This is a genomic window from Citromicrobium sp. JLT1363, assembly GCF_000186705.1.
Classification (GTDB): domain Bacteria; phylum Pseudomonadota; class Alphaproteobacteria; order Sphingomonadales; family Sphingomonadaceae; genus Alteriqipengyuania.
Window position 1 is genome coordinate 332,810 of the sequence record NZ_AEUE01000002.1, and the last position, 57,671, is coordinate 390,480.

49 protein-coding genes (2 of these 49 running past the window's edge) are annotated in these 57,671 nt (G+C 64.1%); 17 read left to right on the plus strand and 32 right to left on the minus strand.

Going from position 1 to position 57,671, the window contains the following annotated elements; translation table 11 throughout:
• From ADAD_RS0104100 to ADAD_RS0104120, 6 genes are all read right to left on the minus strand, one after another.
• Positions 1-2,023 carry the 5' portion of an efflux RND transporter permease subunit gene (locus tag ADAD_RS0104100; RefSeq protein WP_010410018.1) on the minus strand. It extends 1,241 nt beyond the left edge of the window, so the window shows 2,023 of its 3,264 coding nt (coding positions 1-2,023); it begins with the start codon at positions 2,021-2,023; its stop codon lies off the left edge, out of view.
• 58 nt (positions 2,024-2,081) lie between these two features.
• Entirely contained in the window at positions 2,082-3,245 is a 1,164-nt protein-coding gene (locus tag ADAD_RS0104105) for an efflux RND transporter periplasmic adaptor subunit (protein WP_010410020.1), read from the minus strand.
• Positions 3,246-3,256: 11 nt separating this feature from the next.
• Positions 3,257-4,510 carry a TolC family protein gene (locus ADAD_RS0104110; RefSeq protein WP_033193149.1) on the minus strand — a complete coding sequence of 418 codons (1,254 nt, stop codon included), beginning with the start codon at positions 4,508-4,510 and terminating at the stop codon, positions 3,257-3,259.
• 65 nt (positions 4,511-4,575) lie between these two features.
• The gene (locus tag ADAD_RS15495; protein WP_050803687.1) at positions 4,576-4,914 is read right to left on the minus strand and encodes a hypothetical protein; all 339 of its coding nucleotides are present in this window, start codon (positions 4,912-4,914) and stop codon (positions 4,576-4,578) included.
• Positions 4,915-4,997: 83 nt separating this feature from the next.
• The gene (locus ADAD_RS16570) at positions 4,998-5,393 is read right to left on the minus strand and encodes a DUF3703 domain-containing protein (protein WP_010410025.1); all 396 of its coding nucleotides are present in this window, start codon (positions 5,391-5,393) and stop codon (positions 4,998-5,000) included.
• Complete coding sequence (locus tag ADAD_RS0104120) at positions 5,386-6,006, minus strand: cation transporter (protein WP_010410028.1); 621 nt, start codon at positions 6,004-6,006, stop codon at positions 5,386-5,388. The genes ADAD_RS16570 and ADAD_RS0104120 overlap by 8 nt, the downstream gene beginning before the upstream one ends.
• A gap of 67 nt (positions 6,007-6,073) precedes the next feature.
• Here ADAD_RS0104120 and ADAD_RS0104125 point away from each other — a divergent pair, with 67 nt between their 5' ends.
• The 5 genes from ADAD_RS0104125 (at position 6,074) to ADAD_RS0104145 (ending at position 15,869) form a co-directional block, all read left to right on the plus strand.
• Complete coding sequence (locus ADAD_RS0104125; protein ID WP_010410031.1) at positions 6,074-6,472, plus strand: MerR family transcriptional regulator; 399 nt, start codon at positions 6,074-6,076, stop codon at positions 6,470-6,472.
• Between the two features lie 324 nt (positions 6,473-6,796).
• Positions 6,797-10,030, plus strand: coding sequence for a helicase-related protein (locus ADAD_RS0104130; protein WP_029139898.1), 3,234 nt, complete (start codon positions 6,797-6,799; stop codon positions 10,028-10,030).
• Entirely contained in the window at positions 10,027-10,701 is a 675-nt protein-coding gene (locus ADAD_RS0104135; RefSeq protein ID WP_010410041.1) for a DUF4391 domain-containing protein, read from the plus strand. The genes ADAD_RS0104130 and ADAD_RS0104135 overlap by 4 nt, the downstream gene beginning before the upstream one ends.
• A 1-nt stretch (position 10,702) precedes the next feature.
• A complete protein-coding gene (locus ADAD_RS0104140; RefSeq protein WP_010410043.1) occupies positions 10,703-12,745 on the plus strand; it encodes a site-specific DNA-methyltransferase in 2,043 nt (680 codons plus the stop codon).
• A 4-nt stretch (positions 12,746-12,749) separates the two neighbouring features.
• Positions 12,750-15,869, plus strand: a complete 3,120-nt coding sequence (locus tag ADAD_RS0104145) for a restriction endonuclease (protein WP_010410045.1) — start codon at positions 12,750-12,752, stop codon at positions 15,867-15,869.
• Positions 15,870-16,609: 740 nt separating this feature from the next.
• Here the strand turns inward: ADAD_RS0104145 and ADAD_RS0104150 are convergent.
• The 7 genes from ADAD_RS0104150 to ADAD_RS0104180 all read right to left on the minus strand — a co-directional run bounded on the left by ADAD_RS0104150 (position 16,610) and on the right by ADAD_RS0104180 (position 30,481).
• Positions 16,610-19,360 (minus strand): M16 family metallopeptidase, encoded by a 2,751-nt coding sequence (locus ADAD_RS0104150; protein WP_010410047.1) that lies wholly within the window; start codon positions 19,358-19,360, stop codon positions 16,610-16,612.
• A gap of 76 nt (positions 19,361-19,436) precedes the next feature.
• Entirely contained in the window at positions 19,437-22,880 is a 3,444-nt protein-coding gene (locus ADAD_RS0104155; RefSeq protein WP_010410049.1) for a TonB-dependent receptor, read from the minus strand.
• Positions 22,881-22,972: 92 nt separating this feature from the next.
• Positions 22,973-23,950 (minus strand): FecR family protein, encoded by a 978-nt coding sequence (locus tag ADAD_RS0104160; protein ID WP_010410052.1) that lies wholly within the window; start codon positions 23,948-23,950, stop codon positions 22,973-22,975.
• Positions 23,947-24,423, minus strand: a complete 477-nt coding sequence (locus tag ADAD_RS0104165; RefSeq protein ID WP_010410054.1) for an RNA polymerase sigma factor — start codon at positions 24,421-24,423, stop codon at positions 23,947-23,949. The genes ADAD_RS0104160 and ADAD_RS0104165 overlap by 4 nt, the downstream gene beginning before the upstream one ends.
• A 182-nt stretch (positions 24,424-24,605) precedes the next feature.
• The gene (locus ADAD_RS15500; protein WP_010410056.1) at positions 24,606-26,057 is read right to left on the minus strand and encodes an efflux transporter outer membrane subunit; all 1,452 of its coding nucleotides are present in this window, start codon (positions 26,055-26,057) and stop codon (positions 24,606-24,608) included.
• Positions 26,054-29,302: an efflux RND transporter permease subunit gene (locus ADAD_RS0104175; RefSeq protein WP_010410058.1), complete on the minus strand. Its 3,249-nt coding sequence runs from the start codon at positions 29,300-29,302 to the stop codon at positions 26,054-26,056. The genes ADAD_RS15500 and ADAD_RS0104175 overlap by 4 nt, the downstream gene beginning before the upstream one ends.
• Positions 29,303-29,305: 3 nt before the next feature.
• Positions 29,306-30,481 carry an efflux RND transporter periplasmic adaptor subunit gene (locus ADAD_RS0104180; RefSeq protein WP_010410060.1) on the minus strand — a complete coding sequence of 392 codons (1,176 nt, stop codon included), beginning with the start codon at positions 30,479-30,481 and terminating at the stop codon, positions 29,306-29,308.
• Positions 30,482-30,577: 96 nt separating this feature from the next.
• Between ADAD_RS0104180 and ADAD_RS0104185 the strand changes: the two genes are divergently transcribed.
• Complete coding sequence (locus tag ADAD_RS0104185) at positions 30,578-31,258, plus strand: TetR/AcrR family transcriptional regulator (protein WP_010410062.1); 681 nt, start codon at positions 30,578-30,580, stop codon at positions 31,256-31,258.
• A gap of 66 nt (positions 31,259-31,324) precedes the next feature.
• Here the strand turns inward: ADAD_RS0104185 and ADAD_RS0104190 are convergent, their stop codons facing one another.
• Positions 31,325-31,993 carry an OmpW/AlkL family protein gene (locus ADAD_RS0104190; protein ID WP_010410065.1) on the minus strand — a complete coding sequence of 223 codons (669 nt, stop codon included), beginning with the start codon at positions 31,991-31,993 and terminating at the stop codon, positions 31,325-31,327.
• Between the two features lie 182 nt (positions 31,994-32,175).
• Between ADAD_RS0104190 and ADAD_RS0104195 the strand changes: the two genes are divergently transcribed.
• On the plus strand, positions 32,176-33,489 hold the full coding sequence (locus tag ADAD_RS0104195) for a radical SAM protein (RefSeq protein WP_010410067.1): 1,314 nt from the start codon (positions 32,176-32,178) through the stop codon (positions 33,487-33,489).
• 31 nt (positions 33,490-33,520) lie between these two features.
• On the opposite strand, the gene ADAD_RS0104200 is transcribed toward ADAD_RS0104195, so the two are convergent.
• The 11 genes from ADAD_RS0104200 to ADAD_RS0104250 all read right to left on the minus strand — a co-directional run bounded on the left by ADAD_RS0104200 (position 33,521) and on the right by ADAD_RS0104250 (position 42,605).
• Positions 33,521-33,784 (minus strand): hypothetical protein, encoded by a 264-nt coding sequence (locus ADAD_RS0104200; RefSeq protein ID WP_237700737.1) that lies wholly within the window; start codon positions 33,782-33,784, stop codon positions 33,521-33,523.
• Between the two features lie 12 nt (positions 33,785-33,796).
• Entirely contained in the window at positions 33,797-34,021 is a 225-nt protein-coding gene (locus ADAD_RS0104205; RefSeq protein ID WP_010410071.1) for a hypothetical protein, read from the minus strand.
• Entirely contained in the window at positions 34,011-34,172 is a 162-nt protein-coding gene (gene ccoS, locus ADAD_RS0104210; protein WP_010410073.1) for a cbb3-type cytochrome oxidase assembly protein CcoS, read from the minus strand. Before ccoS ends, ADAD_RS0104205 begins: the two co-directional genes overlap by 11 nt.
• Entirely contained in the window at positions 34,169-36,289 is a 2,121-nt protein-coding gene (locus ADAD_RS0104215; protein WP_010410075.1) for a heavy metal translocating P-type ATPase, read from the minus strand. Before ADAD_RS0104215 ends, ccoS begins: the two co-directional genes overlap by 4 nt.
• The gene (locus tag ADAD_RS0104220; RefSeq protein ID WP_010410077.1) at positions 36,286-36,732 is read right to left on the minus strand and encodes a FixH family protein; all 447 of its coding nucleotides are present in this window, start codon (positions 36,730-36,732) and stop codon (positions 36,286-36,288) included. The genes ADAD_RS0104215 and ADAD_RS0104220 overlap by 4 nt, the downstream gene beginning before the upstream one ends.
• Positions 36,732-38,318, minus strand: a complete 1,587-nt coding sequence (gene ccoG / locus ADAD_RS0104225) for a cytochrome c oxidase accessory protein CcoG (protein ID WP_010410081.1) — start codon at positions 38,316-38,318, stop codon at positions 36,732-36,734. Before ccoG ends, ADAD_RS0104220 begins: the two co-directional genes overlap by 1 nt.
• Complete coding sequence (gene ccoP, locus ADAD_RS0104230) at positions 38,305-39,216, minus strand: cytochrome-c oxidase, cbb3-type subunit III (protein ID WP_010410084.1); 912 nt, start codon at positions 39,214-39,216, stop codon at positions 38,305-38,307. The genes ccoG and ccoP overlap by 14 nt, the downstream gene beginning before the upstream one ends.
• Positions 39,206-39,370, minus strand: a complete 165-nt coding sequence (locus ADAD_RS0104235) for a CcoQ/FixQ family Cbb3-type cytochrome c oxidase assembly chaperone (protein ID WP_010410086.1) — start codon at positions 39,368-39,370, stop codon at positions 39,206-39,208. Before ADAD_RS0104235 ends, ccoP begins: the two co-directional genes overlap by 11 nt.
• On the minus strand, positions 39,367-40,113 hold the full coding sequence (ccoO, locus tag ADAD_RS0104240; protein WP_010410088.1) for a cytochrome-c oxidase, cbb3-type subunit II: 747 nt from the start codon (positions 40,111-40,113) through the stop codon (positions 39,367-39,369). The genes ADAD_RS0104235 and ccoO overlap by 4 nt, the downstream gene beginning before the upstream one ends.
• Positions 40,114-40,124: 11 nt before the next feature.
• Positions 40,125-41,825: a cytochrome-c oxidase, cbb3-type subunit I gene (gene ccoN / locus ADAD_RS0104245; protein ID WP_010410090.1), complete on the minus strand. Its 1,701-nt coding sequence runs from the start codon at positions 41,823-41,825 to the stop codon at positions 40,125-40,127.
• A 78-nt stretch (positions 41,826-41,903) separates the two neighbouring features.
• Positions 41,904-42,605 carry a Crp/Fnr family transcriptional regulator gene (locus ADAD_RS0104250; protein WP_010410093.1) on the minus strand — a complete coding sequence of 234 codons (702 nt, stop codon included), beginning with the start codon at positions 42,603-42,605 and terminating at the stop codon, positions 41,904-41,906.
• A gap of 171 nt (positions 42,606-42,776) precedes the next feature.
• On the opposite strand from ADAD_RS0104250, the gene ADAD_RS0104255 reads away from it, so the two are divergent.
• The 6 genes from ADAD_RS0104255 (at position 42,777) to ADAD_RS0104280 (ending at position 49,547) form a co-directional block, all read left to right on the plus strand.
• Positions 42,777-43,538 (plus strand): crotonase/enoyl-CoA hydratase family protein, encoded by a 762-nt coding sequence (locus tag ADAD_RS0104255; RefSeq protein WP_010410094.1) that lies wholly within the window; start codon positions 42,777-42,779, stop codon positions 43,536-43,538.
• Positions 43,538-44,686, plus strand: a complete 1,149-nt coding sequence (locus tag ADAD_RS0104260; RefSeq protein ID WP_010410096.1) for a CaiB/BaiF CoA transferase family protein — start codon at positions 43,538-43,540, stop codon at positions 44,684-44,686. Before ADAD_RS0104255 ends, ADAD_RS0104260 begins: the two co-directional genes overlap by 1 nt.
• 97 nt (positions 44,687-44,783) lie before the next feature.
• Complete coding sequence (locus tag ADAD_RS0104265; RefSeq protein ID WP_010410099.1) at positions 44,784-45,947, plus strand: acyl-CoA dehydrogenase family protein; 1,164 nt, start codon at positions 44,784-44,786, stop codon at positions 45,945-45,947.
• Positions 45,948-46,099: 152 nt separating this feature from the next.
• Positions 46,100-47,026, plus strand: a complete 927-nt coding sequence (locus ADAD_RS15505) for a ParA family protein (RefSeq protein ID WP_010410101.1) — start codon at positions 46,100-46,102, stop codon at positions 47,024-47,026.
• A 103-nt stretch (positions 47,027-47,129) separates the two neighbouring features.
• Positions 47,130-49,109, plus strand: coding sequence for an ATP-dependent zinc metalloprotease FtsH (gene ftsH, locus ADAD_RS0104275; RefSeq protein WP_010410103.1), 1,980 nt, complete (start codon positions 47,130-47,132; stop codon positions 49,107-49,109).
• Between the two features lie 159 nt (positions 49,110-49,268).
• On the plus strand, positions 49,269-49,547 hold the full coding sequence (locus ADAD_RS0104280; RefSeq protein WP_010410105.1) for a hypothetical protein: 279 nt from the start codon (positions 49,269-49,271) through the stop codon (positions 49,545-49,547).
• A 37-nt stretch (positions 49,548-49,584) separates the two neighbouring features.
• On the opposite strand, the gene ADAD_RS0104285 is transcribed toward ADAD_RS0104280, so the two are convergent.
• Both ADAD_RS0104285 and ADAD_RS0104290 read right to left on the minus strand, forming a co-directional pair.
• Positions 49,585-50,673, minus strand: coding sequence for a DUF3667 domain-containing protein (locus tag ADAD_RS0104285; RefSeq protein WP_010410107.1), 1,089 nt, complete (start codon positions 50,671-50,673; stop codon positions 49,585-49,587).
• Positions 50,674-50,744: 71 nt separating this feature from the next.
• Entirely contained in the window at positions 50,745-51,506 is a 762-nt protein-coding gene (locus tag ADAD_RS0104290) for a hypothetical protein (RefSeq protein ID WP_010410109.1), read from the minus strand.
• A 95-nt stretch (positions 51,507-51,601) separates the two neighbouring features.
• Between ADAD_RS0104290 and ADAD_RS0104295 the strand changes: the two genes are divergently transcribed.
• A complete protein-coding gene (locus tag ADAD_RS0104295; protein ID WP_010410111.1) occupies positions 51,602-51,829 on the plus strand; it encodes a DUF3072 domain-containing protein in 228 nt (75 codons plus the stop codon).
• Between the two features lie 13 nt (positions 51,830-51,842).
• Here the strand turns inward: ADAD_RS0104295 and ADAD_RS0104300 are convergent, their stop codons facing one another.
• The 3 genes from ADAD_RS0104300 to ADAD_RS0104310 all read right to left on the minus strand — a co-directional run bounded on the left by ADAD_RS0104300 (position 51,843) and on the right by ADAD_RS0104310 (position 54,727).
• Positions 51,843-52,574 carry a ParA family protein gene (locus ADAD_RS0104300; protein ID WP_010410113.1) on the minus strand — a complete coding sequence of 244 codons (732 nt, stop codon included), beginning with the start codon at positions 52,572-52,574 and terminating at the stop codon, positions 51,843-51,845.
• Positions 52,575-52,750: 176 nt separating this feature from the next.
• Complete coding sequence (rpoZ, locus tag ADAD_RS0104305) at positions 52,751-53,095, minus strand: DNA-directed RNA polymerase subunit omega (RefSeq protein WP_010410115.1); 345 nt, start codon at positions 53,093-53,095, stop codon at positions 52,751-52,753.
• Positions 53,096-53,194: 99 nt separating this feature from the next.
• Entirely contained in the window at positions 53,195-54,727 is a 1,533-nt protein-coding gene (locus ADAD_RS0104310) for a replicative DNA helicase (protein ID WP_010410117.1), read from the minus strand.
• 140 nt (positions 54,728-54,867) lie between these two features.
• Between ADAD_RS0104310 and ADAD_RS0104315 the strand changes: the two genes are divergently transcribed.
• Genes ADAD_RS0104315 through ADAD_RS0104325 form a run of 3 tightly spaced genes read left to right on the plus strand, consistent with a single transcriptional unit; the run spans position 54,868 to position 56,489 of the window.
• Positions 54,868-55,350 carry a UPF0262 family protein gene (locus tag ADAD_RS0104315; protein WP_010410120.1) on the plus strand — a complete coding sequence of 161 codons (483 nt, stop codon included), beginning with the start codon at positions 54,868-54,870 and terminating at the stop codon, positions 55,348-55,350.
• Between the two features lie 15 nt (positions 55,351-55,365).
• A complete protein-coding gene (locus ADAD_RS0104320; protein ID WP_010410122.1) occupies positions 55,366-56,067 on the plus strand; it encodes a glycoside hydrolase family 25 protein in 702 nt (233 codons plus the stop codon).
• Positions 56,046-56,489 carry a cytidine deaminase gene (locus ADAD_RS0104325; RefSeq protein WP_443100999.1) on the plus strand — a complete coding sequence of 148 codons (444 nt, stop codon included), beginning with the start codon at positions 56,046-56,048 and terminating at the stop codon, positions 56,487-56,489. Before ADAD_RS0104320 ends, ADAD_RS0104325 begins: the two co-directional genes overlap by 22 nt.
• A 36-nt stretch (positions 56,490-56,525) precedes the next feature.
• Here the strand turns inward: ADAD_RS0104325 and ADAD_RS0104330 are convergent, their stop codons facing one another.
• Entirely contained in the window at positions 56,526-57,662 is a 1,137-nt protein-coding gene (locus ADAD_RS0104330) for a M14 family metallopeptidase (RefSeq protein WP_010410127.1), read from the minus strand.
• Positions 57,659-57,671, minus strand: partial view of a DUF4136 domain-containing protein gene (locus ADAD_RS0104335; RefSeq protein ID WP_010410129.1) — the 3' end only. The gene runs 599 nt beyond the window's last position; the window shows 13 of its 612 coding nt (coding positions 600-612); the start codon falls outside the window, past its right edge; its stop codon occupies positions 57,659-57,661. The genes ADAD_RS0104330 and ADAD_RS0104335 overlap by 4 nt, the downstream gene beginning before the upstream one ends.

Consider the following 57,671-nt stretch of genomic DNA (forward strand, 5'->3'; position numbering starts at 1 on the left):
CCATCTCGGCGACGAGTTCGTCCTTCGACAGGTCGGGATCGGGCCACTCTTCGCGCGGCTTCAGGATGACGTAGGCATCGGACGCGTTCGGCGGCATCGGATCGCTCGCGACCTCGGCCGTGCCGGTGCGCGAGAAAACTAGTTCTACTTGTGGGAAAGCCTCGAGCTTGTCCTCCACCTGTCTCTGCATGGCGAGCGAGCGTTCGAGCGAGGTCGACGGTATCCGCAGCGACTGAACCGCGATGTCCCGCTCGTCGAGCTGCGGCGTGAACTCGCTGCCGAGAAAGGCAAACATCAAAGCTGCTACGGCAAACATCCCGGCACCCGCCCCGATCACCGGCCATGGGCGTGCGATGGCACGGCGCAGGGCCGGGCCATAGCGTTCCTTCGCGATCCGGACCGGCTTGACCTCCTTCTCGGTCAGCTTGCGATTGAGGAGCACCGCGATCATCGCCGGCACGAAGGTCAGCGACAGCACGAAGGCGGAGGCGAGCGCCAGCATGACCGTGATGGCCATGGGCGAGAACGTCTTGCCCTCGACACCAGTGAAGGTGAGAAGCGGCGCATAGACCAAGAGGATGATCGCCTGGCCGTAGACGGTCGGCCTGATCATCTCCTGTGCCGCCAGCCGCGTCTCGGTCAGCCGCTCGCCGAGGCTGAGCAGTCTGCCTTCGTGGTGCTGCCTCGCAGCGAGCCGCGCGACGCTGTTCTCGACGATGATGACTGCGCCATCGACGATTAGCCCGAAGTCCAGTGCCCCGAGGCTCATCAGATTGCCCGAGACTCCAAGCCTGTTCATTCCCACGGCGGCCATCAGCATGGATACCGGAATGACCAGGGCGGCGATGATCGCTGCCCGGATATTGCCGAGCATCAGGAACAGGACTGCGATAACCAGCAGCGCGCCCTCGACGAGGTTTTTCTCGACCGTCGCGATGGTCGCATCGACGAGCGACGAGCGGTTGTAGACGATCTCGGCGACCACTCCGGCAGGAAGCGAGGCGCGAACTTCTTCCAGTCGCTCGGCCGAGGCGGCAGCCACGGTGCGGCTGTTCTCGCCGCTGCGCATAAGGACCGTGCCCACGACCGCCTCCTCGCCATTGAGCGAGGCAGCACCGGTTCTGAGGTCGCCGCCGATGCGAACCGAGGCGACATCTCCGATCCGGATAGGAACGCCCTCGCGGGTCGCGACCACTGCCTGTTCGATGTCCTGTGTGCCCCCAAGCCGCGCATCGACGCGGACGAGCAGAGCCTCTCCTGCACGATCGACGAAGTTTGCGCCTTCGGCGAGGTTCGCCGCTTCCAGAGCATCGATCAGGGAGTCGAACGACAGACCGTAGCCGGTAAGACGGGCAGGATCGGGCTGGACGAGGAACTGCTTCTCGTAGCCACCGATCGAGTCCACGCCCGCCACCCCGTCGATGGAGCGCATGAGCGGAGCCACCACCCAGTCCTGCACCGTGCGAAGATAGGCTGCCTTGGCGACTTCGGTACCGAGGCGCTCGCCGCGTTCGGTGATGAAGCTCCCGTCCGCCTGCCAGCCGGTTCGACCACCCTTGGGCGCATCGCGACCTCCCGGATACTCGTATTCGATCGTATACATGAGCACTTCGCCCAGGCCGGTCGAGATCGGTCCCATGGTGGGCTCCGCTCCCTCCGGCAGCGACGCACCGATCGGGGCCAGCCGTTCGTTCACCTGCTGGCGCGCAAAGTAGATGTCGGTGCCTTCTTCGAAGATCGCGGTGACCTGGCTGAAGCCGTTACGCGAGATCGAGCGGGTCATCTCCAGCCCTTCGATCCCGGCAAGCCCGGTCTCGATGGGGAAGGTCACCTGCGTCTCCACCTGCGAGGGAGAGAGCGCAGACGCGCTGGTGTTGATCTGCACCTGCGTGTTGGTGATGTCCGGCACCGCATCGATGGGAAGGCGCAAAAGGTTCATGGCGCCGTAGATCGCTGCGAAGACGGTGAGGACGATGACCGCCCAGCGGAACCGCACGGCGATGTCGAGGATGGCCCCGATCAAACCGTGGCGATGGCTGTCCGAACCGGAGCGGCGTCCCACGTCGGGCGCGGGTCCTGTCTCAGTGACCATGTTCGGCGCCCTCCTTCCCGAGTTCGGCCTTGAGCAGGAAGGCATTGGCGACAGCGATCCGCCATCCCTCCTGAAGACCGGAAAGGATCGTCACTTGACCTGCGGATCTTGTTCCGAGCTCAACATCGCGAGCCTGGAAGCCGGTCTTCGTCCGGACGAAAACCACGTCGCGTCCTTCGACCACCTGGATAGCGTCTTCCGGCACTGCAATGCGGTCGCGGTCGATTTCGCCCGAAGGCCTGATCCGTGCCTGAAGGAAGGCACCCGGCTGAAGCCCCGGAACGCCACGTGATAACGACAGGACCGCAGTCGCACTGCGGCTTTCCGGATCGAGCGACGGCGTGACTGAACGCACCCGGGCTCCGATCTCGCGGCCATCGCCGACGACCACCACGGCCTCGTCACCAGGTTGGATGCGAGAGGCTTCGGCGGAAGGCAGCGCCACCTCGATCTGGAGCCCGTTGGGATCGACCACGCGATAGAGTTCCTCGCCGGCATTTACGAAGGCACCCAGCACTATCGGTGCCGCGGTGATCCTGCCAGCCAGGGGAGAGGGGACTGCCAGCGAACGCCCGTCGCCGCTGACCCCAGCTGCCGCTACCGCGGCCTGCGCCCGCTGCAATTCCGAGCGGGCTACGCTGAGATTGGCCTGCGCGCCTTCCAGATCCTGGCGGGCCGTGACATTCTCCTCGAACAAACGCCGTTCGCGTTCGTAGGCGGAGGACAGCTCGGTCACCCGGGCCCGTGCCGTGCTGAGTTGCGAGGCAAGCGCGGCGGCATCCGCGCTCTCGATGCGCGCTACGGTCTCGCCGCGTGCAACGTAGTCGCCCAGCGTCTTGCCCACCGAGCGGACGACACCCGAAGCGCGGGCGTCGATGCGGGCGGTGGAAGTGGGGTTCGCCGCGACAGTCGCCGGAAAGACAAGCTCGACAGCGGCTCCAGACCGGACGGAGGCCAGCTGTATCCCGGCCTCGCTAATCTGCTCTTCGCTAAGCGTGATCACCCCTTCAGGTGTCTCGGTCGCAGCTTCTTCCTGCGCATGGTCATCTTCACCTGCATGGTCGTCGACTTCGGAGGTTGGCCCGAATATCAGCGCCATAGCGCCGATTGCGATCACGATACCGACGAGGATCGCCAGCTTTCTGCGTGTCATTGATATATCCTTCACTGTGCGGCCAGCCCGATCAGTTCGGCTGCGGCCAGGCCCCTCTGCTCGCGGGCGGCGATGAGCGCCTCGCGGATCGTGTCGCGTGCCTCTGCGGCCGCGAGAACTTCGATCAGGGGAAAACGTCCGTTGCGATATCCAATGCGAACGAGGCGCAGTGCCTCCTCCGCCTGCGGGAGCGATGTCTGCGAAAGGGTCTCGACGCGCGCTTCGGCACCAAGATACCTGGCCCGGGCCGTGGCGACCGCCTGCTCGTAATCCGCGAGGGCCACGGCTTCGCGAGCGTTCGCTGCACGCAGCCGAGCTTCGGCAGCAGCGATGTTGCCCTGGTTCCGATCGCGAAAAGGAAGCGGGATCGAAACGCCAACGACGAACGCATTATCGCCGTTTTCTTCGAAGCGCCGCACGCCTGCGGAGACCGTGGGATCGGGAATACGCAGGCTCCGCTGCCGCTCGATCTCCGCCGCTGCAGCGGTGCTCTCGGCTCGCGCGACCCTATAGGTGAGGCTTTCCGCTGCTTGGGTCAAAAGGGAAGCGGGCGGAAGGATAACCGGAAATTGCGCCGAGACGAATGGCGCTTCCCTGCCGGCCCATAGAGCAGCGAGCGCAGTCCGAGCCGACAGGCTCTCCGCCTCCGCCTCAACCAGGCGCGCGCGCGCTTCGGCAAGGGCCGCATCCGCCCTCAGTGCGCGCAAAGGCGGCTCGCGGCCGACCTCCACAAGGACACCGGCAATTCTGGCAAGCTCTTCATTTCGCGCGACCACGTCCTGCGCGAGTTCGACCCGGGCGGCTGCGGCAGCAGCTGCGAAATATCGCTCGCGCACCAGCTGTCCCAGTTCGACCGTGGTAAGGTCGGCCCTGAGAGATGCCAGTTCGGCCTGGGACTCGGCCGCTCCGATCCGCGCAGATCGCTTGCCGCCGAGTTCGAGACGCTGGCCGACGGAGAGCGTATATTCGGTAGACTGGAGACCCGAGAATGCCCCGCTGCCAGCGACGTTCTCGACCTCGAAGGACACTTCGGGATTAGGCCGGAGACGGGCTTGATCGACAAGCGCGACCGCCGCGTCTGTTTCAGCGCGGGGCCCCACGAGGCGGGGGTTGGTGGTGGCGGTATCGGCCTCAGCGGCGACCCCGCTGAGTTCAAGGGCGTCGTCGAGCGTGACGACACGCGGGTCCTGCGCGGTGGCCGGTCCCGTGGACAGGGCGAGCATCAGCACCCAGACGGGGGCTGCTCGCCACGATATAGCGAACATGGATGGGTATTCCTCTGCTGACGTTCAGTTCGGCATCGGAAAACAGGTCCGACGCGCGGCGAACGTCAGCCGCGAGGAGGGGGCGGTGCCAGTTCGGTCAAATTGGACGCAAAAGAGGGCTGGTCGCCAGCGCGCAGGGCACCCATGACCGAGCCAAAGGCAAAGACGTCAGACGACCGCCCGACAGCCTGCGAAGCATGATGGCAATGGCCATGCGCACAGGCGCCGTGCTTCTCCGGGCCACGGTCATCATCACCGGGCTCGTCGTGCTGCTCGAGCTGAGATGCTACCGGAGGCTCTCCCGCGCATTCGGCCGCTTCCGCCACCGGAGCCCACAGCACACCGAATGCAGTGCACAGCGTGATCAGCTGAAGCAAGAGGGAGCGGGCGAAAAGCCGGGTCATCGCGTGTCCGGTAGCAGCGGAGGCTCGGCTGCGAAAGAACTATCTCGCCAGGTGGCATGTGATTTCATAACAATACTATTGATTTACGCATCGGTGTTCTTCGGCGTGAGATCATCACCACACGGCGATTGACCAAGCACACGCCTGATTTCCGGCTCTATTTCCATCCGGGCGAATGCGCTTACATTCGAACGACCACTGTTTCCGGTTGGAAGTCTTCCGGTGATGTTGCCGATGGGGGCAAGAGAAAGTCGGAATATCTGACCGTGAACTTCGCGCCAGTCACGCGTCCTCCACGCAACCTTCAGCATACGCAAATGCGAGGCGCAGTGCGGTCCCAAGCGATCTTGGGCAACCACGTGGGCCCGCTCGAGATGGAGCCACGCTTCCTCGAAATTCTGCTCGTCCGAAGCCTTCGCTGCGCGTCGGTATTCTTCTGCTAGGAATGCATCCCTGCTGGGGATAGCGCCGCTATCCATGACCCAGTTCCTGACGCGCCTGCCCGAACACCTTCATGCTGCCCCAGAGGGCTAGTGCGGCCATGATCGAGGCGACCAGCAGGTCGGGCCACGCTTGGCCCGTTCCGAATACCCCGAGGGCGGCGCCGAGAACCGCAATGTTTCCGATCGCATCGTTGCGCGAGCAGATCCATACCGACCGCATGTTCGCATCGCCATCTCGGAACCGAAAGAGCATGAGCGCGACGATCACGTTCGTCGCCAGAGCCAGCGTGCCGACCATTCCCATCGTTGCCGGCTCCGGATCGGCACCCGCCATCAATCCATAGATGGCATAGCCGAGCACCCAGATACCGAAGGCGAGCATGGTCGCTGCCTTTACCAAGGCAGCTCTGGCCCGCCATGCGAGCGCCATCCCGGCAACGCCAAGACTGATCGCGTAGTTCGCGGCATCGCCGAAGAAATCAAGCGCATCGGCCTGGAGCGAACGGGAATCAGCAGCGACACCGGCCACCATCTCCACCACGAACATGGCTGCATTAGCGATGAGTGCGATCCACAAAATACGGCGCCAGCGCGGATCGATATGCGCGGCGGTGTCAGGCTCCGGTGTCTGGCAGCAGGAGTTCGCCATGCCACTCTCCTTGCAACGTTCGAGTCGCAAGAACATATGCACCTTGTAGCAACTACAAGGTCAAGCGATGCGTATCGGAGAACTGGCGAAAGCCACCGGCACAAAGGCGGAGACGATCCGCTATTATGAACGCGAAGGCATATTGCCGACTGCGGATCGAACTGACAGCAATTACCGCGACTATTCGGACAATCACTTGGCAGCGCTTACATTCGTTCGCCGCGCGCGCCAGCTTGGCTTCAGCATGGCGCAGGTGCGCGAACTTCTCGCGCTCTCCAACCATGAGGACAACCCGTGTCAGGATATTGATCGACTGGTTCAGCTGCAGCTGACCGAGGTTGAGCGCAAGATCGCCGATCTAATGGCGCTACGAGACGAGCTGGGACAGATGTTACGGTCCTGCCAGGCGGATAAGATCGGTGAGTGCCAAATCATCGGCAGCCTAGGGCGCCAAAGCGTCATGTGAGACCTTGATGACCGTCTGCTTATGGGTGACGCAGAGAAGCAATGGAATGGCCGACATGAGGGCGCGAAGCTGACAAATTGCTCACCTTCGATCCTACGTTGCTCTAGAGCCACCGCATCACTTTTGTGGATCGTGGGGTGTCAATTGCGCTCTAATCTCAATCGGATGTGCGCTACCGGCTGAACCAGACTGTCAGTCAGTCGAAGTGAGCGCAGTCCACGCGGCCATCCATGCTCGTCCTTAATCGATGCCATTAGTTTGCTTTCCGATCACCAGCCTCGAATCATATTGCATCGGTGTGCATTCGACGCTCCAAAGGTCCGGATGGACATCCTGGACAATATAAGTGCGCTCTTCGGCGACGACTTGCAGATCGAGCTCGCCACAGCGCAATGGGTCAAAATTGCTGCTCCCTCATTTTCAATCCATGCTTTCGCCGCACTAGAAAAACAGCTTGGTGAGCTCGAAAGTTTCGAGTTCATTTTCACTGGGCCGTCATTCATGACTGATCACGAGGCTGGAAAGTATCACCATCGCGAATTCATCATTCCGCCCGTCATGAACCACCGCGACCTGGCGGGAACCCCGTTCGAGATCCGATTGCGCAATAAAATGACGACGCGGGCTTTGGCGCGGGATTGCGCTGATTGGATACGGAAGAAAGCCAAGTTCAAATCCAATCCAGGAAACCCAATTCCATCATTCCTTTGCATCGGCGGCAGCAGTCAGGCGTTGTATACCGGGCTTCATGGTTTCACGGCGGCAGACCTCGGATACCAGCCCGGCAACCTCACCATGATCAACAAGGTCACTGACGCCAGCGCGGTCACCCGGTACGACCAGCTTTTCGGTGAGTTATGGCAGGAGCCCAACCACTTGAAAGATGTAACCCAAGCGCTCTGCCGGCAGCTCGAGCAGGTCTACGCCGAGAATTCTCCCGCCCGCATTTATCACCTCATGTTGTCGATTATCTTTCGGACGTTTCTTGAGGACATCAACGAAGACCTTTTGCCGAACGATCGGACGGGGTTCCGTAGGACGAAAGTCTGGAACACACTCTACAAGTTCCAGCAGGATGCAGCGCTCGGCCTGATCAACAAGCTCGAGACCTTCAACGGGTGTATCCTGGCCGACAGTGTGGGTTTGGGCAAAACCTTCACCGCGCTTGCCGTGATCAAATACTACGAGTTGCGCAACAAGTCGGTCCTGGTCCTTTGTCCGAAGAAGCTCGCCGACAACTGGCATACCTACAACAAGAACCTGACGACCAACATTCTCTCCGAGGACCGGCTGAATTACGACGTGCTCGCTCACACCGATCTGTTACGAACCAGCGGGCATTCGATGGGAATGCCGCTCGATCAGGTGAACTGGGGAAATTACGACCTCATCGTCATCGACGAGTCCCACAATTTCCGGAACGACGATGCGACATTGGCGCAAGGTGAGGCGGAGACGCGGTACCGGGCATTGTTGAACAAGGTCATTCGAGCGGGCGTGCAGACGAAGGTGCTGATGCTGTCAGCCACGCCAGTGAACAACCGATTTGCTGACCTGAAAAATCAGCTTGCTCTCGCTTACGAAGGTGACAGCGAGGCTTTTGCCGACAAGCTCGGCACCAACCAGACGATCGATGAAATCTTTCGGAAAGCGCAGCGGACATTTAATGAATGGGAGGAGCTTTCGCTTGAGAAGCGAACGCCGCAAGCCATTCTGGATCGACTGGACTTCGCTTTCTTTGACCTGCTCGACAGGGTCACGATTGCGCGGTCGCGGCGGCATATCACGACCTATTACGATACCGAGGAAATCGGCGGCTTTCCCGAACGGCTCAAGCCGGCGTCGTTCCGGCCTGCGCTAACCGACAGGCCGGGAGTTCCGACCTTCAACGACATCTACGACGAGCTCACCAAGCTCAACCTCGCGGTTTATGCGCCGCTGACTTATGTGCAGCCGAGCCGGAGGGGCAAGTACTCACAATACGACACCACCACCGATACCAACGTCCTCAAGGGCACCGACCGCGAGAGCTCGATCAAGGCGCTGATGCGGGTCAATCTGCTCAAACGGCTGGAGAGCTCAGTTCAGGCTTTCCGCCTCACCCTGTCTCGCCTCTCCGCCACGCATCACGCGACATTGAAGGCCATCGCTCAGTTCGAGCGCGGGGGCGGCCCTGGCTTCGCCTATGAGATAGAGCATTCGGACGACGAAGACGACGTGCCAACCGAGCTCGAGCGCGGCCAGGTTCGCGTCGCACTCGAGGACATGGACCTTGTTTCCTACCGCCACGAACTTGAGGGCGATGTCGCGCTCATCGATGGACTACTAGCCGAGATGGAGCGGGTCGAGCCAGAGCATGACGAGAAACTGCAGCACCTGATCGACTTCATCAAGCGCAAGAACGAGGAACCGATCAACGAGGGCAATGGCAAGCTGCTGATCTTCACTGCCTTCGCTGACACCGCCGAATATCTCTACGACCAGATCGCTGGCCTGGTCGCTGAGAACGACGGTCGCCATTCGGCCATCGTCACCGGCTCGGGCGGACCGAAGACGACGCTGGGCCACGGTTTCGACTTCAACGCCATCCTCACCCTATTCTCCCCCGTCTCGAAGAAGAAGGCGCAGATCGAGCGGCTTAAAAAGGAAACCCGTGAAATCGACATCATGATCGCCACAGACTGCATTTCCGAGGGCCAGAACCTGCAGGACTGCGACATGGTGGTGAATTACGACATCCACTGGAACCCGGTCCGTATCATCCAGCGATTTGGCCGCGTGGATCGGATCGGCAGCAAGAATGCACGTATCCAGCTCGTCAGCTATTGGCCGGATATCGAGCTCGACGACTACATCAATCTCAAGGACCGGGTCGAAGGGCGCATGGTCATTGCCGACCTGACCGCGACGGGCGACGACAATCCACTTGCCGCGCGCGAGAACGATGTCGAATATCGCCGCGAACAACTTCGCCGAATGCAGGAGGAGGTCGTCGATCTCGAAGACCTGCGGCAGGGCGTCGGCATTACCGACCTTGGCCTCAACGATTTCCGCATGGATCTGGTCAGCTGGGTGCGCGAAAATGGCAGTCTCGACGATGCGCCGCTCGGCATGCACGCCCTCGTTCCGGCTGGTCCCAAGCTGCCCCCCGGCGTCATCTTCTGCCTGAGGAATCTCGATGCCGAGGCGGAGCTGAAACAGCACAACCGGCTCCACCCCTTTTACCTCGTCTATGTGAATGAGAACGGCAAGGCCGTCGTACGGCACACCGATCCCAAGCACGCGCTCGACATGCTCCGTGCCGCGGCGCGCAACCGGACCGAGCCCGATCCCGCGCTCTACGAGCCCTTCAATCGGGAGACCGAGGATGGGCGGCGGATGGAGAAATATTCCGACCTGCTTTCGGACGCGATCCGTTCGATGATCGAGGAGAAACAGGGACGCGACATCGACAGCCTGTTCGCCAGCGGGCCGACCACGGCGTTGATCGGCGAAGTCGCCGGGATCGATGACTTCGAGCTGGTCGCTTTCCTTGTGGTGCGCGAAACCACTGCATGAGCACGCTTTTCGCCTGGCCTGCTGCGGCAAAGGTGGAGAGCCGCATTCCGCGTGACCGGCTGTTCCGGCAGGCGGGTGGGGGCAAGGCGATCCGCGCGCTCTATGACGCGCAGGTCGAACGGATCGACTGGGCGTTCAAACTGTTCGAGCGTAGCGTAAACCTGCCGCCAGGGGGCGGTGTCGACGAGATCGAGGTGTTTCGCCTTACGCTGCGCAGCGACCGGATCGATGACCGCGTTCTCGCTCATATCGACAAGGCCATTCCGCATCCGATCCTGTTCGAGCTGGTTCGTTATGCGCCCGACGAAGACGAGCTGATGCTCGCCGCCGCATATAAGCGGCGCAGCGAGGGGGACAAGGCGCAGGCGGTCACCCTGGAGCATTGGCATGGAGCTTGGGTCGCCAACACACAGGCCCGCGCACCATTGCCGCAGGCGGCGAGCCTGGAGGGGCTCTATGCAGGGCTGCTTCGCTCCCTCTGGCCGCATGGCCCCCTCGAGGCCGAGAGCCTGCGCGCGCAGGCGCAACGCTTGAGCCGGATCGCCGCACAGGGCAAAGCTGTCGAGCGGCTGCAATTGAAGTTGCGCCGCGAGGGGGACTTTGCCCGCAAAACCGAGATCAATCGTGAATTGCGCGCGGCCCAGACTGCGCTGAGAGAACTGACCGAATAGTATGACCATCGAGAAACTGGACGCCTCCAGCCCCGACCTTACCCAGCAGAATATCGAGCGCCTGCTCGATCTGTTTCCTGAGTGCCGGACAGAAGGGCCGCGGGAAGATGCGCCCATGGTCGACTTCGACCTGCTGCGGCAGGCGCTTTCCGATCATCTCGTTGAAGGTCCGGCAGAGCGGTATCGGCTCGACTGGCCGGGCAAGCGGCAGGCGCTTCTTACAGCAAACACGCCGATAGACAAAACGCTGCGCCCGATGCGCGAGGAGAGCGTGGACTTCGACACCACGCGCAATCTGTTTATCGAAGGCGACAACCTCGACGCGCTGAAGCTGTTGCAGGAGACCTATCTCGGCAAGGTCAAGATGATCTACATTGACCCGCCATACAACACGGGCAACGACTTCGTTTATCACGATAATTTTGTTCAGTCACAAACAAACTATGACATAGAGAGCGGACAAGCCGATGACCAAAAGGGGCGCTTGGTCGCGAACCCAGAAACTAACGGCCGATTTCACTCGAATTGGCTAAATATGATCTATCCAAGGCTTAAGCTCGCCAAAAATATGCTCGGCGATGATGGAATCATATTCATCTCGATTGGTGATGATGAAGTTTTCAATCTTCAAGAAGTTTGTGATGAAATTTTTGGTATCGATAATTTCTTAGGAAACGCTTGCCGCATTTCGAAGAAGGCTAATAACCAAGGGGATTATTGGTCACCAAATTTCGATTATGTTTTGACATACGCCAAATCTAAAGAACACTGCCCGGTCTTTTTTGGCGGAGTGAATTACAAGGCGTATAAGGAGGTAGACGCGGAGGGGCCTCGAGCGGGGGAAAAATACCAGCTCGTTCGGCTTTACATGACAAGCCTCGACCCACTTCGTGGCTGCACAAATCAACGCTATTTTATCGAAGCCCCTGACGGAACATTGCTTATACCCCCGGGCACAGTGTTCCCAGAGGAAAAGAAGGATGGCGCAAAAGTCGCACCTGAAAGATCGGAGGACAAGGTCTGGCGGTGGAGCCAGCAGGCGTATCTCGAAAAAAAGGACGAGATTTACGTCAAAGCCGTCCGATCTTCTAATCTGGTTGATCAAAATGGCGATGAGGTTTTCTGGAATGTCTTCACGAAAACCTATCTCAATGACGTGATTGCAAAATCGTCTTCTAAGCCAAACAGTCTGATTGAGGAGCATATCAATCAGAATAGCTCTCATGAGCTTAAGGCGCTTGGAATCCCGTTTCCACACGCGAAGCCGTCCAGCCTTATCGAATTCCTTTGCGAGATATCGAAGGTAGGTGAGAATGACATCGTTATGGATTTCTTCGCGGGATCTGGATCAAGTGCGCATGGCGTATTTCGACACAATCTGAAAAGTGGTTCGAAGGCTCGATCAATCTCAGTCCAATTGCCGGAGGTGCTTGACCCAGAAGACAAAGACCAAAAGGCTGGTTGGCATCTTTGCGAGGAGCTTGGCCTAAAGAAGACAGTCGCGTCGATTTCTAGAGAGCGCATCCGCAGAGCGGGAAGGAAAATTGCAGATGAAGGAGGAAAGCCGACCGGTAAACTCGATACCGGATTTCGAGCCTTCCGCATCGACAGCGGCAATTTCGTCGACACCAGTGTCACACCAAAGGAAGCAACACAGGAAGCGCTCGCGGGTATGGTCAGCCATATCAAGGACCACCGCAGCGAAGAGGATTTGCTGTTCGGTGCGCTGCTGCGCTGGGGTGTCGATATCACCCTGCCGATCGAGCAGCGCGAAGTGGCCGGGCGCGAAGTCTGGCTGGTCGATGCGCCGCCCAATGATGATGGCGACGGCACCGGAAAAGGCGCGGCGTTGATCGCCTGTTTTGCCAAGCCGGCAAGCAGCGGCAAGGGTGGGATCGACACCGAACTGGCCGACGCCATTGCGGAGCTTGCCCCTTTGCGCGCCCTCTTCCGCGACGATGGCTTTGCCGACGACGCGACCAAGGAAAACGTCCACAGCCGCTTCAAGCAACTCGCGCCCGACACCCAGGTCCGGGTGCTCTGAGCCCATGACAAAGCAGATATTCAAGCCGCTCGATTACCAGGCCAAGGCCGCGCAGGCCGTGGTCGATTGCTTTGCCGGGCAACCGCGTATCGAGGGCGTCAGCTACCAGTTGGACCCGGGCAAGGATGTCGCCGCGCAATCCACCATGTTCGATAACGCACTGCGCAACGCGCCGATCGCCCCGAACCTGGACTTGCTAGGCAATATCCGCGCCGTGCAGATAGCGCAGCACCTGCCGCCCTCCGGCGAACTGGCGACCAGCAAGGCCGCGCCGGTCAATCTCGACGTCGAGATGGAGACCGGTACCGGCAAGACCTATGTCTATATCGACACCATGTATCGGCTCTATGCCGAATACGGCTGGTCGAAATTCATCATCGTCGTGCCGAGCATCGCGATTCGCGAAGGGGTGAAGAAGACGCTGGAGGATACCGAGGGCTGGTTCCACTCGCTCTACGGCCACAAGATCCGGCACTTCGTTTACAACAGCGGCCAGCTCAACAAGCTCACCTCGTTCAGCGAGGATGGCGGGCTGCACTGCATGATCATCAATACGCAGGCCTTCACCGCCGATGTGCGTGCGGGTGATACCGGACGCGGGGCGGGGCGGATTATCTTCGATACGCCTGACAGCTTCCAGAGCCGCCGACCGATCGATGTGATTGCGGGTAACCGCCCGATCCTGATCCTCGACGAGCCCCAGCGGATGGAAGGGACCGCCACACAAAACGCGATGGCGCATTTCGAAGCGCCTCTGGCACTGCGCTACTCCGCCACGCACAAGACTCGCTATAACCTGATCCACCGGCTGGACGCGCTGGATGCCTACAATCGCAAGCTGGTGAAGAAAATCCAGGTGAAAGGCGTGGCAACCAAGGGCCTGCCGGGGCTCGATGGCTATCTCTACCTGTCGAATTTTCGCACCTTCACCGATGGTCGCAAGCCCGAAGCGCGGGTGATGATCGAGCATGGCCTCAAAGGCGGGCAGGTGAAGCGCAAGCCGGTATGGTTGCGCGATGGCGACAAGCTGGAGGAGAAGTCCGGCGGGCTGTCCGAATATGCGGGCTACACAGTTTCCAACATCGACGTGACCCAGCGGACGGTCGCATTCACCAATGGCGAGGTATTGGAAGAAGGCCGCGTCACCGGCGATACCAGCGAAAACGCCGTCCGCCGCGTGCAAATCCGCGAAACGATCCGCGCCCACTTCGAGCGCGAGCGGCTGCTGCATGCACGCGGGATCAAGGTGCTCTCGCTGTTCTTCATCGACGAGGTGGCAAAGTACCGTCTCTATGGCGAAGACGGGGAAAAACAGAACGGCGTTTATGCGCAGATGTTCGAGGAAGAGTATCGGCGCGCGCTCGACGAGCTGAAGGAACTCGACACCACCGACCAGGCGTGGCTGACCTATGTGAAGCGCGACCGCCCGGAGCAGGTGCACGACGGCTATTTCTCGATCGATGGCCGTGGGAGAATGGTCGACACTGCGACTTTCGTTCAGGGTGACCGCGCCGGGGAACCTCGAGATGAATCCTCCTATGATTTGATCCTGAAGAAGAAGGAGCAGCTCTTGTCGCTCGAAGAGCCAGTCCGTTTCATCTTCTCCCATTCCGCTCTGCGCGAAGGCTGGGACAATCCGAACGTCTTCACGATCTGCACGCTCAAGCAATCCGACCATGAAATCGGCAAGCGGCAGGAGGTTGGTCGCGGTCTGCGCATCAGCGTCGACTCAAACGGCCACCGCACCGACGACAAGAGTGTCGTGCACCAGATCAATGTCCTGACTGTCATCGCGTCCGAGAGCTACGACGACTTCGCCAAGGCGCTCCAGAACGAGATGGCCGACGCTCTTAAGGGACGGCAGCGGGAGGCAACCGCCGCGTATTTCCAGACCCTGTCGATTACCACGTCAGGGGGCCCCCAAGAGGTCACGCAAGCCGAAGCATCAGAGCTCGAATATTGGCTAATTGGGGAGCGTTACATCGATCCCGCCCGACACATCACGGCGAAGTGGCATGAGAGCCGCGACACTATTGCCGAGGCCGTTTCAGCCGGCGCGTCTGGCAAGATCGACGAGGCATCAAGCGAAGCTCAAGCTGTCTGGGCTAGCTTCCCTTACGCCCTCCAAGAGCATGCTGCCGAATACGTTGCTCTGGTGGATACCGTATTCGACGAGACCGCACTCCGCCGAATGACCGGCAATTCTCGCAATATGGTGATGCCTGAGGTTCGCCGGAAGAATCTTGAGAAGGAAGCCTTCCTGGAGCTCTGGAACCGGATCAATCAAAAGGCGGTCTATTTCACGGACTTCGATACTGAGAAACTGATCGCGAGTGCCATAGCTCGGCTGGATAGTGACCTAACGGTCGACCGACAGCGGATCATCGTCACAGGAGCTGAACTCGGAACCGGAATTGGTGTGGAGGACGTGCGCAGCCGCTCCGCATTCCGCGAAGAACGCTCGAGATCCGAGTATCACGAGGATGCCGTCAACAGCGATGTTCGCTTTGACCTGATCGGCCAGCTTGCATCGCTCACACGGCTCACCAGGCGGACTACCGGGCGAATTCTCACCGGTATCAGCGCGAACACCTTTGCGAAGTTCGGGCAGAACCCGGAGATGTTCTTGCGCAAAGCTGCCGAGTTGATCCGACGGCAGAAGGTTGCGTTGGCGATCGAGTCCCTTCGCTATGAGAAGACTGGCCAAACCTACGACGTCTCAATTTTCGAAACTGATCGCTACGAGATACCTCTGGAGGGCGCGCTTGAGGCGTCCAACCATGTCTATAACTACGTCGCGGTCGACTCCAAAAATGAGCGCGATTTCGCCAAGGAATTGGAGGCAGCACAGGAAGTTATTGTTTATGCGAAACTGCCTCGGGGCTTCGTGATCCCAACGCCTGGCGGCAGCTACAATCCGGACTGGGCCATTGCTCTGGAGTTTGCCGGAGAACGACAAATCTACTTCGTTGCAGAGACCAAAGCCGACGCCAGTGCTGAGCAATTGCGGCTGGCGGAACTGCAAAGCATCGATAGCGCAGAGCGGTATTTCAAGGATGTATCGCCGGAAGTCGCGTTCAAGAAAATCGAAGGCTATGACGAACTTCTGCAGGCGCTTCGCTAGCTCTCCGCCCTTGGCCCAAGAGCTCCGTTCTCTGTGACTGCGTGGCTCCCTTGGTCCCACGTATCGGCTGGAACCAGTGGCGATTCGAGGCCAGGCGCCCCAGTTTAGATATCCGCTAGCGCTATATTAGTCGCACTCGAACCGCTACACCAAGAAAGTCCCGGGGCAAGCATAGGGGCAAGCACGGCGGCCTCGAGAAAATGCATTGCGATTTCTGATTGATGGCTGTCCGATGTGGTTACTCTTCTGGGCACCATTTTTGCATTTCCAGCATAGTTTTGCGGGCGGGCGAGCCCTTGGCTTTGGGGCTCCCTTTCGCTCAGCCCCGGGGGATTGTCGTAACTGGGAATGGTTGCAGCCGTCGGCCGGGGTTCATTTCCAGCGGGCGAAGCTTGGCTCCTGGCGATTGGTATTTGCTTGTTGGCTGGCCCGATCCACTCGTTTGGGAAAAAAGGTAATGACCTGTGGCGGCGCAACGTCGTGTGAGCCTGGAGAGCGGCGCTCCCGCGCCGTCGGCAAGCCTGAGATCGGGCTTTGCGCAGGCGTTCTTGCGGAGGTTCCGAGCAGTGCATCCCAGCATGGCGGGGTAGGATCGTGAGGAACCCGGCGTTCCCCCCTCGGCCGGGAGTGGCCGGGAGAGGAAACGCAGAAGGTTGCCGCCTGTCGGCCGATCAACGACCGCCCGGGCTTGCCGGTCGCGTCAGGTCGTTTTCACAGTGATGCTGCCGGGTGCGGATCGATCACCGCACGATGCTCCCATCCGGCGTACGAACCTCGACCGGACCCAAATCGAGCGCGCGCACATCATCCTCGATCCGAGAGAGATCGCCCACGATCACCCATGTCATCGCCTCGGGGTCGAGCAGGGAGGAAACCTCTGTCACGCGCCCGGGCGATATCGAGGCATAGCGATCGGGCAGGGTCTCGATCCAGTTCACCGGCCGATCGAAGCGGTCGACGTATTGAAGATAGCCAACCATGGCTCCGTTGGTTTCGAAGCGGTCGGACAAGGTCAGCACTTCGCCGCGGCGGACCAGTTCCAGTTCGGCTTCGGTGGCGGGGCGCGCACCCGTTATCCCATCGAGCTCCTTCTTGATCTCCTCCAGGGCTTCCCTGGTCTTGTCGGTCTGAACGCTGGTGGAAATCTGGAAGACCTGCGGCCCGATGGCAGAGGAAATTCCACTCCCCGCGCCGTAGGTCCAGCCCTTGTCTTCCCGCAGATTGGTGTTCAGCCGGGCGTTGAAGCCGCCGCCCAGCACCGAATTGACGATGTCGAGATCGAAATTGATCGGGTCCAGCCCGCCGGGCACGATCCGCCCTACGCGCAGTACCGACTGGATCGCGCCCGGCTTGTCCACCAGGATAACGCGGGGCGCATCCTGAGCGTCCAGTTCGGTCACGCTCTTCGTTCCCAACGGCGATTGCGGAGCGGTCCAGTCTCCGAACGCGTCCTCCAGCTCGGCCATGAAAGCATCGAACCCGGATGCGCCCGCGGCGTAGATCGTGGCGTTGTCGGGCCGGAGATACGCGTCGTAGAAGGCCGTCAGGTCGGCGCGGTCATAGCTATCGATCACGGCCCGCCGGTTGCCGAGGCGCGTGGCATAGGCATGGCCTTCGCCGTAGATGACACTGCCGAAGGCATCGGCCGCCAGCCCATCGGGATTGTTCTCCGACTGGGCCAGGCGGGAGAGCGCCTGCGCCTTGGCCCGCGCGATATCCTCCTCCCGGAATGCCGGATGGCGGATCATGTCCGCCCAGAGGGCGATCGTTTCGGGGAGATTGCGCGCCAGCGCTGAGGCCACCACCGTGGTCGTATCGACGCCGCCCGTGGTATAGATGCGTGCGCCAAGCCGCTCTTCCCTGTCGGCCAGCTCGTTGCCGGTCAGGCTCTGCGTGCCTTCGCCAAGAAGCGTGTTGGTGAAGCCCTCGATCCCGTCCTTGCGGCCCAGATCGGCACTGCTCCCTGCATCGAAGTTCATCGCCATGTCGACCGTTGCCGTGCCCGGGCGCTCGGCAAAGAGAACTCTGATCCCGTTGGACAGCGTTCCTTCGTGCACCTTCGGCAGCGTCAGTTCGGGATAGCCCTGCAGCGACGGCAGCTGCGTACGATCGGCACCATCGGCCATCGCGGTGCGATCCGGGCGGGGCAGGACCGTGAGCCGATAGTTGGGGCGTGACAGCCATTCGCGCGCGGCATCGCGCACATCCACCGCGGTGGCCGCTTCTATCTGCGCCTGATCCTTCAGGTAGCTACCCGGATCGTCATCGAACACCAGGCCGCCGGCCAGCGTCATCGCCTTCACGAACAGCGATTCCCGCGCACGGACATTATTGCTGTACCAGCCGGTCTTGGTCCGCTCCAGCTCCGCCTCGCTCGGCCCTTCATCGAGAAAGCGATCGATCTCTTCGCGCAGGACGGCTTCCGCCTCGGCAGGGGCCACGCCCTCTTTCAAGCGGAGGCCGATTTCGAACACGCCGGCCAGCTGGTAGCTTTCGTAGTTGGCAAAGACGTCGGTCGCCAGTTCGCGGTCGACCACCAGCGCCTGGTTGAGGCGCGACAGGCGCCCCGAGCCGATCAGGCTGGATGCAAGGCGCAAGGCCGGGCTGACGTCGCTATCCTGGCCCGGCACCGGCCAGCTCCACGAAATCGCAGTCTGCGGAACGGCTTCCTCCACCACCTGCGCTTTCGTTGCGTCGAGCAGCGGCAGATCCTGGGTGAGGCGCGACACCGGCGGACCGGGCGGCACTGCCCCGAAATACTTGGTCACGAGCTTGCGGGCGTCCTCCACCGAGATGTCGCCTGCCAGGCTGACGACCGCGTTCGAGGCGCCGTAGTAGTCCTTGAACCAGTTGTGCATGTCGTCGAGCGAGGCGGCGTCGAGGTCTTCCATCGAACCGATCACCGTGTGGTGATAGGGATGATCGGGCGGGAAGAGCGCCTCGTTGCGCAATTGCGCCATCGATGAATACGGACGGTTTTCGTAGGTGCGCTTTTCGTTCTGGACCACGCCGCGCTGCTCATCGAGCTTGGCCTGGGTGACCGCACCCAGCAGGTTGCCCATGCGATCCGATTCCAGCCACAGCACCCGCTCCAGCCCGCCGGTCGGCACGACCTCGTAGTAATAGGTCTGGTCGTAGCTGGTCGCGCCGTTGACTGCCGAAGCGCCGATTTCCTGCAGCGGCGGGAAATATTCGTCGTCGCGATTCTCCGATCCGTTGAACATCAGATGTTCGAACAGGTGGGCATAGCCGGACTTGCCATCGGGTTCGTTCATCGAACCCACGTGATACCACACGGCGACCGCCACCTTCGGCACGCTGTGGTCCTCGTGTACGACCACGCGCAGACCGTTGGGCAAGGTGAATTCTTCGTAGGCGATCTCGTCTTGGGATGTCGTGACCGCAGGGGCGGCCTGCGCCAGCGCCGGTCCCGGCTGCGCGAGCGAGAGGCCTGCCGCAAGCAGCGGCAGGGCGAGGAAATGCTTGGTCATCGAAGAACTCCGGGGAGGGGGTAAGGGAGGGAATGCGTCGACGCCCCGAGGGCGGGCGCCGACGCCATTGAGAGGATCAGAACGTCGCCGAAATGCCGACCTTGAAGCGCCGGCCACCGAGATAGGTGGCGCGGTGGAAGTAGGCGGGCACGCCCTGCTCTCCGCCGAAGCTGTAGGCGACGTCGGGATCGCCCGTGCCGTTCAGCAGGTCGTTCGCTTCGAAGAAGATGCGCAGATCGGCGAAGTCCGGACGGAGGTAGTATTCGGCCCGGAAATCGAGCGTCTCGACCGCCTCGGTATAATTGCTCAGGCCCCGGGGCCTGAACGACGCCAGGGCACGCGACTGGTAGCCATAGGTCAGGTTCGCATCGATATCGTACTTGGCATAGGTGAGCGCCGCGGTGCCCGAATGCCTGGGCTGCTGCACGAAGGGCAGGCCGGTGAATTCGTACACGTTGTCGGGCGCCGGCTCGTAGGCATAGGTATAACGGTCGGTGCGCGAACTCTCTGTGTAGGTATAGTTGAGGTAGACGCCGAAGCCGCCCCAGATGCCGGGCAGGAAGTCGAACCGGCGCTCCGCCTGCGCCTCGATCCCCCACAATTCGGCCACGTCGTCGCTGTTGACCGGCGTGCCCCCGGTTATGAAGACCGAATCCGGGTTGGCGGGATCGAAGTAGGGCGGCCCGTTGAAATAGGGGTGGTCGGGCAGCGTGATCGCATCCAGCACGGCCGGACCATTGGTGATGTTGGTCTGCAGCAGATTGTCGATCCGCTTGTAGAACCCGCTCAGCTTGAAGATGCCGATGCCCGAATAATACTCGGCGCTGATGTCGAAATTGTCGGTCTTCGCAGGCTTCAGATCGGGGTTGCCGCTGTTGATCTGGAGGATCGGCTTCACGCCCTCCGGACCGGGGATCGGAAAGTTGATGAAGGCGATTCGCGTTTCGGACGAAAGCTGCCCGATCGAGGGGCGCGCCACCGACAGGAAGTAGCCGCCGCGGAAGATAAGATCGTCGCTTGCGCGGTAATTGAACAGCACGCGCGGCAGGAAGTCTTCCGCCACCGATTCCTCGGTCACCAGGCGGGTGAACTCGTTCTGGAAGATCAGGTCGTTGCCGACGCCGCCGCCATTCGCGGGCAGGATCGGCCCGGTGTAGACGGGAAAGACCAGATTGGTCGCCGCCAGCTTCGTCCGGTTGAAGCGCACGCCGCCGACGATCTCGAGCTTGCCGATATCGACCCGTGCCTGGATGTAGGCGGCGAGATTTTCCTCTTCGGTCTTCTCGTTTTCCTGGTCGGGATTGGGGATGATCGGGTTGATCGTCAGCCCGCTGCTCGAGACGTAGCTTTCGAGGTTGTCGGCCAGATCGCGCACCGAAGCTTCACTCAGGACGAGGAATCCGGCATTGTCGATGCCGATCCGGGAAAGATCGGAGGGCACGAATTCGAGGCCCAGCGACGTGACCGGCACGTTGCCGCCGATCTGGCTGCGCACCAGGTTGCTGGTGAAGGACGTGTTCTCGTAGAACACGCCGGCCTCCAGATATTTGAGGGCCCCTTCACCCGGCGTCCAGCGGGCCGATCCGCTCGCGGTATAGCGATCATTGCTGCCCGAATAATCGTCGAACTGGCCGGAGGCATTGTCGATCGTGAAACCCGACGGGTCGTTGATCAGCGCCTTGCCCGCCTCGCTCAGCAGCGGCAGCGGAATTCCCTGACCGGTGCGCGGCCCGAAGCCGGTGAGGATGCGGCCGGTGACCGGATCGACCGCGCCCGGCGTGAACAGATCCGCGCTCGCATCCGCTTCGGGCATGCGCAATTGCACCCCGAACTGGCGCGGGTGGGTTTCGGTGCCCCGCGCATAGCCTGCAAGGTAATTGAAGGTGAAGCGCCCGGCTTCGGTGCGGCCCTTGAAGCTGAACGTATCGGTGACCTGCTTGACGTCGGGATCGTAGCTGTAGGACTGCGTGCGCTGGATCGCCTCGTTTCCGGGGTCCAGAGGCAGGATCAGTTCCGCCTCCCCGCCACCTGCGGGCACGACGTATTCGGCCAGGGTCGTGAACGTGTCGGTAAGCGAGAAGAACGTCGAGGTGGATTGGGAGCGCTGGTAATCGACCTTGAGGTTGGTCCCGTCGCTCACCTGCCACTCGGCGGACAAGGTCCCCGCGAACGTCTCGTTCTCGTTGCTGTAGAACGATGTGTTGAGGCCCGAGGGGAAGACCCTGTCGTCTCCCGGGACGAACGGGAAGACCGCCAGTGGGTCGACCGCTTCGGGCGCGGTGATCGGCTGCCCGTTCCCGTCCAGCGGCAGCGAGGTGCCGAAGGCCAGCCTCCCCCCGTTGCCACCGGCATCGTAGCCGATCGTCCGGTTGTCGTTGCGCCGGTACTGGATCGAGGCGCTGAGCCCGAAATTGCCGCCGAATGTGCCTGAAACCGTACCCGAGGCGAGGAAATCGTTTCCGAAGTCGTCGGGCGTGAAGCCGCCTTCCACAAGCAGGCTGGCATAGCGCCGGGGCCGGTCGAGCGGGGACAGCGTCTCGATTTCGATCAGGCCGCCCGTGCCCGAGGAATCCTGACTGGGCAAAAGCGACTTGTGGATTGTGATCTGGCCGATCGAATCCGCCAGCAGGTTGGAAAGATCGGCAGAGCGACCGGTCCCGCTGCCGACGGGCAGGTTGAGCCCGTTCAGCTTCACCGCGTTCATGTCGGGCTCCAGCCCGCGCACGATCACGTTGGTGCCATCGCCCGTCACGCTGTTGCGCTGGAACGATACGCCCGGCGCCCGGCGCAGGGCCTCCGAAAAGGTGGTCCCCGTGAAGTTGCCGAGATCGTCTGCGGAAATGACGTCCGAACTGTTCTCTGCCGTGCGCTGCACGTTCAGGGCATTGGCCCGTGCGCTGCGCGAGCCGTAGACGACGATCGCATTGCTCTCCGTATCCGGCTGGCCGAGCACGATGGCCAGGTTGCGGGCCTTCTCGCTGCCGACGCTGACGCTCTGGTAGGCGGTTTCGTAGCCGAGGAAGGATATCTCCAGCGTGTAAGTGCCCGCTGGAACCTTCGCGAAACGAAAGTCGCCGAAGCTGTCGACCGCCGTCGTCTGCCCGGTCTCGACGATCCGGACCAGCGCGCCTTCTAGCCCGCGCGTGCTGTTGGCCGCGGTGACCGATCCGGAAATCGCGCTGCGGCCCGTGGTCGCGCTTCGCTGCGAGGGGGAGGAGACGACGAAAGCGCCGCCGCCGGTGCGCCTCAGGACAAGACCCGAGCCAGCCAGGATGCGTTCGAAGGCGGCCTGTGCGGTAAAGGTGCCGCGGATGGCCGGAGCGCGGCGGTCGGCCACGTCCTGCCCGTTGTAGACCACATTGCTGCCCGTTCTTTCGGCAACCGACGTCAGCGCATCGTCCATCGGCTGGGCCGGAAGGTCGAAGGTGTAAGTGGTTTCGGGTGCGGTCTGGGCGTAGGCTGCGGTGCTGATCGTGGCAGCCCCGACGGCAAGCAGCGAGGTAGTGAGTGAACGGTACAATTCGGCCCCCTTTCGACAGGGCCGGTCCCGTCCGCCCCTGCCCCCTAGACGATGCTGCATTGCAAAACCGACAGGCGAGACGAAACTTTTTTTCAGTTTTGCGTCAGTGGACTTTCGATCACGAGCGTCTGGCCGGATTTGCGCACATCAAGATTGTGCAGGGCAGAGACGGCTTCGGCGAAGCTTGCGGGATCGGCGGTGGAGAAGCTGCCGGAGATCGCCAGCCCGGCAATGTCGGCCCCGACCGCGAGCCGTTCGCCGCCATATCGGTTCAACTCGCTGACGGCTTCGCCCAGCGGAACGTCATCGAATACCACACGCCCGCGCCGCCAGGCGGCCACATCCTCGATTGCGCGCCGGTCGCTGCGCGCTTCGCCGTCGACGGTCAGTCGCAATCGTTCGCCTGTCCGTAAAGAGCGCCCGCCCCGTGCGATGGGGACAGGTTCTGCGCGCCCATCCTCGTCCAGTCGGGACACCGCGATCCTGCCTTCCAGCAAGGTCACGGAGGTATCGGTGCCGACATGGCGAACCACGAACCGCGTCCCGACCGCGAGGACCTGCAGCTTGCCGGCCCGCACGATGAAAGGCCGGTCCGCATCGTGTACGACGTCGAACACGGCTTCGCCCTCGTCCAGGGTCAGCGCCCTCCGGGTATCGTCGAACTCGACCGAAAGGCGGGTCATTGTGTCGAGCGAGGCGGTGCTGCCATCCGCGAGGCGTTCGACTGCCTGCTCTCCGGGTGCGGTCTGGAATGTTTCGTTGCCCGGAAGCCGGGTCAGGATGAACGCGCCTGCCAGCATCACGAGCGCGGCGCAGGCGGCCATCGCCCACCTCGGAGCAGAGGCAGCCCTGGGGCCGTGGCTTTCCGCAACGCGCGATTGCGCGGCAGCCCGGGGCAGCATGGACCACACTTCTTCGGCCCTTTCGAACGACCGGGCGTGGCATTCGTCTTCGGCAAGCCAGGCTTCGTGCGCGTCCCGGGTTCGCGCTTGCCCGTCGCTGTCCAGCCGCACCAGCCACGCGGCGGCTTCGGGATCGCTGCCCTTCGTATTGTCCGAAGCGCGGCTCACCAGCTTTCCATCCACTGCATGAGTTTCAGGGTCGCGCGCGCCACATGCTTTTCGACGGCCGCCACGCTCATCTGTTCGCGTTCGGCAATCTCGGCATAGCTCAGGTTTTCCAGCCGGCGCAGCAGCAGGATACGGCGCGTCCTTTCGTTCAGATGGGCGATCCCGTCGGAAAGGTGTTCGAGTTTCGCCCGCGCTTCGAGAATGTCGGCAGGGTCGGGATCATTGCTGGAGACGAGCTGGACATTGGGATGCTGGACGAAGGGCGCCCTTGCGCTGCGACGCTGGCTGTCGATCGACAGGTTGACCGCGGTCGAAACGAGCAGCCCTTCGTGCGACCGGACTTCGCGGGTCTTCGCGTAGGCATCGACTTTGATGAAGGCCTCTTGCACGATTTCGTCAGCATCCTCGCGTGAAAGCCCGCGGCGAAGGACCGCCCGCCGCGCCTTTTCCAACATCTTGGGGATCCTCGACATATCCCTCTATCAATCCTGACGCTTGCGAACCCGAAATCCGACAATACGGATATGGTCGGGCTTGCAAAGAGGCAGCGATGGGGACTCTGGCAGATGCACCGGCGTCACCAGGCGTGGTTTGGTACCAGGTGATAGCCCGCTGGTGATCGCGGGGCGATGCTCCGTGCAATAGGCCGGGCGCCCTAGGGCGCGGTCATCGCGTCTCTGGTGCCACCGCCCAGCGCCACGAACAGCGTCGCGCGGTTCTGCAGCCATGCGCGTTCGGTCGCCAGCAGCTGCTGGCGCGCGCTGAACAGGTTGCGTTCCGCATCGAGCACTTCGAGGTAGTCGGCAACGCCCTCGCGGTATCGCAGGCGGGCAATGTAGGCGATCCGTTCCTGCGATTCGACGGCGCGTTCCAGCGTGGCGACCTGTTCGGCAAGATAGCGCCGACCGGCCAGCGCATCGGACACCTCGCGGAAGGCGGTCTGTACGGTCTTGTCGTAATTCGCCACCTGCTCCACCTCCAGCGCCTGCGCGAGGTCGAGATCGGCCTCGCGTGCGCCCCAGTCGAAGATCGGCAGCGAAATGGACGGGCCGAAGCTCCAGCCAAGCCCGTCGGACGAAAACAGGCCGTCGAGGCTGTTGGATGAAAAACCGGCATTCCCGGTGAGCGAGATGGTCGGGAAGAACGCCGCACGCGCCGCGCCGATATTGGCGCGGGCTGCGCGCAGCTGTTCCTCCGCCGCGATGATATCAGGCCGGATCAGCAGCAGGTCCGAGGGCAGGCCTGCAGCAAGGCGCGGCTTGTCTCCCTGATCGGCCAGCGACAGCCCCTCGGCGAGCCCATCGGGCACGGTGCCGCCGACCAGCACGGCCAGCTGGTTGCGCAGGCGGGCCAGCGCCAGCTTCTCGCTCGCCAGCTGCTGTTCGGCCTGGGTCAGCAGGGTTTCGGCCTGACGATAGGGGAGGGCGGATGTCACTCCGTTGTCGAGCCTGAGCTTCGCGATCCGCAGCCCGTCGCGGCGGCTCTGCGCGGTCGCTTCGGCCAGCGCGATCTGTTCCTGCGTCTCGACGATCTCGTAGTAGGTCGTCGCGGTATCGGCGATCAGCGACAGGTAGAACGCCCGCTGTGCCGCCACGGTGGACAGATACTGCGCGCGTGCCTGTTCGCTCAGGCTGGCGATGCGGCCCCAGAAATCGAGTTCGAACGCGCTGACGCCCACGCCGACCTCGAACCGGTTGGAAGTGATCGCAGCCGGCGCGCCTTCTACGTCGCCTGCATCGAGCGCCGGGTTGACGCCCAATGGCTGGCGCGAACGCGTGGCGCTGCCATTGGAGACGACGCTGGGCAGGCGGCGGCTGTCCTGGATGCGGTAGCGCGCGCGGGCCTGTTCGATCCGCGCCGTCGCGGCGAGCAGATCGCGATTGTTCTCCAGCGCGCTGTCGATCAGGCCGACCAGGCGCGGGTCGGTGAACCATTCGCGGTAGGAAAGCTGCGAGGCGACCGCCTCTCCATCGGGCCGGTATTCGGGATCGAACGCGGGCGCACTCGCCGCGGGCGGGCGGGTATGCTCGGGCGCCATGCTCGCACAGCCCGCCAGTGCGCTGGACGACAGGGCCAGCAGGATGAGGGTTCTGACGGGACGGTTCATCGCGCGGGTTCCCCTTCGCTGCCGGATGCGGGTGGTGTGCTGCCGGGCTCTTCCAGATGCCCCGCGGCATGCGGCTGCTTGCGGCTGATGTTCCTGCGCACCAGCAGATAGAGCATCGGGATCAGGAAGATGCCGAGCACGGTCGCCGCGATCATCCCGCCCATCACGCCGGTGCCCACCGCGATCCGGCTGGCAGCGCCCGCTCCGCTGGCCAGCACCAGCGGGACCATGCCCATGGTGAAGGCAAGCGAGGTCATGATGATCGGGCGCAGGCGCAGCTTCGCAGCGGCCTTCACCGCATCGATCCGCCTGAGGCCGCGTTCTTCTTCCTCGATCGCGAATTCGACGATCAGGATCGCGTTCTTCGCGGCGAGACCGATGATCGTGATGAGACCGACGTTGAAATAGACGTCCGCCGACAATCCGCGCAACATCGAGAACAGCACTGCGCCAAGGACACCCATGGGCACGATCAGCAGCACCGCGAGCGGCACGGCCCAGCTTTCGTACAGCGCAGCCAGCACCAGGAACACGACCACGACCGACAGGCCCAGCAGCAAGCCAATCTGCCCGCCCGCCTGCTTTTCCTCGTAGGAAATGCCGGTCCATTCATAGCCGATGCCCGGCGGCAACTGCGCGGCGAGTTGCTCCATTTCCTGGAGCGCCGCACCGGAGGACTTGCCGGGCGCGGCCATGCCGGAAAGGGTCATGGCGGGATAGCCGTTATAGCGCGACAGGCTGGCGGGAGATGCCGACCAGTCCGCGCTGGCGAAGGCGCTGAAGGGCACCAGTTCGCCTTCCGCATTGGGAATCCGCAGCGCCAGCACGTCTTCGGGCGTCATGCGAAACGGTGCGTCTGCCTGGACGAGGACCTGCAGCACGCGGCCATCGCGGTTGAAGTCGTTGGCATAGGCGGACCCGAAGGTGATCGAGAGCGCGGCGTTCACATCGCTGAGCGACAGGCCGAGCGCGCGGGCCTGCACGCGGTCGATATCGATCTCGACCTCCGGGCTGGGCCCCTGGTCTTCGGGTCGCAGGTTTGCGACCATCTCGCTTTGCGAGGCCATGCCCAGAAGCTGGTCGCGCGCGGCGGTCAGCGCCTCGCGGCCCAGGCCCGCGCGGTCCTGCAGCTTGAGCGTAAAGCCGCTCGCCTGACCCAGAGACTGGATGGCAGGCGGCTGAATCACGAAGGCGAGCGCGCCATCGATCTGGCTGAACCGGGCGGTGGCATCCGCCAGCATCGCGGCCGCGCTGCTTTCTTCCCCGGTCCGCTCGTCCCATGGCTTGAAGGAAGAGAACATCAGCGCGTTGTTCTGCCCCTGTCCGAAGAAGCTGAACCCACGAACGACGACCAGGTTTTCGACCTCCTCGCGGCCCATCCAGTAACTGGTGACCGGTTCAAGCGATTCATCGAGGCGTTGCGTGGTGGCGCCCGGTGGCGCCTGCACGGCAGTGATGAGGTATCCCTGATCCTCGGTCGGCAGGAAGGCGGTCGGCAGGCGCATGAACAGCAGGACGGTCACCAGGCCCAGCGCCAGGAAGACGGCAAAGGCGCGCCACGGGCGCGACAGGATGCGATCATTGGCGCGGCCGTACTTGCCCTGCATGCGCGCGAACCAGCGGTTGAAGCGGGCGAAGAAGCGCGCCGCCGTACCCTGCGCGCGCGCCAGCCGACCGCGCCAGCCGGGCTGCGCCTCGGCCTCTTCGTCGATCTCGGGCCCGGACTCATGATCGTGCCCCTTCTCAATCGGCTTGAGGAAGGTCGCGCACAGCGCAGGGGTCAGCGACAGGGCGAGGAATGCGGAGAAGAAGATCGCGATGGCCAGCGTGACCGAGAACTGGCGATAGATTCCGCCCGTCGATCCGGGGAAGAACGCCATCGGCACGAACACCGCGACCAGCACCAGCGTGATGCCGATGATCGCGCCGCTGATCTGTCCCATGGCCTTGCGCGTCGCCTGGACGGGCGGCAGCCCTTCCTCGCGCATGATCCGCTCGACATTCTCGATCACCACGATCGCATCGTCGACCAGAATACCGATCGCCAGCACCATGCCGAACAGCGAGAGCACGTTGATCGAAAAGCCGAACAGCCACAGGCCAAGGCACGCGCCCGCCAGCGCGATGGGCACGACCAGCGTCGGAATCAGCGTCGCGCGCCAGTTCTGCAGGAACAGGAACATGACGAGGAAGACGAGGAACATGGCCTCGATCAGCGTCTTCACCACTTCTTCCACCGACGCTTCGACGAAGGGCGTGGTGTCGTAGGGGATGGACCAGGTGACATCGCCCGGCAGGGCGGTGGCGATTTCGTCCATCCGCTCCTTCACGCCCTCGGCCGCGGCAAGCGCGTTGGCGCCGGTCGCCAGCTGGACCGCCATGCCCGCCATCGGCTGGCCGTTGAGGGAGGTGGAGGTGGCGTAGGACTGCGCGCCGATCTCGACCCGCGCGACCTCGCCCAGCCGCACCACTGCCGCGCCGTTGCTGGCGCGCAGGATGATATTCTCGAACTCCTCGACCGTGCTGAAGCGCCCTTCGGTGGAGATCGTGGCGGTGATTTGCTGCCCGTCGCCCACCGGCTGGGCACCGATCGAGCCGCCGGCGGTCTGCGCGTTCTGTTCACGGATCGCGGCGAGGACGGCACCGGGCGAGAGGTTGTAGGACGCCAGGGCATCGGGATCGAGCCAGATGCGCATGGCATACTGCGATCCGAATAGCTGCACATCGCCCACGCCGGGCACGCGGCGCAGTTCGTCCACCACCTGCGTCGAGGCGATATTGCCGAGATCGGTCGTGTCATAGGCGCCGCCTTCGGATGTCAGCGCGACGATCAGCAGGAAGCCCTCGTTCGCCTGCCGCACGGTAATGCCCTGTCGGCGGACCTCTTCGGGCAGCCGCGCCTCGACCGTGCTCAGCCGGTTCTGCACCTCGGTCTGGGCGATATCGATGTCCGTACCTGCTTCGAAGGTCAGCGTGATGCTGGCCGTCCCGTTCGAGAGGCTGGAGGAGGACATGTAGAGAAAGCCCTCTACCCCGTTCAGCTGCTGCTCGATCACCTGGGTGACGTTTTCTTCCAGCGTCTCGGCGTCGGCGCCGGGATAGACCACGCTGATGGTCAGCGATGGCGGTGCCACCTCGGGATATTGCTCAATCGGGAGAGCGCGCAGGGCCATGAAGCCCGCCAGCAGGATACCCAGCGAGACGACCCAGGCGAAGATCGGCCTGTCGATGAAGAAGCGTGCCATGGCTTACTCGGCTCCGCTGGTACGGGCGGGCTGGCTGGCGGCGGGTTTTCTGGCGGGCTCGCGACCGGTCGGCGTGTTGGCGACCTTTACCGGAGCGCCGGGGCGGATCTTCTGCAGATTGCTGACGATCACCTTGTCGCCCGGCTTGAGGCCGCTTTCCACGATCCACTTGCCATCGACCATCGCGCCAAGCTTGATCGGGCGCATGGCCGCCTTTCCTTCCCCGTCGATCACGTAGACCGTGCCGCCATCCCTGGTCAGCGTGACGGCGCTCTGGGGCACGGTCAGGCCGTTCTGGACCTGCCCGGCATAGATCTGCGCGCGCACGAATTCGCCGGGCAGAAGCAGCCGCTCGGGGTTCGGAAATTCCGCGCGCAGTTCGACCGTGCCGGTCTGCTGGTCGACCGAGAAGGCGAGGAAATCGATATAGCCGGGCACGGGATATTCCGTGCCGTCCGAGAAGGTCAGCCGCACCTCGATCTGATCGTTGTCGTCGAGGTCCACCTCGCCAGCCGCGACCGCGCGGCGCAGCTTGAGCACTTCGCTCGCGGCCTGGGCGAAACTGACATAGACGGGTGAAATCTGCTCGATCCGGGCCATCAGCGTGCCTTCGCCCTGGCTGACGAGCGCACCCTCCGTCACTTGCGCCCGGCCTGCCCGGCCCGAAATCGGAGCGCGTACGGTGGTGTAACCAAGCTGGAGCGATGCGGCGTCGAGCTGGGCGCGGATCTGCGCCACGTTCGCTTCCGCTTCGCGCGCTGCGGCCAGCGCGGCGTCGTATTCCTGGCCGCTGATGGCATCTTCTTCCACCAGCGGGCGATAGCGGTTGACCACGGCGCGGGCATTGGCCGCTGTGGCGCGTGCGCGGGTCAGCGCCGCCTGGGTCTGCGCATAGCTGGCCCGCAATTCGCGCGGGTCGATCCGGAACAGCGGCTGGCCCGCCCGGATGTCCGTCCCTTCCTCGTAGAGCCGTGCCTGCACGATTCCGGTGACGCGGGCGCGTACTTCTGCCGTGCGCACCGGCTCAACCCGGCCGGGCAGTTCGATGACGTTGGGTATGGTCTGGCGCGCCACCGTGACCGTCTTCACGGGGACCGGCTGGGGGGCAGGCGGTTCCTCGCTGGAGGAGCAGGCGGAAAGGAGGAAGCAGGCAGCCAGGCCCGCGAGGATCGGCTTCATGGGGGAAACGGCTTTCGGTCAGCAATTGTGCAGGTGCGAAGGTGTAATAGGGATTACACCCTTGCCCCGCAACCCGTAATGCTAGAGTTTCGTGAAATGACCGAGCTGCCCGAATTCTGCCGTCTCGATCGCCGCAAGAGAGCGATCGTCGATGCCGCGCGCAGCTTGTTCGCGGAGCAGGGTTACGAGCGGACCACCCTCAAGGACATTGTCGACCGGGCGGGGGGGTCTCTCGCAACGGTCTACAAGGTCTTCGGAAACAAGGACGGCCTGCTCGAAGCCGTGGTGTTCGAAAAGGCAGCCTCGGGGGAGGTGATCGTCCAGCAGGCCGTCGCCGCCGGTGGCACGCCGCAGGACATTCTGCATCGTATCGGCGAGGGGCTGCGCCTGCATTTTCTCGACCCCGAAGTGGTCGCCCTGGTGCGGATCGTGGTGTCGCGCAGTCTGGAGGATGCGGACTTCGCGCGAACTTTCCACGAACGTACCGCTACGCGCACGCACGATGCGCTCAAGAACCTGTTTGCGCGCTGGGAAGCGGGCGGAACCGCGATGGCCGGAACTCCGGACATGCTGGCCGAGATGCTGCTGGGCCTGTTCGTCAGCGATCTGCACACCGACGCGATCAGCCACGGCGCCGGTGCCGATCATACGGAGGCGCGCCTGCGGGCGCGGATAGACTTCTTCATCAGGGGCGCCGGCCTGGCGGACGACGACGGGGAAGCGCCGGATATCGATATCGGCCAGACACGCATGTCGGGCTCTGGCGCGCCCAGGTAGTTTCGGTCCCCCGACCGACAGCGCGGGTGGTTCGCGCCGTCGGCGGGAGAGCGATGGTCGCCCCGCTCAGAAGCGGTAGCTGACCCCGGCGCTGAGCACCCACGGGTCGAGATCATGCTCGGTCTCGATCGCCAGGGTGTTGCCGGCGTACCAGCTGGCCGTGGTGCCAACCCAGTACTTCTTCGCATCGAGCGTCAGGCCGAAGCCGTTCTCGCCCAGCGGCACATCCATGCCGGCCTGCAGCACGAGGCCGAATTCGTCCGACAGGTCGGTCTCGGTCACGCCCAGCGGCACCGTAGCCGCACCGGGTTCGACATCCACCCACAGGAAGTAGGTCGCGCCCGCGCCGATATAGGGTTTCACGGGGCCGAGATCGAAATGGGCCTTGCCGGTGATGGTGGCGGGGATCAGCTTCGCATCGGCAACCAGTTCCGCACCCGCAAGCCCGGTGACGCCATCGACGTCATGCTCGGTCATGCAGCAGATCGTCTCGATCGAGAAATTCTCGGACACGAAGTATTCGATCGCCAGGGTGGGGACGTAGTTGTCGTTTGCCTCGGTCTGCAGGTTCGCCGGCAGATTGATCGTATCCGTGTTGACCGCGGTGATTTTCCCATCGGGGAGGACCGCCGTTCCCAGGACCTTGACCTGCACATCGCCCTTTTCGTCCTGCGCCGCGGCCGGCGCGGCAAAGAGTGCGCTTCCCACGAGCAACGCGGCGAGTATCTGTTTCATCTCTTCTCCATCCTTCCTGTATGGCTGGCCGAGGAATTCGGCATCGCCTCAGAGTGATGGGGGCGGACTAGCGCGATGGATTCGCCGCTGCCTTGATCATGATCAATTGCGCAGGCCGAAATCTTTTCGCGTAATTTGATCCAGCGCAAAGACCGCACAGGGCGCGTTCCTATGCTGGCGGCATGTGGCCTTATTATCCCGAACTGCTGGAAACGCCCGTCCCGCGCTATACCAGCTATCCGACCGCAGCCGATTTCGATGTGCTGCCCGCCTGCCATTACCGCGCCGCGCTGGAGCGGGCGACGGGCGATGTCTCGCTCTACCTCCACATCCCGTTCTGCGAGAAGATCTGCTTCTATTGCGGGTGCAACACCGGGAAGGCGAACCGCCAGCAACGGCTGGAGAGCTATCTTCACGCGCTGCACCGGGAGATCGAAACGGTCGCCGCCCTGCTGCCACCGGGCACGCGGGTGCGGCGCATCGCGTTCGGCGGCGGTAGCCCCAATGCCATCGCGCCGGACGATTTCCTGCGGCTGGTCGATGCGCTGGCGACGCATTTCGACCTCGACGATCCGATCCATTCGATCGAGCTCGATCCGCGCACCATGTCGCGCGAATGGGCGCAGGCGATTGCGGCAGTTGGCGTCGAGCGCGCGAGCCTGGGCGTGCAGACCTTTGCCGAGCATTGCCAGCAGGCGATCGGACGCATCCAGCCCGAAGACCAGATCGTGCAGACGGTGGACTGGCTGCGCGAGGCCGGGGTCACTTCGCTCAACTTCGATCTGATGTACGGCCTGCCGGGGCAGCGCATGGAGGATCTGGAGGATTCGCTGCAGCGCACCCGCGTGATCGGCGCGGACCGGATCGCCCTGTTCGGCTACGCGCATGTTCCGCATATCGTGCCGCGCCAGAAGCTGATCGACGAGAGCAGCCTTCCCGGCCGCGACCTGCGCTTCGAGATGGCGGCCACCGGCTTCGGCTATTTCCTGACCCACGGATACGTGCCGATCGGCTTCGACCATTTCGCCAGGGCGGGCAGCGATCCGCTGGCAACGGCAGCGTTCGACGGCAGGCTGCGGCGCAATTTCCAGGGCTTTACCGACGATCCCGGCGACGTGCTGATCGGGCTGGGCGCATCGGCGATCAGCAGTTTTCCGGGGCTGATAGCCCAGAACGAAAAGAACTCCGGCCGTTACCGGATGAAGGCGGGCGAGGGCCTGCTGACCGTCAATCGCGGGATCGCGCGCAGCGCGGACGACAGGTATCGCGGCGCGATCATAGAGCGGCTGCTGTGCGATGGCCGGGCGGCGATCGGCGGGCGACTCATGGCCGAGGTCGCCCCGCGGCTGCGCGCTTTCCGGGAACGCGGACTGGTGACCGTTGAGCGTGAGTGGGTGACCATCGAAGCCGACGGACTGCCCTATGCGCGGAGCATCGCGGCACTGTTCGACAGCTACCGCAACCATTCGCCGCGCCGGTTCAGCTCCGCCGTATAGCTGGAGCGAGCCGTGCGGCCCGCTCCCGCGTCTAGCTTACGGGGCTGGTATCGCTGCCAGAAACGAAGACCCACAGCACCACGCAGGCGATCCAGCCGCCGTTGAACAGGATCAGCGCAAGCCACACGGCCCCGGGTGACGCGAACTTCTTCCCCGAACTGCGGACGAACTCACCGTTGCGTCTGCCCCTGAAGATGCGTGCCACATCCGGAAGGTGGAGCAGCAGCCAGATCCCGGCAACGAGGCTGATCGTGGCGAGAGCTCCCATGAGAGTGGGAAACAACCAGAGCGGCATAGGCTTTCTCCTTCAGTCGATCTCGAGTGTGCCGGGCTTGGCAGAACGCTTCCGGCAGTTGCCGGCATGGCACGCCTTCGAGCAGGGGGCGGGCTCCGGCGCTTCTCCGTCGCGCTCGACGGGAATGGAGATCGTTCCCCCACCGCACAGGCGCATGGTGATGCTTTCCTCCCCGGCGGGCAGCGGCCCTGTCATGATCGGGACGAGCGCAAGCAGCGCAATCAGCTCACCGGTCATCGGGGGGCCCTTCCTCGTCGTCGATCAGGATGCGATTGGCCGCGCCCTCCATGTCCTCGTACTGCCCGTTGCGCATCGACCAGAAGAATGCGGCAAGGCCGAGCGCGCCCAGGCCCAGGGCGATGGGAATGAGGAAGACGAGCGCGTTCACCGCGCTGCCCCTGCTAGGCGCAGCGAATTGCCGACCACCACCAGCGAGCTGACCGACATCGCCACCGCTGCGATCAGCGGCGTCACCATTCCGGTCAGGGCGAGAGGGATCGCGAACACGTTGTAGGCGATGGCGAAACCGAAGTTCTGGCGCACCACGCGCATCGTGCGCTTCGCGGCGATCACGGCCAGCGCCACGGGCATCAGTTTCTCGCCGATGAACACCGCGTCGGCCGCCTGCTGGCTGGCATCGCTGGCGGTGCCGGGCGCGATCGAGACATGCGCGGCGGCAAGAGCGGGTCCGTCGTTCAGACCATCGCCGACCATCAGCGGGAGATAGCCAGCGGACTTCAGCCTTTCGAGTTCGGCAAGCTTGTTTTGCGGGGAAACGCGCCCGTGCCCGCTGATGCCGAGGTCTGCCGCCACCCCGGCTACGACCGCGTCACGGTCGCCCGAAATGATCCGGCTTTCGAGCCCGGCCTGGGCAATGCGCGCAATGGCTTGCCCGGCATCGGGCCGCAGCGCGTCGTGGAAGGGAATCGTCCAGCACTGTCTGGCGATGTGCAGCTCGGCAGCGGTAGCACCGCCATCCGCAAGGGGGCGGGTGAGGCTGACCCGCTGGCCTTCGCTCATGGCGAACACGCCTTCGCCCGCAATCTCCTCCGGACTGCTGATCTCGGCAGGCTTCACATCCTGCGCGGCGAGAGCCTTGGCGAGCGCGCGGCTCAGGGGATGGTGGCTCGCCTGTGCGAGCGCGAGCGCCACGGGCCGGGCGTGCGCATCGACATGGGCAAGCTGGGCCACAGGTTCGCCCAGCGTCAGCGTACCGGTCTTGTCGAACAGCGCGATATCGGCCTCGGCCAGCCGTTCTAGCGCGCTGCCATCCTTCACCAGCAGGCCCTTCTTCAGAAGCGCGCCCGAAGCCACCACCTGCGCCGCCGGAACCGCCAGACCCATCGCACAGGGGCAAGTGATGATGAGCACCGCAATCGCGATCACTAGCGACTGGTGCCAGCCCGCCCCGGCGATCATCCAGCCCACGAAGGCAAGCGCGGCGAGGGTGTGAACCACGGGGGCATAAAGGCGCGCGGCCCGGTCTGCGATCCGCACATACTGGCTGCGCGACTGGCCGGCATCCTCCATCAGCCGGGCGATCTCTGCGATCACCGTATCGTCCGCCACGGCGGTGAGCCGCACCTTGATGGGGGCCTGCAGGTTCACGCAACCGGCCAGCACCCGGTCGCCGGGGGCAATGTTCTCGGGTGCGCTCTCGCCCGTGACCATGGCGTTGTCGATGGCGCTTTCTCCCCCCTCGACAATGCCGTCCGCCGCGAGCGCGTCGCCGGCGGCGACCAGCGTGAGCATGCCGGGTTCCAGATCGGCGGCCGCAACCCGGCGGGCCGAACCATCCTCAGCAATCACCGTCGCGTGGCGGCCCATCCGGCTCAGCAACGCGGCAATTCCCGAGCGTGTGCGATTGCGCATCGCCGCATCCAGCGCGCGCCCCGCCAGCAGGAAGAACAGCAGCATGGTGGCGCCATCGAAATAGGCGTGCGCACCGCCGGTTGCGGTCTCGTACAGGCTGAGGCCCGTCGCCAGCAGCACGCCCAGCGATATGGGCACGTCCATGTTGGTCCGCCCGCGCCGCAGCGCTTTGAGGGCAGAGGAGAAGAAGGGGCGGCCGGCATAGGCGATCACGGGCAGCGCGATGGCGGCGGAAAGCCAGTGGAATACCTCGCGCGTGCCGCCATCCGCGCCCGCCCAGACGCTGACCGAAAGCAGCATGACATTCATCATGCCGAAGCCCGCCACTGCCAGCGCCTTGATCAGCTCGCGGTCGGCGGCTTGCGGCCCGGCGGCCGCCTGCCCGATGGCCTGTGCTTCGAACCCGATGGCGTCGAGCGCATCGACCAGCACGAGGTCGTCGATCGACGGGGCATGGCGGACCGTGACCTGCTTGGCCGACAGGTTTACCCGCGCCGCGTCCACGCCTTCGACGGCCATCAGGCCGCGCTCGACCTTGGCGATGCATCCGGCACAGCGCATGCCGGGGATCGTCAGGCGTGTCTGCGCGAGCTCGGCCGCCTTGGGCCGGTCGATGGCCGCGGGCGCGTTCATGGCAGCGCGGTTTCGACGACCCTCTTGCGGTCCCCGTCCGACAGGGTGAGGCGCAAGGTCCAGCGCCCCGCGTCGAGCGGCTCGGAGGACGTGAAGCGCCCGTCTTCGCCGCGCACGAAGGCCAGCTGGCGGTCGACGCGATGGCCGAGCGGATGGCGCGCATGGCCGGTCAGCTGCGCGGTGGAAGGCGCACCCAGTGCCTCCACCACCAGGCGCCCACCCTCATCGCGCGCGGCCTTCAGGTCCCAGCCGGTGGCTTCCTGCCGCGCGGCCTCTTCCAGCCAGCCGTTGTATTTCTGGCTGGCGACGTAGGAATTCTCCACCACCACCCCGCTGAAGCCGTTGGTGGCCAGCGAGGCCATGGTGAAATTGACCGCGACCACCACGCCGAAGCCCACGACCAGGATGGTAGCCATGTGTTTGCCGGTGAACTTCTTCGTCATCACGATCCTCCTGCGGGGGCATCGAAGCGGGTCTCGACCGTGTCGGTCTCGCGCTGTTCGTCGAGCGAGGTCAGCCGGAAGGTGAACTCGCGCGAGGTCGTATTGCTCGGCGCCATGACATAGGCGCGCACGGTGCGGATCTGGTCGGCGGGCACGTTGAAGGTGATGCTGGGCGCCGCCTCGCGTGCGTTGATCGTGTCGGTCCACATGCGCGCGCCGGGCAGACCTTCCACCGACACCTCCATCTCGCGCGGGCGGCTTTCCATATTGCGCAGCTTGAGCGTGTAGGAATTGCGGACGGAGCCGTCGCTCAGCAGCATGTAGGGCGGGTTGCGATCGGGCGATACGGTAAGGTCCGTATGCGAGCGCGTGCCAAGCGCGAAGAGCAATGCCACGCCGATACCGCCCCACACGCCGAAATAGACGAAGGTACGCGGGCGCAGCAGCGCCTTCCATGCGGGCTGGGCGGGGTGCCCCTGCGCTTCCTCGCGGCATGCCTCCAGCGTGGCGTAGTCGATCAGGCCGCGCGGGCGACCGATGTCCTTCATCACGCGGTCGCACGCATCGATGCACAAGGCGCAGGTGATGCAGCCGATCTGCGGGCCTTCGCGGATGTCGATGCCTGTGGGGCAGACTGCGACGCACTGGTTGCAATCGATGCAGTCGCCGTAATGCTCGGGGTCCTTCTTCGCTTTCTTCAGGCTGCCGCGCGGCTCCCCGCGCCAGTCCTTGTAGGTGACGATCAGCGACTTCTCGTCCAGCATCGCGGTCTGGATACGGGGCCAGGGGCACATGTAGATGCACACCTGTTCGCGCATGAAGCCGCCCAGCGTGAAGGTGGTCAGCGTCAGGATGCCCACGGTTGCGTAGGCCACCGGGGCGGCCTGTCCGGTGAAGAAGTCGGTGAACAGCGTCGGCGCATCGGCGAAATAGAGAATCCACGCACCGCCGGTCGCCAGGCTGATGAGCAGGTAGATCGACCATTTGAAGCTGCGCCGCGCGATCTTCTTCGGCCCCCAAGGCGCCTTGTCGAGCCGGGCACGCGCATTGCGGTCCCCGTCCACGAAGCGGTCGATATGCTGGAACAGGTCGGTCCATACGGTCTGCGGGCAGGCATAGCCGCACCACGCACGCCCCACCGCGCTGGTGACGAGGAACAGCCCGATCCCCGCCATGATGAGCAGGCCGGCGACGAAGTAGAATTCGTGCGGCCAGATCTCGATGCCGAACATGTAGAAGCGGCGATTGGCGAGATCGACCAGAACCGCCTGGTCGGGTGCGAAGGGCCCGCGATCCCACCTGATCCAGGGCGTCAGATAATAGATCGCCAGCGTGACGAACATGACGAACCACTTGAACCGCCGGAATGGTCCGTCGATCCGCTTGTTATGGACCGCCTTGCGCTTTTCGTAGAGCTTTTCGGGCATCTGCGTGCGCGGCGGTTCGTGCGGCTCGTGCCGCCGGGTGGGCGCTCCGGTCGAGGCGGTCGCGCTGGAGACGGGTTCGTTGGTCTTGGCGACCCCGTCGTCCAGTACGACCGACCAGTCGCGGTCTTTGCCCGCTCCGGTTTCGTCAGGGTTGTTCATCGACCTCTACCTCGGGATTGTCGGCGACCTCAACAAAGTCTTCGCCTCCCCCGAGCGAGTGGACATAGGCGGCAAGCATCTTGATCGTCACCGGATCGAGCCGCTCTCCCCAGGCGGGCATCACGCCCATCCGGGGGCCGAGAATCTGCCTGCGCAGGTCGGCGCGGTCGCCCCCGCGCAGCCAGATCGCATCGCTCAGGTTAGGCGCGCCGAATTCGCGTCCGCCCTTGCCCTGCGGCCCGTGGCAGGCGGCGCAGTTGTCCGCGAAGATCTGCGCGCCCGCAGCATTGGGCTGCGCCTTGCCGCTCAGCGAGAGGACATGGTCGACCACCGCGCCCAGCTGGGCCTCGTCGAAGGCGCCTTCGAAGGGCGGCATCACGCTCTGGCGGGTCTGGTCGTCTTCCGCCCAGCGAACCCCGTGGACGATCGTGTATTCGATGGCCTTCAGGTCACCGCCCCACAGCCATGCGTCGTCGTTGAGGTTCGGATAGCCGAGCTTCTGGTCCCCCGCACCGCCAGAGCCGTGGCACTGGCTGCAGTTGACCTGGAACGCGGCCCGGCCGCCCGCAACCGCACGGGCCATCAGCTCGCTATCGTCGGGCAGGCGTTCGATCGGGACGCGGGCCAGCTGCTCGCGGAAACCGACCTGCGCCTGATCGGCCAGGCGCATTTCCTCGGCCAGCTCGCCGCGGCTGGACCAGCCGAGCACGCCGTCGGTCGCCTTTTCGATCATCGGCCAGGCCGGATACAGGACGACATAGACGATCGCGAAGATGATCGTGAGATAGAAGGTCCACAGCCACCAGCGCGGCAGTGGGGTGTTCAGCTCCTCGATCCCGTCCCATTCGTGGCCGACGGTTTCGGTGTTGGTCGCCTCATCGATGCGCTTATTGGCCATCGGCCTCGTCCTTGAAAATAGAGTTGGCTGCCTTGTTGGTGCGGCGCTTTGCGCCCGGCCTGAAGGGCCACAGGCACAGGCCGAGATAGATCAGCAGCATGGCAAGCAGGCCGATGCTGTCCGCAAAGTGGCGCAGTTCCTCGTAGAAGGTCATCGGCCGGTCTCCTCGGCCAGTTCTTCGAGCGGGGCACCGCTTTCGAAATCGACCAGCGTACCCAGCATCTGCAGGTAGGCGATCAGCGCATCCATTTCGGTCACGCGGTCGGGATTGCCGTCGAAGTCGCGGATCTGCGCCTTGGGATAGCGTTCGGCCAGATCGCCTGCGTCCATGTCGGGATCGGCCTGGGCGAACAGGTCGGTCTCGGCCTTTTCCAGATCGCTGTCCGTATAGGGCACGCCGACGGTCTGCAGCGCGCGCAGCATGGCCCGCGCATCGGCGATCTTCAGATCGTTTTCCGCCAGGAAGCCGTATTGCGGCATGATGCTTTCGGGCACCACGCTCTGCGGGTTCTCGAGGTGCTGGACGTGCCATTCGTCCGAATAGCGACCGCCAACGCGCGCCAGGTCAGGCCCCGTTCGCTTGGACCCCCACTGGAAGGGGTGGTCGTACATGCTTTCCGCCGCGAGACTGTAATGGCCGTAGCGTTCAACCTCGTCGCGGAAGGGGCGGATCATCTGGCTGTGGCACGAATAGCACCCTTCGCGGATGTAGATGTCGCGTCCCGCCTGTTCCAGCGGGCTGTAGGGGCGCATCCCTTCCACTTCCTCGATCGTGTTGTCGATCCAGAACAGCGGGGCGATTTCCACGATGCCGCCGATCGCGACCGTCACGAAGGTCGCCGCGGCGAGCAGCGTGATATTCCGCTCCAGCTTTTTATGTTTTTCGGTCAGGCTCATTTCGAAGGGTCCTATTCGGCTGGCACTGCGTCGGGAGCGGTCCCGGGAGCTGCGGAGGGCCGGGAGTCGACGATCGGCTTGTCCCTTTCGGCGTCGTAAGGGGTTTCGGTCATCGGCGCTTCGTTGCGCACCTTGCCCGCCAGCGTCATCCAGATGTTGTAGGTCATCACCAGCGCGCCGGAGAGGTAGAGCAGCCCGCCGGTCATGCGCATGATGAACATGGGGTGCAGGGCCGCGACCGTATCCGCGAAGCTGTTCACCAGGTAGCCGTCGGGCCCGTATTCGCGCCACATCAGGCCCTGGGTAACGCCCGCCACCCACATGCTGGCCGCGTAGAAGACGATCCCGACCGTAGCGAGCCAGAAGTGCCAGTTGATCATCCGCAGGCTGTACATCCGCTCACGGTTCCACAGACGCGGGACCAGGTAGTACACGCAGGCGAAGGTGATCATGCCGTTCCAGCCCAGCGCGCCGGAATGGACGTGGCCAATGGTCCAGTCGGTGTAGTGGCTCAGGCTGTTGACGCTCTTGATCGACAGCATCGGGCCTTCGAAGGTGCTCATGCCGTAGAAGGCCAGCGCCATCACCATCATCCGGATGATCGGATCGGTGCGGACCTTGTCCCATGCCCCGTTCAGGGTCATCAGGCCGTTGATCATGCCGCCCCAGCTGGGCATCCACAGCATCACCGAGAACACCATGCCCAGCGTCTGCGCCCAGTCGGGCAGTGCGGTGTAGTGCAGGTGGTGAGGACCGGCCCAGATGTAGAGGAAGATCAGCGACCAGAAGTGGATGATCGACAGGCGATAGCTGTAGATCGGACGTTCGGCCTGTTTGGGCACGAAGTAGTACATCATCGCCAGGAAGCCGGCGGTCAGGAAGAAGCCGACCGCGTTATGGCCGTACCACCACTGGGTCAGCGCATCCTGCACGCCTGCAAAGGCGCTGTAGCTGCGTGAGCCGAGGAAGCTGACGGGCACAGCCAGGTTGTTGACCACGTGCAGCATCGCGATGGTCACGATGAAGGCGAGGTAGAACCAGTTGGCGACGTAGATATGCGGTTCGTTACGGCGCAGCAGCGTGGCGACGAACACCACGAGGTAGGCGACCCATACGATGGTCAGCCACAGGTCCACGTACCATTCGGGCTCCGCATATTCGCGGCTCTGCGTGACGCCCAGGACATAGCCCGTCGCCGCGAGAACGATGAACAGCTGGTAGCCCCAGAACACGAAGCGGGCGAGGCTGGGCAGCGCCAGCTGCGTGCGGCAGGTGCGCTGCACGACGTAGAAGCTGGTCGCCAGCAGCGCGTTGCCGCCAAAGGCGAAGATCACCGCCGAGGTGTGCAGCGGGCGCAGGCGCCCGAAATTGAGGTAGGGCTCTACGTTGAGCCACGGAAAGGCCATCTGCGAGGCGATGAACACGCCCGCGAGCAGGCCGATCACGCCCCAGAACATCGTCGCGATCACGCCCCAGCGCACGATCTCGTCGTCGTAGACCGAAGGCGTATCGGGCATCTTGAAGAAGGTCCGCCCGCCGGCGATCGGATCGAACCGCCCTGCGGTGACCCAGATCATCACGAAGGCGATTACGCCTATAATGACCGCGTGCGCCGCGAATCCGGCATCCTTCGCGGTCGCCGCTACGGCCACCGACAGAAGAAGCAGGAGGAACCACAGGCCGGCCCTCCCAAGTGCTGCTTCGATTTGCATGTACTGCCCTTTCCGTTTGTGGCGCCACTAAGGCCGCCCGGATTCCGGTGCATTGATCGAGATCAATTTCGGGAAATTTTATGCTGCGGCTGCGACTTGTCCGGCACAGCGCGAAAGGCCTTCCGGGTCCACCACCCGAAGAAGTGATCGTCCGCAGGTCTCGATCAGGCCGAGCTCGCGCAGTTCGCTGAACTGTCGGCTCACGGTCTCGATCGTCAGACCAAGGCTTTCGGCAATCTCTCCACGCGACATCGGCAGGACTATCGCCTCTTCCCCCGTCTTGCGCTGGTCTGCCATCCGGGCCCACACGTCCAGCAGGAAGCACGCCAGCCGCTCGCGCGCCGATCTGCGTCCCAGCGTGATCGCATTCTCCCGGCTGGCCGACAGTGCGCGGGCCGTTTCCTCGGTAGCGACCTTCAGCAGGGCGCAGCTTTCGGGCGTGGTGCGCAAGAAGCTGTCCGCCGGCATGACCAGAACCTCTGCCGGAGTGAGTGCGGTCAGCGCGAAATTGTAGCGCCCGCGCGGGGGAACGTGGACGATATCGCCAGCGAAATCGAAGGCCACGATCTGCTCGCGCTCGGTCGATACGAACGCCGCCAGCTTGGTCGCCCCGCTGCCCACGAAGATGAAGTGGGAGCGATCATCGTCCAGATGCAAGCGGCCTCCGGCGGGCAGATCCTCCGCATAGGCTTCGTGCCGCAGCTGCAGGATCGCTGCATCGGTAAGGTTCGCGGGCAGGACTCGATCGGCAAAACGATCGAACAGGTCGGGGAAATTCATGGGGTCTGCGTCCTTCCTTGGGGTACGCCTAGCGCGCCCTGCGTCCGGCATCCTTGATCTGGATCAAGCCGGGCCGGGGGGCACCTGATCGTCGCCGCGATGCTCCTCGCTTGACCGCTCGCTCCCGCTTCTGCAGCATCGGTTGCAAACAGCCACTTGTGGGAGAGAGAGATGAGCGAAGACGTGCTGAGCGAGGTGAAGGACGGTGTGCTGGTCATCACCATCAACCGACCCGATGCCAAGAACGCGATGAACAAGGCTGCGGCCGAAGGCATTGCCGCCGCGCTGGACCGGCTGGATGCCGAAGACGACCTGCGGGTTGCCGTGCTGACCGGCGCGGGCGGCACCTTCTGTTCGGGCATGGACCTCAAGGGCTTCCTGCGCGGCGAGACCCCCTTCGTCGAAGGGCGCGGCTTCGGTGGCCTGACGCAGAAGGGCCCGGCCAAGCCGATCATCGCCGCGGTGGAAGGCTATGCGCTGGCCGGTGGGCTGGAACTGATGATCTCGTGCGATCTGGTGGTCGCCAGCAGCAGCGCGAAATTCGGCATTCCCGAGGTGAAGCGCGGGCTCGCCGCAGCGGCGGGCGGGCTGATGAAGCTGCCCGACCAGATCCCGCACAAGGTGGCGATGGAGCTGGCGCTGACCGGTGAATTCATCGACGCCGCACGTGCCTACGAGCTGGGCCTGGTCAACCGCGTCACCGACGGTTCGGCGATGGACGGCGCGATGGAGCTGGCCCGGGCGATTTCCGACAACGGCCCGCTCGCGGTGAAGATTTCGAAGCAGATCATCGAGGAATCGCGCGGCTGGAGCCTCGAATCGCGCTGGGACGAGCAGGCCAAGCTGACGCCGCTGGTCTTTGCGAGCGAGGATGCGCGCGAAGGCGCCGCCGCCTTTGCGGAGAAGCGCAAGCCCAACTGGAAGGGCAAGTAATGGGCGGCCCGCTTTCCGGGCTGCGCATCGTCGAGTTCGCAGGGATCGGTCCGGGTCCGTTTTGCGGCATGATGCTGGCGGACCACGGCGCCGAAGTGATCCGGGTGGACCGGGCGAGTGGCGGGCGCGGCGGTTCGCAGCCGGTTTCCACCAAGGATGTGCTGGCGCGCGGGCGCAAGTCCATCGCGCTCGATCTCAAAGCCAGGCAGGGCATCGCGCTCGCCCGCAAGCTGTGCGCCAGCGCCGACGGACTGATCGAAGGCTTCCGCCCGGGCGTGATGGAGCGGCTGGGGCTGGGGCCCGAGGTGCTGCTCTCCGACAATCCGAAGCTGGTCTACGGCCGGATGACCGGCTGGGGCCAGAGCGGGCCATACGCGCCCTATGCCGGGCACGACATCAACTACATCGCGCTCGCGGGCGCGCTCGCCCATTTCGGGCGCGCGGGCGAGAAGCCGACCCCGCCGATCAACATGGTCGGCGATTTCGGGGGCGGGGGCATGATGCTCGCCTTCGGGATGGTCTCCGCATTGCTGAGCGTGGCGCGTGGCGGCGAAGGGCAGGTGATCGACGCTGCGATGACCGACGGAACGGCGGTGCTGATGGCGATGATCCACGGCATGGCTAATCAGGGCCTGTGGCGCGAGGATCTGGGGGCAAACCTGCTCGATACCGGCGCGCATTTCTACGACACCTACGAAACCGCTGATGGCAAGTTCGTGAGCATCGGCAGCATCGAACCGCAGTTCTATGCCGAGCTGCGCGCGCGCGTGGGCCTGGCCGACGATCCGGCGTTCGACGCGCAGATGAACCCTGCCGCGTGGCCCGATCTGAAGGAAAAGCTCGCCGCGATCTTCGCGCGCAAGACCCGCGCCGAATGGGACGAGGCGCTGGAGCATTCGGACGTGTGCTACGCCCCCGTGCTGACGATGAGCGAGGCGCGCGAGCATCCGCACAACATCGCGAGGGAGACCTTCGTCGATGTGGCGGGATCGCCGCAGCCCGCCCCGGCGCCGCGCTATTCCGGCACGGCCACGGCAACGCCCGATGCCGCACCGATGCCGGGCGACGATACCGACGCGATCCTGGCCGATCTGGGCATTGATGCTGGCGAGATCGCCGCGCTGAGGGAGGCGGGGGCCGTCTCCTGAACGCGGCGCATCGCCCGATCCATCAGGTCCATTGCAGTTCGCAACCGATTTGATAGTCTCGCCACAAAGAAGATAAAATTCGAGAGGATACTGTCAGATGCCCGTGATCGATGTGCCGCAGCCCGAGTTCATGGAAGACGAGGAAATCTCGATCTTCGCCGATGCCGTAGGCAAGTTCTACGAAAAGCACGCGCCCGAAAAGCGCGTCCTCAAGTGGCGCGAGGATGGACAGGTGGAGCGCGAGTTCTGGCGCGAGGCGGGCGAGGCCGGGCTTCTGGGCGTTTCGGTGCCGGAGGAATATGGTGGCCACGGCGGCGACTTCCGGCACGATCTGGTGGTGATCGACCAGCAGTCGAAAAAGGGCGTCGAAGGCTTCGCGGCCAGCCTGCACAACGTCATCATCCTGCCCTATCTGGTGCGCCACGGCACCGAAGAGCAGAAGAAGAAATACCTGCCCCGCCTCGTCAGCGGCGATCTGGTCAGCGCCATTGCGATGACCGAGCCGGGCGTGGGATCGGACCTTCAGTCGATCACCACCACCGCATTGAAGGATGGCAACGGCTACCGCATCAACGGTTCCAAGACCTACATCTCCAACGGGCAGATCGCGGATTTCGTGATCGTCGTCGCCAAGACCGACCCGAACGAGCGGCACAAGGGCATCAGCCTGGTGCTGCTGGAGACCGAAGGGGCCGAAGGCTTCCAGCGGGGCAAGAAGCTCGACAAGATCGGGCTCGATGCGCAGGACACCAGCGAACTGTTCTTCGACGACGTGTTCGTGCCGGGCGACGCGATCCTCGGCGGGGAAGAAGGCAAGGGCTTCTACCAGCTGATGGGCGAACTGCCGCAGGAACGCCTCATCATCGCGGTGCAGGCGATGGAGGGGATCGAGCGCGCGCTCAACGTCACGCTCGACTTCGTGAAGGAACGCAAGGCCTTCGGGCAGACGATCTGGGACTTCCAGAACACCCAGTTCACGCTCGCCGACCTCAAGGCGCGGGGCACGGCGGCGCGTGTGTTCGTGAACGATTGCATCGCCAAGCTGCTGGAAGGCAAGCTGGATGTGGCGACCGCCAGCATGGCCAAGTACTGGCTGACCGAACTGCAGAGCGAAGTGGTCGACAAGTGCCTGCAGCTGCACGGCGGCAGCGGCTACATCAACGACTATGCGATTGCCCGCCTCTACCGGGATACCCGGATTGCGCGCATTTTCGGCGGCTCGAACGAGATCATGAAGATGCTCATCGCGCGCTCTATGTGAGCAAGTGCGAAGGGCGCGTTAACCTGTTGGCGAAAGGGTGTCCCAGCCCGGATAGCGGCGGGTTCGCGCGCTTGTAGCGGGTTGGCAACCCTGCTCGATTAACCTGTGCAACAGGAACCGGAAACCGATTCGCGTAACAGGGAGCGCACGCAATGGCCGTCATCGCCGTCTACAGCATGAAGGGTGGGGTCGGGAAAACGACCATGGCGGTCGATCTCGCCTGGCGTTTCGCGCAGCGCGGCGGCCACGAGACCCTGCTGTTCGACCTCGATCCGCAGGGCGGCGCGGGCTTCCTGCTGGGCCACGAGGAGCGCAAGGTGCAGCGCGCGATCTCCGCCTTTCACCACGCCAGGGCGCCGCGCGACCTGATCGAGCCGACGCGCTTCGATGGCCTCTCGCTGATCGGCGCGGACCAGTCCCTGCGCGATCTGCCGGTCCAGCTCGCCCGGATCGGTACCAAGAAGCGCCTCGCGCAGATGCTCAACTTCATGAAGGGCGATTATCCGCGCATCGTGCTCGACTGCCCGCCGATGATCAACGAGGTGAGCGAGCAGATCATGGAAGCGGCGGACCTGATCGTGGTGCCGCTGCCCGCATCGCCGCTGGCGGCGCGCGCCTTCGGCTTCATCAAGGAAGAGCTTGCCAAGCGGCCGGGCCACCCGCCCGTGCTCCCCGTGCTCTCGATGTACGACAAGCGGCGCAAGCTGCACCGCTGGGTGCGCGAGAATGCGGCTGCCAACTGGCCGGTGATCCCGCAAAGCTCCTATGTCGAACAGGTTGCGGTGCGCCGCGAGCCGATTGCGAGCTTCGCCAACTGGTCGCCCGCCGCACAGGGGTTCGAGCATCTGCACGCCGCGCTCGAAGCCAAGCTCGCGCAGCTGGGCCTCGCCGGCCCGCCGCCGGGTGGCGGCCAGAAGGACGCCACGCGGGCGCTGCCCGGCCCGCAGGCCGAGCGGCCGGAGGCTCCGCGCGAGGAGAGCCCGAAAGTCGTCCCGATCCGCCGTGCCGAGGCCCCGCAGGCCGCGCACGCGGCGCCCACGCCGAGCGAAGGCCTCGCCCGCCGCGCCTTCAGCTTCTAGGCAGCGGCGGTGCGGCTGACGGAGCCGCAAAACTCTCACGTCCACCGAAACTTGTCATTCATCTGCCCGCCCCTACATTCGTGGGGGAAAGGACTCGCATCAAATGAGTGAACAGAACACGCCCGACGGGCAGGGCCCGAACGGTCCGGGTGGCGGTGGTCCGAACCCCTGGATCCGCAGCCTGATGATCTGGGGCGGCATCTTTCTTGCCCTGCTGCTGGCGGTCTCCATGTTCGGCGGCACCAGCGAAAGCGCGGGTACGCAGATCAGCTATTCCGATTTCCGCGATCGCGTGGCCAGTGGCACGGTCGAGGAAGTGCAGATCGCGGACGATCGCATCACCGGCACGCTCAAGAACGGCGAGACGTTCAATACGGTGCCGGTCTCCAGCGATCCGGGGCTGACCAAGCTGCTGGACGAGAACGACGTGACCTACTCGGGCAAGCCGACCGAGCAGATGAACATCCTGTGGGTGATCCTGATCCAGTCGCTGCCCTTCCTGCTGATCCTGGGCATCGCGTTCTTCGCGCTGCGGCAGGTGCAGAAGAACGGCGGCGCGGGCGGTGCGATGGGCTTCGGCAAGTCCAAGGCCAAGATGCTGACCGAAAAGCAGGGCCGGGTGACGTTCAACGATGTCGCCGGGATCGACGAAGCGCGCGAAGAGCTGGAGGAAATCGTCGAATTTCTGAAGGACCCGCAGCGTTTCTCCAAGCTGGGCGGCACCATCCCCAAGGGCGCGCTGCTGGTCGGCTCGCCCGGTACGGGTAAGACGCTGCTGGCCCGCGCGATCGCGGGCGAGGCGGGCGTGCCGTTCTTCACCATTTCGGGCTCCGACTTCGTCGAGATGTTCGTGGGCGTCGGCGCAAGCCGTGTGCGCGACATGTTCGAACAGGCGAAGAAGAACGCGCCGTGCATCCTGTTCATCGACGAAATCGATGCCGTGGGCCGTTCGCGCGGCCATGGCCTCGGCAATTCGAACGACGAACGCGAGCAGACGCTCAACCAGCTGCTGGTCGAGATGGACGGGTTCGAGGCCAACGAAGGCATCATCATCATCGCGGCGACCAACCGCCCCGACGTGCTCGACCCCGCGCTGCTGCGTCCGGGCCGTTTCGACCGTCAGGTCGTGGTGCCCGTGCCCGATATCGACGGGCGCGAGAAGATCCTCGACGTGCACATGAAGAAGGTGCCGCTGGCGCCCGACGTGAACCCGCGCACCATCGCGCGCGGCACGCCCGGCTTCTCCGGCGCGGACCTCGCCAACCTCGTCAACGAAGCCGCCCTGCTGGCTGCCCGCCGCAACAAGCGGCTGGTCGCGATGCAGGAATTCGAGGACGCGAAGGACAAGGTCATGATGGGCAGCGAACGCCGCTCCATGGTGATGACCGACGACGAGAAGAAGATGACCGCATATCACGAGGCGGGCCACGCGCTCGTCTCGCTGAACGAGCCGGCATCGGACCCGATCCACAAGGCGACGATCATCCCGCGCGGTCGCGCGCTGGGCATGGTGATGCGCCTGCCGGAACGGGACAATTACTCGTATCACCGCGACAAGATGCATGCCGACCTCGCAGTCGCCATGGGTGGCCGCGTGGCCGAAGAGCTGATCTTCGGGCACGACAAGGTCAGCTCCGGCGCCTCGTCGGACATCCAGTACGCGACATCGCTGGCGCGCAACATGGTCACCAAGTGGGGCATGAGCGAGAAGCTCGGCCCGCTGCAGTACGAGGAACAGCAGGAAGGCTACCTCGGCATGGGGCAGTCGGCTCGCACGATGGGCTCTGGCGAGACCAACAAGCTGATCGACGCCGAAATCCGCGCTCTGGTCGAGAATGCGCACAAGCGCGCCACCAAGATCCTGACGGACAAGGAAGACCAGCTCCACCTGCTCGCGCAGTCGATGCTCGAGTTCGAGACGCTGACGGGCGACGAGATCGACCAGCTGCTGAAGGACGGCAAGCTGGACCGGCCGGACGAGCCCAAGGGCCCGGCCAAGCCGCGTTCGGTTGGCGGTTCCTCGGTGCCCAAGGCGGGCAAGCGCTTCGGCGGCGAAGGCGGTGCCAGCCCGCAGGGCGCCTGACGGTTACGCCGCCCTTCATCCGGTAAATATGAAAAGCTCCGTCGGTCCAGCGCCGACGGAGCTTTTTTCATGCGCCCGGTCCGCTCGCTGAGGATCGCGGGGGAACCGCAGCGCGCGGCCGATGGTTAACAAGGTCTGATCGCAGAGGGAGTACCTGCCATGAATCGCCCGAATATTGCTGTGCTGGCCGCGCTTGGCGCCGCTTCGCTGGGTCTCGCCGCCTGCTCCGAACAGACGCAGGAAGACGGCGAAGCCTTCGTGGAAGGCGCCGCTGCCGACACGGCCGCCAATGCCGAAGTCGTGCAGGAAAAGGTCGAGGATGCGGCGATCGTCGCGAGCGACAAGGTGAGCGAAGGCGCCGCCAATGTGCGCGACGAAATGGCCGAGGACGAAGCTGCCGAGGAGCCGACCGACGGCGATCTGGACGGGACCGACTGATCCGGCCCGCCGATCACCTGCGCCTGCTGCCGCGCGCCTAGAACGCGCCGAGCAGCAGCAGGATCTGCAGGAAGATCAGCACCACGAAGAAGATCGCCACCAGCAGCACCAGCAGCCGCCACAAGGCGGACCAGCGCGACAGGCCATAGGCCTGCCTCAGCTGCCGATAGATGTGCAGCGGTGCGATGGTGGCGAAGATGGTGAACAGCCATGTCGCACCCAGCCCGGCCTTGCCCAGCAGCGACAGGGCGATGAACATCAGCGACATGAACGACAGGGAATAGGTGACGAACATCGCGTGGTCGTAGGCCTTGAAGCGGCGCTTCCACGCGAACAGCAGCCATACGAAGGGCAGTGACAGCGGGATCAGCAGCCAGCTGAACTTGTAGCTGTTGGCCTGCAGCTTGTAGAGCATCAGGCCCGGGTTCTCGCGCCACTTCTTGCCGATCTTCTTCATCAGCGCGCCACCGCCGTCAGGGCCCAGGCTGACGGTGGCGCTCTTCGCACCTGCATCGTCACCGAAGATCACGGTGCGGCCCGTGTCGAGCGTATCGATCTCTTCCTCCACGCCGCGCAGCTGCTCGCGCAAGGCAACGCTCTGCGCGCCGGATGCGTTCTCCAGCGCGTCCACCAGATCGTCCCGCTCTGCCACCAGCTTGCTGCGCGTCTCTTCCATATCGCTGCGCAGCTCGGTTGCGTCCGTGGGCTGCAGATCGCTGGGTGCGGTCAGGCCAACCGCCTGGAACACGGCGAACATCAGGAACACGGTGAACAGGAACAGCGCCATCGGCGATACGAAGAAGGCGCGCTCCCCGTCGATATAGCGGCGGGTCAGCTTGCCGGGATCGCGGACGAGCAGCGGCAGCGTGTGCCACAGCTTTCCGTCCAGATGCAGCACGCCGTGAACCAGATCGTGGCCCACTGCGGCCAGCGTGCGGTGCAGGTGCGCCTTCTGACCGCAGGCATGGCAGTGGCTGCCCTTCAGCTCGGTGCCGCAATTGAGGCAGGCCTGCTCAGCGAAGTGGCCGGTCTCGTCCACCGGGCCCGTACCCGTTTCACGCGAAACGGCCTGCGCATAGAGCCCGCCCTCGCTCGCCGTACCGATCGCGTCCGGAATATCGCTCATGCGTCATGCCCCCCGTCGGCCCGTCTTTAGCAGCCACGCGAATGTGGTCGAGAGAGAAGCTGGCGTTCCGCTCAGCCGAGCATGGCGAGCCGCAGCAGCGCTTCGCGCGCAAGCAGCAGGGCCGCCGCCAGGATCACGAGGATCGGTGCCAGCCGCAGCAGCGTGGCCGCGCGATCGAGCCGCGCGAATTTGCCGAGCAGCCATGCGTTGAGCACCACGATCGCCGTGACCAGCGGCGCAACCACGAAGGGCGCCGAGACGCCGAGGCTGTGAACGCCCAGCGCGAGCCCGATCAGCCCCGCCGAAACGCCGAGGCTGCTGGCACCGAAGATGAGCGCCCATTGCGGGTGGCGGCCATCCATCATCGGGCAGGAAAACCGGGCGCCGATAACCCCGACGGGAAGCAGCAGCCAGCCCAGCGTCCACAGCTTGCCCAGGAAGGCGAGCAGCGCGGCGCTGCCCTGTTCGCGCTCTATCTGCTGCGTGGTTCGCGGATCGCCCCGACGCCAGGCGAGGTTCGCCTGTTCGAGGAAGAACGCCGCCGACCGCGCGCGTTCGACACGCTCGCCCGTCTCGTCGCCCGGAGTGTCGTCCGCAAGACCGTCGCTTCCCTCGCCCTCGGCAACCGATTGCAGCGCCTCGCCGCCTGCCGACAGCGCGCTTTGGACCGCGCGATCCTGCCCGATGCGGCCTGTCGGCCCGCCGGCCAGATCGAGCGCCAGCAGCAGGGCCATGCCTGCCAGAAAGATAGTCAGCGCGCGAACCGGCGGGGACGCGCCCTCGGGCGGGTGGGTATCGGCCGGTGCCGGGCTGGTCGTCGCAGGATCGGGCATGGCCAGGTTAATAGCGCGCGCGACCGGCAAGGCCAGCCCGTACCGTAGGAACAAAAAAGGAACGACGCGCGTTCTGAGGCCAAGGAGATATACCGATGGAAACGATCAACGAACACCCCAAGGCCGAGCCGACCTCCAACGCCGAAAAGGCGCCGGAGAACTGGACGACGGGCGACGAAGCGATGACCGGGGCGCAGGCCAGCTACCTGAAAACGCTGGCAGAAGAAGCGGGCCAGCCGGACGCTTTCGATCCCGCGCTCAGCAAGGCGGAGGCTTCGCTGCGGATCGACGCGCTGCAGGAAAAGACCGGCCGGGGCGCATGAGCCGCTCCGTACTCTAGCCTTTGGCGAGCCTGCGTTCCACGTCGGTCCAGAGCTTCTTGAACGCGCGCAGCGCCGGGCTGCGCGGAGCGAAGGCACCGACCGGGGCCTGCTGGCTGGCGCATTGCTCGATCGCGCTTGCCGCCGGGATAACCGGCCAGTCGGGGTGGTTGGCCACGGCTTCGCGATGGAGCGTGCGGCGGCGATCGACCATCGAGAACACGGGCATGATCGGCGGGGCCTTCTTGCCAGCTGCCTCCACTTCCTCCTGCACCATTTCCAGTGCGCGGGCGGACAGGGGCGAGGGCGGGATCGGAACGATGACGAGGTCGGCTGCCCGCACGATCTGGCTGGACAGCTCGTTGAGAACCGGCGGGCAGTCGAGCACCAGCCGGTCGTAGTCTTTCACCAGATCGGCGGTGAGCCTGGCGATCCGGTTCTTCTTGCCGATCTCGGCCAGCTGGACGTCGAGCGCGCGGATCGATTCATCCGCAGGCAGCAGGTCCAGCCGGGGGTAGCCGGTCTTCCTGATGAGCTTCGCCGGGTCCAGTTCCTTGCTGATGACGCTGGTCGCGCGCTTCTTCTTCCTGGGATCGACGCCCAGCAGGAAGCCCGCGCCGCCTGCCGCATCCAGATCCCACAATAGCGTGCGCCTGCTGGACTGCGTCGCGGCGCACCACGCAAGGTTGGCCGCGAAGGTCGTTTTCCCGACCCCGCCCTTGACGCTGTAAACCGCAACGACCGCCATCTGCGTTCTGCTCTCCCTAGTCGAACCTGCAGGTGTGACAGTGTTTCATTCCCACCGCACTTGCAATCGAAAAGCCCCGAAAACCGGCATATCCAGCTTGTGCCTTCGCCGAAACGAAAACGGGGCGGCACCTCAATAGAGGTCCGCCCCGTTTCGCATGCATTTCGTGCTGGCGATCAGCCTTCGTAGTCGCCGCCCACCGATGTGGAGCGGGTCGGGGTCGCGGCAGTCACCCGCAGCGCCTCGGCCGACTGGCTGAGCGAGCCGACTTCATCGACCTCGTCATCGTCGTCCGGCAGAATCTTCTGCAGGTTGGTGATCATGCTTTCCTGCAGATCCTTGGGCTTCACCGTCTGCTCCGCGATTTCACGCAGCGCGACGACCGGGTTCTTGTCACGGTCGCGGTCGAGCGTGATCTCCGCGCCGCCGGAAATTTCGCGCGCACGCTCGGCGGCGAGCAGGACGAGATCGAAGCGGTTGGGAACCTTGTCGACGCAATCTTCAACGGTAACGCGCGCCATAAGCGGGGCACTCCATGGACCTAGAATTTCGGGATCAAGCGCGCCCTATATAGGCACCGCGCCCGATTTTCAACAAAAAGCCGCTTGCGTGCTGCCGGATCAGCCCTCGTCGTAGCTTGAGTAGTCGCGGTACGCGGGCGAGGTGAACTTGGTGTACTCGCCTTCGAAATGCAGCGGCACATTGCCGGTGGAGCCGTGGCGCTGCTTGGCCACGATCAGCGTCGCCCTGCCGGAAAGCTCCATCTGCTTTTCCTGCCACTGCTGATATTTCAGCTTCGCTTCCTCGGTACTGCTGTCGTCGGGCGCGTCGGGCTTCACCTGATTGTGGTAATATTCGCCGCGATAGATGAACCACACCATGTCGGCGTCCTGCTCGATCGAGCCCGATTCGCGCAGGTCCGCCAGCTGCGGCTTCTTGTCCTCGCGCTGCTCCACCGCACGGCTCAGCTGGGAAAGCGCGATCACCGGCACGCCGAGGTCCTTTGCCAGGGTCTTCAACCCTCGGCTGATCTCGGAGATTTCGTTGACGCGGTTGTCCTTGCTGCGGGCCGAACCCTGCAACAGCTGAAGGTAATCGACCACGACCAGGCCGATATCCTTTTTCCGCTTCAGCCGCCGCGCGCGCATCAGCAGCCCGTCGATGGTGAGCGCGGGCGTATCGTCGATATAGAGCGGCAGGTCGGCCAGCCGCTGGCTTGCCTCGGACAGCCGCTGGAAACCGGCGGCCCCGCCAATGTCGCCCGAACGCAGGTTCTCCGACGAGATTTCCGCCTGTTCGGACAGGATACGCGTGGCCAGCTGGTCCGCGCTCATCTCCAGGCTGAAGAAGGCGACCGGGCAGCCGCCCGAATCGGGCCCGCCGTCGCGCTGGCGCTTCAGATGTTCGTAGGCCGTGTTGAACGCGATGTTGGTGACGAGCGAGGTCTTGCCCATGCCCGGACGCCCGGCGAGGATGACGAGGTCCGAATCGTGCAGGCCGGCGGTCTTTTCGTCGATGGTCGCAAGCCCGGTGGTGCGGCCCGAGAGGCCGCGCCCGGAATTCATCGCCCGCTGCGCCTGCTTCAGCGCTTCCTTGGCGGCCATGCCGAAGGATTTCGCCGCATTACCGACATTGGTGCCTTCGGCGATATCGAATAGCGCCTTTTCGGCCGTCTCGATCTGCTTGAGCGGTTCGACCGTTTCGGAGGTATCGAGCGCGCCCGTCACCAGCGTGCGGCCCACGGTCACCAGTTCGCGCAGCAGTGCGAGGTCGTAGATCTGTTCGGCCAGCTGGCGGGTGGCGAGCAGTCCGTGCCCGTCCGCCGTCAGCCGCGCGAGGTAGGTCGTGCCGCCAAGCTGTTCGAGATGCTCGTTGCCTTCGAAATAGGGCTTCAGCGTCACCGGGCTGGCGGTGGCCCCACGCTCCATCATGGCGAGGAAGCGTTCCATGATCTGCTGGTGCGCGGGCACGAAGAAATGTTCGGGCCGCAGCGGGTTGGGCAGTTCCTCGTAAACGCTGTTGTCGATCAGGATCGCGCCCAGAAACGCGGCTTCGGCTTCCACGTTGGAGGGCAGGGCGCGCGCGCCGTCCACCGCGCCGTCGGGCGCTGTATCGGAGGGCGAGGATTTGAGGAGCAGACTATCTTCGGACATTGGGCGTTCAATGTGCGAAGCCGCGCGCAGCTGCAAGCGATCCGGTGGCCGCATTTTCGCTGCTACCCTGTGAATAGCGAGTACAAGCGCAACAGGCCTTGCCGCAGCCCCCGAAATTCTGCGAAGGCATTTACCGACCCATGGCCGACCATCGCATCTCCCACATCGATCTCGACGATTCGACGATCCTCTGGCGCAATGCCGACGTGGAGCAGGAACGGCGCGTGGCGATCTTCGATCTGATCGAGGAAAACACCTTCAAGCCGGTGCGTTCGGCGGAAAAAGGGGCAACCGGGCCCTACACGCTGGGCCTTTCGGTGCGCGACGACCGGCTCGCGCTCGATATTTCCGACGCGCAGGGCGCTCAGCTGGAAACGATCATGCTGGGGCTGGCGCGGTTCAAGCGCCCGATCCGCGATTACTTCGCGATCTGCGACAGCTACTACCAGGCGATTCGCAAGGCGACCCCGCAGGAGATCGAGACGATCGACATGGCGCGGCGGGGCGTCCACAACCGCGCGGCGGAGCTGCTGGTGGAGCGGCTGGAGGGCAAGGTGGAAACCGATTTCGCCACCGCCCGCCGCCTGTTCACGCTGATCTGCGTCCTGCACATCCGCGGTTGAGGACTGGGCGAAGCAATGGCGCGCAAACCACGAAGGCCCCTGTGGCTCAAGCTGCTGCTCGCGGTGCTCATCCTTGCGCCGCTGGGCGTGGGGCTGTGGCTGTGGTCGGACCTCAAGCAATGGCGCCCGCCCGAAAGCGAGTTTCCCGAACAGGGGGCCGATCTTTCGGCCAATACCGGCGATGTGAATTTCGCGGTGCTGAAGGGCAGCGGGGCGGATTTCGTCTATCTGCCCGCCACCGCGGGCGAGGGCGAGCAGGCGGGCGACTTCAGCCGCAATCTTGCCGCTGCGCGCGCCGCGGGGCTGGAAGTGGGGGCGATCCACCGGTTCGACCCCTGCGTCCCGGCGGATGGGCAATCCGCCAATTTCGTCACCATCGTGCCGCGCGACGAGGCTTTGCTGCCCCCCACAATCGCGCTGGTCGAGACGGGCGAGAATTGCCTGGAGCGCGCCAATAGCGGGCAGGTCCGCAGCGAGCTGACCATCCTCGCCAACCAGATAGAGGCGCATGCGGGCAAGCCCGCCATCCTCAAGCTGACGCGCGACTTCGAAGCCGCGCACGGCATTGCCAGCCGGATCGAGCGCAACCTGTGGCTCGTGCGCACCCGGTTCGAACCCGATTATGGCGGCCGTCCGTGGCTGATCTGGACCGCGAACGAGAATTACAACGGCCCGGCCAGCGAAGAGCCCATGGCCTGGGCGGTGGTGAGACCATGAGCGACAGAATGAACGAAAGCCTGATTGCGGCGGCGCGCGATGCGGCGAAAACCGCCTACGCGCCCTATTCGGACTATTCCGTGGGCGCGGCGCTGCGCTTTGCAGATGGCGCAATCGTCACCGGCACAAATGTCGAGAATGCGAGCTACGGCCTCTCGCTATGCGCGGAGACGCTGGCGGTGGCCAAGGCGCTGGCCGAAGGGCGGCGCGGCGGGCTGGAAGCGGTCGCGGTGGTCGGCCCGGCGGACAAGGGCGACGGGCCCCCGATCACCCCGTGCGGCCGGTGCCGGCAGGTGCTGAACGAGATCGCGCAGCTGGGCGCCACGGACCCGGCGATCCTGTGCGTCGGCGCGCACGAGGTGCTGGAGCTGCGTCTGTCGGCACTGCTGCCGCACGGCTTCGGCCCCGCCCATCTGGATTAGGCTTGCACTTCTCCCCCCAAGGGGAGGGGAGAAGTTCTAGTCCTCACTCTCCAGAAACTCGAGCAGCGCGCCCAGGCAGTCGCGGGCCAGCATGCGCGAGCGTTCCGGGCTCCAGCCCTGCACCTCGTCGGGGTGGTCGGCATTGTCCTTGAACGGCATTTCCAGCGTCATCGCGGTGGCGGCATAGCGTTCCGCCACCTGATTGGTGCTGATCGCCAGGTTGGCCTTGCCCGGGCCCGACTTGGGATAGCCCCTGGCGGTCTGGAAGTCGGGGCAGCGGCGTTCGAGGATGCGCTGATAGCGGTAGAAGCGCTCGCCCTGTTCGTCGCTCCAGCTCGGGATGCCTTCGAACCCTGCCAGGAACACCGCGTCGATCGCCTCGTCGCCGTGCACGTCCATCGCAAAATGGACGCCGCTTTCATCCATCGCGTTGCGAATCGCCAATACTTCGGGAGACCGTTCGGCGCTGGGCTCGGCCCATTCGCGGTTGAGGTTCACGCCCTTGGCATTGGTGCGCAGATGCCCGCGTGCGCTGCCATCGGGGTTGCAGTTGGGCACGATGTGGAAGCGGCACTTCTCGCGCAGCGCCCGGCCCAGCGTGTCCGACGGATCGCACAGCACCTGCAGCGCGCCTTCCATCCACCATTCGGCCATGCTTTCGCCCGGATGCTGGCGCGCATAGAGCCATGTCTGCACATCGCCCGTGCCCATGGCGAGGCAATCGAGCGAACGCCCGTCCAGCGTTTCGCCCAGCTTGCGATGCTCGACCCCTTCGGCGCTGGCCGAGATGGAGACCAGATCGTGATGGCGCTCCATCGAGAAAGGCGCGAAATAGGCGAACCAGGCGAGATCGCCTGCCGGCGCGAAGCGGATGGTGAGCGTGCCGCCTTCCTCGTCCTTGTCGAAGGTGGAGGGGGCGCGGCCCCAGAAGTCCCGGTCTTCGGAGACGCAGGCGTTATAGTCCGGCCAGCCCGCCGGATAGGCGGTGTCGTTCAGGCCGACGATCTTGAGCACCAGCTCGCGCCCGCCGCAATTGGCGACGCGGAAGTGGAACCACTGCTTGAATTCGCTGTCCTTGTCGTTCTTCAGGCGCAGCATCGCGCGCGCCTCGTTCACGGTCATCACGTCGATGTTGCCGCTGTCGAATGCGCTGTCGATGATGATGTTGCTCAAGGATTGACC

Coding starts and splice junctions, on each gene's coding strand:
- ADAD_RS0104215 (WP_010410075.1), bottom strand. CDS start 36,289: ATGAACGCGCCCGCGGCCATCGACCGGCCCAAGGCGGCCGAGCTCGCG.
- ADAD_RS0104135 (WP_010410041.1), top strand. CDS start 10,027: ATGAGCACGCTTTTCGCCTGGCCTGCTGCGGCAAAGGTGGAGAGCCGC.
- ADAD_RS0104105 (WP_010410020.1), bottom strand. CDS start 3,245: ATGACACGCAGAAAGCTGGCGATCCTCGTCGGTATCGTGATCGCAATC.
- ADAD_RS0104180 (WP_010410060.1), bottom strand. CDS start 30,481: ATGAAGCCGATCCTCGCGGGCCTGGCTGCCTGCTTCCTCCTTTCCGCC.
- ccoP (WP_010410084.1), bottom strand. CDS start 39,216: ATGGCCAATAAGCGCATCGATGAGGCGACCAACACCGAAACCGTCGGC.
- ADAD_RS0104255 (WP_010410094.1), top strand. CDS start 42,777: ATGAGCGAAGACGTGCTGAGCGAGGTGAAGGACGGTGTGCTGGTCATC.
- ADAD_RS0104175 (WP_010410058.1), bottom strand. CDS start 29,302: ATGGCACGCTTCTTCATCGACAGGCCGATCTTCGCCTGGGTCGTCTCG.
- ADAD_RS16570 (WP_010410025.1), bottom strand. CDS start 5,393: ATGGATAGCGGCGCTATCCCCAGCAGGGATGCATTCCTAGCAGAAGAA.
- ADAD_RS0104320 (WP_010410122.1), top strand. CDS start 55,366: ATGGCGCGCAAACCACGAAGGCCCCTGTGGCTCAAGCTGCTGCTCGCG.
- ccoO (WP_010410088.1), bottom strand. CDS start 40,113: ATGAGCCTGACCGAAAAACATAAAAAGCTGGAGCGGAATATCACGCTG.
- ADAD_RS15505 (WP_010410101.1), top strand. CDS start 46,100: ATGGCCGTCATCGCCGTCTACAGCATGAAGGGTGGGGTCGGGAAAACG.
- ADAD_RS0104315 (WP_010410120.1), top strand. CDS start 54,868: ATGGCCGACCATCGCATCTCCCACATCGATCTCGACGATTCGACGATC.
- ADAD_RS0104220 (WP_010410077.1), bottom strand. CDS start 36,732: ATGACGAAGAAGTTCACCGGCAAACACATGGCTACCATCCTGGTCGTG.
- ADAD_RS0104280 (WP_010410105.1), top strand. CDS start 49,269: ATGAATCGCCCGAATATTGCTGTGCTGGCCGCGCTTGGCGCCGCTTCG.
- ADAD_RS0104145 (WP_010410045.1), top strand. CDS start 12,750: ATGACAAAGCAGATATTCAAGCCGCTCGATTACCAGGCCAAGGCCGCG.
- ADAD_RS0104250 (WP_010410093.1), bottom strand. CDS start 42,605: ATGAATTTCCCCGACCTGTTCGATCGTTTTGCCGATCGAGTCCTGCCC.
- ADAD_RS0104125 (WP_010410031.1), top strand. CDS start 6,074: ATGCGTATCGGAGAACTGGCGAAAGCCACCGGCACAAAGGCGGAGACG.
- ccoG (WP_010410081.1), bottom strand. CDS start 38,318: ATGAACAACCCTGACGAAACCGGAGCGGGCAAAGACCGCGACTGGTCG.
- ADAD_RS0104310 (WP_010410117.1), bottom strand. CDS start 54,727: ATGTCCGAAGATAGTCTGCTCCTCAAATCCTCGCCCTCCGATACAGCG.
- ADAD_RS0104200 (WP_237700737.1), bottom strand. CDS start 33,784: ATGCCGCTCTGGTTGTTTCCCACTCTCATGGGAGCTCTCGCCACGATC.
- ADAD_RS0104265 (WP_010410099.1), top strand. CDS start 44,784: ATGCCCGTGATCGATGTGCCGCAGCCCGAGTTCATGGAAGACGAGGAA.
- ADAD_RS0104295 (WP_010410111.1), top strand. CDS start 51,602: ATGGAAACGATCAACGAACACCCCAAGGCCGAGCCGACCTCCAACGCC.
- rpoZ (WP_010410115.1), bottom strand. CDS start 53,095: ATGGCGCGCGTTACCGTTGAAGATTGCGTCGACAAGGTTCCCAACCGC.
- ADAD_RS0104285 (WP_010410107.1), bottom strand. CDS start 50,673: ATGAGCGATATTCCGGACGCGATCGGTACGGCGAGCGAGGGCGGGCTC.
- ADAD_RS0104300 (WP_010410113.1), bottom strand. CDS start 52,574: ATGGCGGTCGTTGCGGTTTACAGCGTCAAGGGCGGGGTCGGGAAAACG.
- ADAD_RS0104165 (WP_010410054.1), bottom strand. CDS start 24,423: ATGTCGAGGATCCCCAAGATGTTGGAAAAGGCGCGGCGGGCGGTCCTT.
- ADAD_RS0104130 (WP_029139898.1), top strand. CDS start 6,797: ATGGACATCCTGGACAATATAAGTGCGCTCTTCGGCGACGACTTGCAG.
- ADAD_RS0104190 (WP_010410065.1), bottom strand. CDS start 31,993: ATGAAACAGATACTCGCCGCGTTGCTCGTGGGAAGCGCACTCTTTGCC.
- ADAD_RS0104140 (WP_010410043.1), top strand. CDS start 10,703: ATGACCATCGAGAAACTGGACGCCTCCAGCCCCGACCTTACCCAGCAG.
- ADAD_RS15495 (WP_050803687.1), bottom strand. CDS start 4,914: ATGACCCGGCTTTTCGCCCGCTCCCTCTTGCTTCAGCTGATCACGCTG.
- ADAD_RS0104290 (WP_010410109.1), bottom strand. CDS start 51,506: ATGCCCGATCCTGCGACGACCAGCCCGGCACCGGCCGATACCCACCCG.
- ADAD_RS0104110 (WP_033193149.1), bottom strand. CDS start 4,510: ATGTTCGCTATATCGTGGCGAGCAGCCCCCGTCTGGGTGCTGATGCTC.
- ADAD_RS0104150 (WP_010410047.1), bottom strand. CDS start 19,360: ATGACCAAGCATTTCCTCGCCCTGCCGCTGCTTGCGGCAGGCCTCTCG.
- ADAD_RS15500 (WP_010410056.1), bottom strand. CDS start 26,057: ATGAACCGTCCCGTCAGAACCCTCATCCTGCTGGCCCTGTCGTCCAGC.
- ADAD_RS0104185 (WP_010410062.1), top strand. CDS start 30,578: ATGACCGAGCTGCCCGAATTCTGCCGTCTCGATCGCCGCAAGAGAGCG.
- ftsH (WP_010410103.1), top strand. CDS start 47,130: ATGAGTGAACAGAACACGCCCGACGGGCAGGGCCCGAACGGTCCGGGT.
- ADAD_RS0104260 (WP_010410096.1), top strand. CDS start 43,538: ATGGGCGGCCCGCTTTCCGGGCTGCGCATCGTCGAGTTCGCAGGGATC.
- ADAD_RS0104205 (WP_010410071.1), bottom strand. CDS start 34,021: ATGACCGGTGAGCTGATTGCGCTGCTTGCGCTCGTCCCGATCATGACA.
- ccoN (WP_010410090.1), bottom strand. CDS start 41,825: ATGCAAATCGAAGCAGCACTTGGGAGGGCCGGCCTGTGGTTCCTCCTG.
- ADAD_RS0104120 (WP_010410028.1), bottom strand. CDS start 6,006: ATGGCGAACTCCTGCTGCCAGACACCGGAGCCTGACACCGCCGCGCAT.
- ADAD_RS0104195 (WP_010410067.1), top strand. CDS start 32,176: ATGTGGCCTTATTATCCCGAACTGCTGGAAACGCCCGTCCCGCGCTAT.
- ADAD_RS0104235 (WP_010410086.1), bottom strand. CDS start 39,370: ATGACCTTCTACGAGGAACTGCGCCACTTTGCGGACAGCATCGGCCTG.